44 protein-coding genes and 3 tRNA genes are annotated in these 50,621 nt (G+C 48.8%); 28 read left to right on the top strand and 19 right to left on the bottom strand.

All coding sequences use genetic code 11. From position 1 onward, the window contains the following. Window positions 1–260 precede the first annotated feature (260 nt). The 9 genes from R6242_RS17575 to R6242_RS17535 all read left to right on the top strand — a co-directional run bounded on the left by R6242_RS17575 (window position 261) and on the right by R6242_RS17535 (window position 7,854). Window positions 261–710 carry a bacteriohemerythrin gene (locus tag R6242_RS17575; protein WP_318429289.1) on the top strand — a complete coding sequence of 150 codons (450 nt, stop codon included), beginning with the start codon at window positions 261–263 and terminating at the stop codon, window positions 708–710. 234 nt (window positions 711–944) lie between these two features. Beyond that, window positions 945–1,310, top strand: coding sequence for a preprotein translocase subunit YajC (gene yajC, locus R6242_RS17570; RefSeq protein WP_318429286.1), 366 nt, complete (start codon window positions 945–947; stop codon window positions 1,308–1,310). A gap of 64 nt (window positions 1,311–1,374) precedes the next feature. Next, a complete protein-coding gene (secD, locus tag R6242_RS17565) occupies window positions 1,375–3,186 on the top strand; it encodes a protein translocase subunit SecD (RefSeq protein ID WP_318429283.1) in 1,812 nt (603 codons plus the stop codon). Between the two features lie 15 nt (window positions 3,187–3,201). Further along, window positions 3,202–4,137, top strand: a complete 936-nt coding sequence (gene secF / locus R6242_RS17560) for a protein translocase subunit SecF (RefSeq protein ID WP_318429292.1) — start codon at window positions 3,202–3,204, stop codon at window positions 4,135–4,137. A 110-nt stretch (window positions 4,138–4,247) separates the two neighbouring features. After that, window positions 4,248–4,889, top strand: coding sequence for a DedA family protein (locus R6242_RS17555; protein ID WP_293936044.1), 642 nt, complete (start codon window positions 4,248–4,250; stop codon window positions 4,887–4,889). Further along, window positions 4,886–5,782: a malonyl-ACP O-methyltransferase BioC gene (bioC, locus tag R6242_RS17550; RefSeq protein ID WP_293936045.1), complete on the top strand. Its 897-nt coding sequence runs from the start codon at window positions 4,886–4,888 to the stop codon at window positions 5,780–5,782. Before R6242_RS17555 ends, bioC begins: the two co-directional genes overlap by 4 nt. After that, the gene (bioD, locus tag R6242_RS17545) at window positions 5,779–6,495 is read left to right on the top strand and encodes a dethiobiotin synthase (RefSeq protein WP_318429277.1); all 717 of its coding nucleotides are present in this window, start codon (window positions 5,779–5,781) and stop codon (window positions 6,493–6,495) included. Before bioC ends, bioD begins: the two co-directional genes overlap by 4 nt. Before the next feature lie 13 nt (window positions 6,496–6,508). Continuing rightward, a complete protein-coding gene (locus R6242_RS17540; RefSeq protein WP_318429275.1) occupies window positions 6,509–7,078 on the top strand; it encodes an SCO family protein in 570 nt (189 codons plus the stop codon). A gap of 20 nt (window positions 7,079–7,098) precedes the next feature. Next, window positions 7,099–7,854 carry a flagellar brake protein gene (locus tag R6242_RS17535; protein ID WP_318429273.1) on the top strand — a complete coding sequence of 252 codons (756 nt, stop codon included), beginning with the start codon at window positions 7,099–7,101 and terminating at the stop codon, window positions 7,852–7,854. Window positions 7,855–7,905: 51 nt separating this feature from the next. Here R6242_RS17535 and R6242_RS17530 read toward each other — a convergent pair whose 3' ends face one another. Further along, window positions 7,906–8,796, bottom strand: coding sequence for an NAD-dependent epimerase/dehydratase family protein (locus tag R6242_RS17530; RefSeq protein WP_318429271.1), 891 nt, complete (start codon window positions 8,794–8,796; stop codon window positions 7,906–7,908). Between the two features lie 11 nt (window positions 8,797–8,807). On the opposite strand from R6242_RS17530, the gene R6242_RS17525 reads away from it, so the two are divergent. The 7 genes from R6242_RS17525 to R6242_RS17495 all read left to right on the top strand — a co-directional run bounded on the left by R6242_RS17525 (window position 8,808) and on the right by R6242_RS17495 (window position 14,184). Then, window positions 8,808–9,830, top strand: coding sequence for a CDP-6-deoxy-delta-3,4-glucoseen reductase (locus R6242_RS17525; protein ID WP_318429269.1), 1,023 nt, complete (start codon window positions 8,808–8,810; stop codon window positions 9,828–9,830). Between the two features lie 52 nt (window positions 9,831–9,882). Further along, a tRNA-Thr gene (locus tag R6242_RS17520) sits at window positions 9,883–9,958 on the top strand. Window positions 9,959–10,017: 59 nt separating this feature from the next. After that, a tRNA-Thr gene (locus R6242_RS17515) sits at window positions 10,018–10,093 on the top strand. A 48-nt stretch (window positions 10,094–10,141) separates the two neighbouring features. Further along, window positions 10,142–10,217: transfer RNA gene (locus R6242_RS17510), tRNA-Thr, on the top strand. Between the two features lie 542 nt (window positions 10,218–10,759). Then, complete coding sequence (locus R6242_RS17505; protein WP_318429266.1) at window positions 10,760–10,903, top strand: DUF2256 domain-containing protein; 144 nt, start codon at window positions 10,760–10,762, stop codon at window positions 10,901–10,903. Next, a complete protein-coding gene (locus R6242_RS17500) occupies window positions 10,900–12,435 on the top strand; it encodes a cryptochrome/photolyase family protein (protein WP_318429263.1) in 1,536 nt (511 codons plus the stop codon). Before R6242_RS17505 ends, R6242_RS17500 begins: the two co-directional genes overlap by 4 nt. 537 nt (window positions 12,436–12,972) lie before the next feature. Continuing rightward, a complete protein-coding gene (locus R6242_RS17495; protein ID WP_318429259.1) occupies window positions 12,973–14,184 on the top strand; it encodes a DASH family cryptochrome in 1,212 nt (403 codons plus the stop codon). Window positions 14,185–14,833: 649 nt separating this feature from the next. Here R6242_RS17495 and R6242_RS17490 read toward each other — a convergent pair. The 3 genes from R6242_RS17490 to R6242_RS17480 all read right to left on the bottom strand — a co-directional run bounded on the left by R6242_RS17490 (window position 14,834) and on the right by R6242_RS17480 (window position 18,597). Next, entirely contained in the window at window positions 14,834–16,702 is a 1,869-nt protein-coding gene (locus R6242_RS17490; protein WP_318429256.1) for an ATP-binding protein, read from the bottom strand. Then, window positions 16,699–17,961: an HD-GYP domain-containing protein gene (locus R6242_RS17485; RefSeq protein WP_318429253.1), complete on the bottom strand. Its 1,263-nt coding sequence runs from the start codon at window positions 17,959–17,961 to the stop codon at window positions 16,699–16,701. The genes R6242_RS17490 and R6242_RS17485 overlap by 4 nt, the downstream gene beginning before the upstream one ends. 372 nt (window positions 17,962–18,333) lie before the next feature. Then, the gene (locus R6242_RS17480; RefSeq protein ID WP_293936071.1) at window positions 18,334–18,597 is read right to left on the bottom strand and encodes a hypothetical protein; all 264 of its coding nucleotides are present in this window, start codon (window positions 18,595–18,597) and stop codon (window positions 18,334–18,336) included. 506 nt (window positions 18,598–19,103) lie between these two features. Between R6242_RS17480 and ada the strand changes: the two genes are divergently transcribed. Genes ada through R6242_RS17465 form a run of 3 tightly spaced genes read left to right on the top strand, consistent with a single transcriptional unit; the run spans window position 19,104 to window position 21,730 of the window. Continuing rightward, a complete protein-coding gene (gene ada / locus R6242_RS17475; protein ID WP_318429250.1) occupies window positions 19,104–20,183 on the top strand; it encodes a bifunctional DNA-binding transcriptional regulator/O6-methylguanine-DNA methyltransferase Ada in 1,080 nt (359 codons plus the stop codon). After that, the gene (gene alkB / locus R6242_RS17470; protein WP_318429248.1) at window positions 20,176–20,817 is read left to right on the top strand and encodes a DNA oxidative demethylase AlkB; all 642 of its coding nucleotides are present in this window, start codon (window positions 20,176–20,178) and stop codon (window positions 20,815–20,817) included. Before ada ends, alkB begins: the two co-directional genes overlap by 8 nt. A gap of 10 nt (window positions 20,818–20,827) precedes the next feature. Continuing rightward, window positions 20,828–21,730, top strand: a complete 903-nt coding sequence (locus R6242_RS17465; protein WP_318429246.1) for a 3-methyladenine DNA glycosylase 2 — start codon at window positions 20,828–20,830, stop codon at window positions 21,728–21,730. Between the two features lie 57 nt (window positions 21,731–21,787). Here the strand turns inward: R6242_RS17465 and R6242_RS17460 are convergent, their stop codons facing one another. Both R6242_RS17460 and R6242_RS17455 read right to left on the bottom strand, forming a co-directional pair. Next, a complete protein-coding gene (locus tag R6242_RS17460; protein ID WP_318429244.1) occupies window positions 21,788–22,057 on the bottom strand; it encodes a hypothetical protein in 270 nt (89 codons plus the stop codon). A gap of 512 nt (window positions 22,058–22,569) precedes the next feature. Continuing rightward, on the bottom strand, window positions 22,570–23,337 hold the full coding sequence (locus R6242_RS17455; protein WP_318429243.1) for a helix-turn-helix transcriptional regulator: 768 nt from the start codon (window positions 23,335–23,337) through the stop codon (window positions 22,570–22,572). Between the two features lie 93 nt (window positions 23,338–23,430). Here R6242_RS17455 and R6242_RS17450 point away from each other — a divergent pair, with 93 nt between their 5' ends. Next, the gene (locus tag R6242_RS17450) at window positions 23,431–24,627 is read left to right on the top strand and encodes an MFS transporter (protein WP_318429239.1); all 1,197 of its coding nucleotides are present in this window, start codon (window positions 23,431–23,433) and stop codon (window positions 24,625–24,627) included. Window positions 24,628–24,950: 323 nt separating this feature from the next. Further along, window positions 24,951–25,754 carry a substrate-binding periplasmic protein gene (locus R6242_RS17445; protein WP_318429237.1) on the top strand — a complete coding sequence of 268 codons (804 nt, stop codon included), beginning with the start codon at window positions 24,951–24,953 and terminating at the stop codon, window positions 25,752–25,754. A 66-nt stretch (window positions 25,755–25,820) separates the two neighbouring features. Here R6242_RS17445 and R6242_RS17440 read toward each other — a convergent pair whose 3' ends face one another. From R6242_RS17440 to R6242_RS17410, 8 genes are all read right to left on the bottom strand, one after another. Further along, window positions 25,821–26,198 (bottom strand): MmcQ/YjbR family DNA-binding protein, encoded by a 378-nt coding sequence (locus R6242_RS17440; RefSeq protein ID WP_318429235.1) that lies wholly within the window; start codon window positions 26,196–26,198, stop codon window positions 25,821–25,823. A 182-nt stretch (window positions 26,199–26,380) separates the two neighbouring features. Next, window positions 26,381–26,842 carry a GyrI-like domain-containing protein gene (locus R6242_RS17435; protein ID WP_318429233.1) on the bottom strand — a complete coding sequence of 154 codons (462 nt, stop codon included), beginning with the start codon at window positions 26,840–26,842 and terminating at the stop codon, window positions 26,381–26,383. A gap of 178 nt (window positions 26,843–27,020) precedes the next feature. Continuing rightward, a complete protein-coding gene (locus R6242_RS17430; protein WP_318429231.1) occupies window positions 27,021–27,284 on the bottom strand; it encodes a hypothetical protein in 264 nt (87 codons plus the stop codon). 223 nt (window positions 27,285–27,507) lie between these two features. Then, a complete protein-coding gene (locus tag R6242_RS22325) occupies window positions 27,508–27,675 on the bottom strand; it encodes an HAD hydrolase-like protein (RefSeq protein ID WP_412100505.1) in 168 nt (55 codons plus the stop codon). 195 nt (window positions 27,676–27,870) lie between these two features. Continuing rightward, window positions 27,871–28,521 (bottom strand): YidC/Oxa1 family membrane protein insertase, encoded by a 651-nt coding sequence (locus R6242_RS17425; protein WP_318429229.1) that lies wholly within the window; start codon window positions 28,519–28,521, stop codon window positions 27,871–27,873. A 775-nt stretch (window positions 28,522–29,296) separates the two neighbouring features. Beyond that, window positions 29,297–30,445, bottom strand: a complete 1,149-nt coding sequence (locus R6242_RS17420; RefSeq protein WP_318429227.1) for a TonB family protein — start codon at window positions 30,443–30,445, stop codon at window positions 29,297–29,299. Then, the gene (locus tag R6242_RS17415) at window positions 30,445–31,026 is read right to left on the bottom strand and encodes a biliverdin-producing heme oxygenase (protein WP_318429224.1); all 582 of its coding nucleotides are present in this window, start codon (window positions 31,024–31,026) and stop codon (window positions 30,445–30,447) included. Before R6242_RS17415 ends, R6242_RS17420 begins: the two co-directional genes overlap by 1 nt. A 132-nt stretch (window positions 31,027–31,158) precedes the next feature. After that, window positions 31,159–34,068, bottom strand: coding sequence for a TonB-dependent receptor (locus tag R6242_RS17410; protein ID WP_318429222.1), 2,910 nt, complete (start codon window positions 34,066–34,068; stop codon window positions 31,159–31,161). A gap of 115 nt (window positions 34,069–34,183) precedes the next feature. On the opposite strand from R6242_RS17410, the gene R6242_RS17405 reads away from it, so the two are divergent. Further along, window positions 34,184–34,453 (top strand): hypothetical protein, encoded by a 270-nt coding sequence (locus R6242_RS17405; protein WP_318429220.1) that lies wholly within the window; start codon window positions 34,184–34,186, stop codon window positions 34,451–34,453. 101 nt (window positions 34,454–34,554) lie between these two features. On the opposite strand, the gene R6242_RS17400 is transcribed toward R6242_RS17405, so the two are convergent. The 4 genes from R6242_RS17400 to R6242_RS17385 all read right to left on the bottom strand — a co-directional run bounded on the left by R6242_RS17400 (window position 34,555) and on the right by R6242_RS17385 (window position 39,231). Next, window positions 34,555–36,105, bottom strand: a complete 1,551-nt coding sequence (locus R6242_RS17400) for a TonB-dependent receptor domain-containing protein (protein ID WP_318429218.1) — start codon at window positions 36,103–36,105, stop codon at window positions 34,555–34,557. A gap of 6 nt (window positions 36,106–36,111) precedes the next feature. Beyond that, the gene (locus R6242_RS17395) at window positions 36,112–37,464 is read right to left on the bottom strand and encodes a TonB-dependent receptor (protein WP_318429216.1); all 1,353 of its coding nucleotides are present in this window, start codon (window positions 37,462–37,464) and stop codon (window positions 36,112–36,114) included. 253 nt (window positions 37,465–37,717) lie between these two features. Beyond that, window positions 37,718–38,707 (bottom strand): FecR family protein, encoded by a 990-nt coding sequence (locus tag R6242_RS17390; protein WP_318429213.1) that lies wholly within the window; start codon window positions 38,705–38,707, stop codon window positions 37,718–37,720. Next, window positions 38,704–39,231 (bottom strand): RNA polymerase sigma factor, encoded by a 528-nt coding sequence (locus R6242_RS17385; protein WP_318429211.1) that lies wholly within the window; start codon window positions 39,229–39,231, stop codon window positions 38,704–38,706. The genes R6242_RS17390 and R6242_RS17385 overlap by 4 nt, the downstream gene beginning before the upstream one ends. Window positions 39,232–39,650: 419 nt before the next feature. Between R6242_RS17385 and R6242_RS17380 the strand changes: the two genes are divergently transcribed. From R6242_RS17380 to bioH, 5 genes are all read left to right on the top strand, one after another. Next, window positions 39,651–41,138, top strand: coding sequence for a glycoside hydrolase family 13 protein (locus R6242_RS17380; RefSeq protein ID WP_318429209.1), 1,488 nt, complete (start codon window positions 39,651–39,653; stop codon window positions 41,136–41,138). 272 nt (window positions 41,139–41,410) lie between these two features. Then, window positions 41,411–44,329: an HD domain-containing phosphohydrolase gene (locus R6242_RS17375; RefSeq protein ID WP_318429207.1), complete on the top strand. Its 2,919-nt coding sequence runs from the start codon at window positions 41,411–41,413 to the stop codon at window positions 44,327–44,329. A gap of 41 nt (window positions 44,330–44,370) precedes the next feature. Beyond that, window positions 44,371–44,859, top strand: coding sequence for a molybdopterin-dependent oxidoreductase (locus R6242_RS17370; protein ID WP_318429205.1), 489 nt, complete (start codon window positions 44,371–44,373; stop codon window positions 44,857–44,859). A 100-nt stretch (window positions 44,860–44,959) separates the two neighbouring features. After that, a complete protein-coding gene (bioF, locus tag R6242_RS17365; RefSeq protein ID WP_318429203.1) occupies window positions 44,960–46,105 on the top strand; it encodes an 8-amino-7-oxononanoate synthase in 1,146 nt (381 codons plus the stop codon). A 116-nt stretch (window positions 46,106–46,221) separates the two neighbouring features. Then, complete coding sequence (gene bioH / locus R6242_RS17360) at window positions 46,222–46,995, top strand: pimeloyl-ACP methyl ester esterase BioH (RefSeq protein ID WP_318429201.1); 774 nt, start codon at window positions 46,222–46,224, stop codon at window positions 46,993–46,995. Window positions 46,996–47,110: 115 nt separating this feature from the next. On the opposite strand, the gene R6242_RS17355 is transcribed toward bioH, so the two are convergent. Beyond that, window positions 47,111–49,132 (bottom strand): exotoxin A binding domain-containing protein, encoded by a 2,022-nt coding sequence (locus tag R6242_RS17355; RefSeq protein ID WP_318429199.1) that lies wholly within the window; start codon window positions 49,130–49,132, stop codon window positions 47,111–47,113. 769 nt (window positions 49,133–49,901) lie between these two features. On the opposite strand from R6242_RS17355, the gene R6242_RS17350 reads away from it, so the two are divergent. Further along, window positions 49,902–50,177: a hypothetical protein gene (locus R6242_RS17350; protein WP_318429198.1), complete on the top strand. Its 276-nt coding sequence runs from the start codon at window positions 49,902–49,904 to the stop codon at window positions 50,175–50,177. Window positions 50,178–50,621: the final 444 nt, after the last annotated feature.

The raw sequence follows: 50,621 nt of genomic DNA, 5'->3' as shown, positions 1-50,621 counted from the left end.
AAAATGTCGGCGCTTGGTGCTTGCATGCGCAAATTGGTTCACCTGTGCTTCGGCGTCCTGAAAACACAAAAAAAATATCAAGCTGAGTATCAAAATGCTTGACCGGCAAGACGGTATCTACAATAGGCAATTTTTATGGCAGTTTCTTATTCAGGCTTTCCCTAGGCTGATATCAAACTTTGATGTGCGTCAATAATTCTGTGGCACCTCAGCGGCATGATTCCTATTAAATTATTCAAGTCATAGGGAGTGATGCGGCAATGGCACTATTTTTTGAGTGGACTGATGAGTTATCGGTGGGGATTCAGGAAATTGATGAACAGCATAAGGTGCTGATTGATTTACTGAATGAATTACACGATGCAATTCGCCAGCACCATGGTAGCGAGGCTTCTGTCCAGATTTTGGGGCGTTTGGCTGATTACACTCGAACACACTTTACCGTGGAAGAAAGCTTGATGCGGATTTTGGGTTATCCAGATTACGATGCGCATAAGCAACATCACGAAGATTTAATAAATCAAATGAACGAGCTACAACTTCGCCTAAGTGCTGGTGAGGCAGTGACTTTTGAATTGATGCATTTTTTAAGGCACTGGCTCACTAATCATATTATGGAAGGTGATAAACGCTATACCGAGCACTTTTTATCCCGTGGGGCGCAGGCAAAGTGGCATAAAAAAAACTGGTTGGAGCGCTTCTGGGCCTAGTTATTGGCAGGCTTGATGTCAAAAGTGGGGCTTAATGGCTTGTTTTTAAAAGAAAACTAGCACCGCGATAGAGAGGGGTAGTCAAAAGGTGACAATATTGTGTGGTTAAAGTTCCGATTTGTTGAATAAAAAAAGGCCATAAGCTGATCTAGCTGCTGGGCACAGGTGGTTTAAGCCGCTTTGATGACCCATAGCAAAAAAGCTGGGTAGATTTTGTACGGTTCAGCGGCTAGAATGGCCCGCTTTGCTTTATTCACACGGAACCGACCCTATATGTTCATTCCATCCGCGTTTGCTCAAGGCGCCGCACCGGCGGCAGAAATGAGCTTTATGTCTTTCCTTCCTATGATCGTGATTTTTGTTTTGTTCTGGTTCATGTTGATCCGTCCACAACAAAAGCGCGCCAAAGAACAACAAGCTTTGTTGGCTGCTCTTGCTAAGGGCGATGAAGTGGCAACCAGCAGCGGTATTCTGGGCCGAATCATTAAGGTGAACGAGCAGTATGTCACTCTTGAAATGGCCGATGGCGTAGAAATCTTGATCCAACGTGCTGCAGTTGCTGCGCGTTTGGAAAAAGGCACTATTAAAAACAACAAATAAAGCCAATAGGCGGTGACTTTGTTTTTCAAACAAAGCATCGCCTTTGCGCATTCTGGGTCCCGTTATGAATCGCTACCCGATTTGGAAATACCTGTTAATTATCTTGTCCGTTGCTTTGGCAACGCTCTACACCCTGCCTAATTTATTTGGCGAAAGCCCAGCAGTACAAATTGCCAGCGTTCGTGCCACTGTAAAAGTGGATACCGCGCTGCAACATACTGCCGCAGACATTTTAAAAAATGCGGGCATAAAGACTGAAGACGCTTTTTTTGATGGCAACTCAGTTAAGTTTCGCTTTAAAGACACCGAAGTGCAGCTCAAGGCTAAAGAAGCTTTGCAAACTAAGCTGGGCGACGACTACAGCGTGGCCTTAAATCTGCTGTCTGATACGCCTTCTTGGTTAACAAAAATTGGCGCAAAGCCAATGTCCTTGGGCTTGGATCTACGTGGTGGTGTGCACTTCTTGCTTGAAGTGGATATGAAAGCTGCGGTTGATAAGGCGCTAGAGAAAACTGCAGGTGATGTTCGCCGTGAGCTAAAAGACAAGAAAATTCGCTACGGCCGTATTGCCAGCACCAGAGATAGCGTAGAAGTGCAGCTACGGGATGAGGCCACAACGCAAGAAGCCGTTAAAGCTTTGCGTAAAGTCTTGCAGCAGCGCCAAATTGATGTTGTCGACAATAAAATTGTGATTTCATACTCTGCAGCCGCCTTACAGCAGCTGAAGAATGATGCGGTTAAGCAAAACATCACCACTCTGAATAATCGTGTTAATGAGCTGGGTGTTGCCGAGCCGATTATTCAGCAGCAGGGTGAAGGCCGTATCGTAGTGCAATTGCCTGGGGTGCAAGACACTTCAAAAGCCAAGGATATTCTGGGCCGTACTGCCACGCTGGAAGTGCGCATGGTAGAAGACGATCAAGCCAAAATGTCTGAAGCGCTGAATGGCAATGTGCCTGCTGGCTATGAGTTGTTGAATGAGCGTGGCCCAAATGGCCGTGTTAGCCCTATTTTGGTGAAAAAAGATGTTGAGCTCACAGGCGATAATATCAATGACGCGCAAGCGGGCTTTGATGATCAAAACTCAGCAGCGGTTCACTTAAACCTTGATTCAACCGGCGCGGCTATCTTTAAAACGCTCACGAAAGAAAGCATTGGCAAGCGCATGGCCATGGTCTTGGTTGAAAAAGGCAAGGGCGAAGTGGTGACGGCTCCGGTGATTCGTTCCGAAATTGGTGGCGGGCGCGTGCAGATTTCTGGCTCGATGGGCGTGGCTGAAGCGAATGATACGGCGCTGTTATTACGCGCTGGCTCCTTGGCAGCACCCATGAATATCGTGGAAGAGCGCACCATTGGACCAAGCTTGGGTAAAGACAATATCGCCCGTGGCTTCCACTCCACCCTTTACGGTTTCTTGGCGATCTCCGTGTTTATGATGATCTACTACCGTGTATTTGGTGTGGTATCTACTGTTGGTCTTGCCACTAACTTATTATTCTTGCTGGCCTTGCTGTCTTTACTTGGCGTAACGCTGACGCTGCCAGGTATCGCCGCGATTGCATTAGCATTGGGTATGGCGATTGATGCCAACGTGTTGATTAATGAGCGGGTGCGTGAAGAGCTGCGTGCAGGGATGACGCCACAGGCCGCAATTCAAAATGGTTATGGCCATGCTTTTGCCACCATTTTGGATTCCAACGTCACCACCTTGATCGCCGGCCTTGCGCTGCTGATCTTTGGCTCTGGTGCGGTACGTGGTTTTGCTTGGGTGCATTGCATTGGTATTTTAACGTCGATGTACAGCGCGGTTTTTGTTTCTCGCGGCATCATTAACCTCATTTATGGCGGCCGTCGTGTTACGACGCTGTCTGTGTAAGGGTGCATCGCCATGATTGAATTTTTTCATATAAAGCGTGATATCCCATTTATGAGCTATGGCAAGCTCACAACGGCGATTTCGCTGGCTACTTTTGTGTTGGCTGTGGTGTTTTTGGTAATGAAGGGCCTGAATCTTGGCGTTGAATTTACTGGCGGCACGGTGATGGAGCTGCGTTATAGCCAGTCGGTTGATTTAAACAAGATCCGTGAAAAAGTGGATGGTTTAAAGTACGGCGAAGCCCAGGTGCAGTCCTTAGGCACAACCCGCGATGTGATGGTGCGGATTCCTAATATCAAGACTAAAACCAGTGCTCAGTTATCCAATGAAGTGTTGAATTTACTCAAAACAGATCGTAGCGATGTTGAGCTGCGTAAAGTCGAGTTTATCGGCCCATCGGTGGGTAGCGAGCTGGTGACGCACGGCGCAACCGCGATTTTACTGGTTTGCTTGGGGATTATTGCTTACTTGGCGATTCGCTTTGAATGGCGTTTTGCGGTATCGGCGGTGATCGCCAATATGCACGATGTGATCATTATTCTGGGCTTCTTTGCTTTATTTCAGTGGGAATTCACCCTGACTGTGCTGGCAGGTCTTTTGGCGGTGCTGGGTTATTCTGTGAATGAATCGGTGGTGGTGTTTGACCGGATTCGTGAGAATTTCCGCAAGCCAAATCTACGTGGCAAAACGGTGCCTCAGGTGATTGATAACGCGATTACCGCAACGATTAGCCGTACTATCATCACCCACGGCTCCACCGAGTGCATGGTCTTATCCATGTTGATCTTTGGTGGTGCTGCCTTGCATGGTTTTGCGATGGCGCTGACTATTGGTATTGTATTTGGTATCTATTCATCGGTACTGGTGGCATCGCCATTGTTGCTGATGCTAGGCGTAACCCGTGAAAACATGGTTAAGCCGGTTAGAATCAAAGAAGAAGCAGTGGTATAAAGTGAGGGGCGCGGCAGACGCGCCTGAGAATATCCATTGGTGTTGTTTTAACGCCACCCAAAACGCCGGCGATTTGATCGTCGGCGTTTTTATGTTTAAAGAGAGAAAACATGGAATTCAATCCAGTAGATGTTTTTCTGCACCTTGATGTGTATTTGGCCGAGATTATTCGCCAATATGGCAACTGGGTTTATGCCTTGTTGTTTTCGGTGATCTTTGTAGAAACTGGCGTGGTGATCATGCCTTTTTTACCAGGTGATTCGCTCTTGTTTGTAGCGGGGATGCTGGCGGGTGGTGGGCATATGAATTTGTATGTCTTGATGGGGCTGTTATTTACTGCTGCGGTTTTAGGTGACGCGGTTAATTACACTATTGGCCGTTATTTTGGCCATAAGCTGTTTGCTAATAAAGATTCTAAAATATTTCGTCAGGATTATTTGCAAAAAACCCATGCTTTTTATGAAAGGCACGGTGGTAAGACCATTATCCTGGCGCGTTTTGTGCCGATTGTGCGCACCTTTGCCCCTTTTGTGGCCGGTATGGCCGCAATGAGTTACCACCGCTTTTTGATGTTTAATCTGATTGGCGCAGCGGTTTGGGTAGTTTCTCTGCTATCTGCAGGTTATTTCCTAGGTGGCATTCCTTTTATTGCTAAAAACATTGGCTCAATCGCCATTGCTTTAGTCCTCATTCCTGCATTACCGGTAGTGATTGAATTTATTAAAATGAAATTTGCAAAGGCAGAGGCATGAGTCAGGCGTTTCACACTGAAAAAGCCGCCATGCGGGCGGCTTTTGATAAAGCAGCCAGCAGCTATGATGCGGCGGCGGTGTTGCAACGCGAAGTCGCGGATCGCATGTTTGAGCGCTTGGATTACATCAAAGTGAATCCAAGTGTGGTATTGGATGCTGGCTGCGGTACAGGCTACTGCGCTCCACAATTACGTGAGCTGTATAAAGACGCGCAGTTGATCGAGCTAGATTTAGCGCCAGGCATGTTGCAAGTGGCAAGAGCCAAAGAAGGCGGCGGTTTAAAAAAGCTGTGGGCCTCTATACGTGGCCAAGGCGCGGCTTATCTTTGCGCCGATATTGAGTCGCTACCGCTAGCAAATGAATCGGTCGATGTGATTTGGTCTAGCCTAACTTTGCAGTGGTGTAATGAGCCAGATGCGGCGTTTGCAGAATTTACCCGCGTATTAAAGCCTGGCGGTTTATTGATGTTTGCCACCCTTGGCCCAGATACCTTAAAAGAGCTGCGTGCATCGTTTGCGGCGGTGGATCAAGCCCAGCATGTGAATCGCTTTATTGATATGCACGATTTAGGCGATGCCTTGGTGAAAAATGGTTTAAGTACTCCAGTGATGGATATGGAGTACCTCACCATGACTTACGATAGCGCCAAGGCCGTAATGCAAGATCTAAAAGATATTGGTGCACACAATGTGGCTCAAGGCCGCTCGCGTGGTTTATTGGGTAAGAGCGCATGGCAAAAGGTGGTGGCTAAATATGAAACCTTTCGCACTAATGGCGTGCTGCCGTGTACCTATGAGGTGGTCTATGGTCACGCATGGAAGCCTTTAAATAAACCGGCGAGAAAGAGCGCCGATGGCAGCCAGATTATTGAATTTAGGCCAAGATCAGCATGATAGAACCACGCTATTTTATAACCGGCACGGATACCGATGTCGGCAAAACCATTGCCACCGCCCAGCTATTACGCGCCTTTGTGGCGGCAGGGCACACGGCGTTAGGGATGAAGCCCGTAGCGGCGGGCTGCGAGTGGCGCAATGGCCAGCTTTACAATAGCGATGTTGCGGCCCACGCTGCGGCATCTAGCATTCAAGCCCCAGCAGCTTTGGTTTGCCCTTATATGTTTGAAGCGGCGATATCACCGCATTTGGCGGCAAGGGATGAAGGGCAGAGCTTAGATTTAGAGCATATCGTTTCTGCCGCCAATCAATTACAAGCATGGGCTGATGTGGTGTTGGTAGAAGGGGCGGGCGGCTGGTTTGCGCCATTGTCGGATGAACACAATATCGCAGATCTTGCTTTACGCTTACAATCCCCCATTATTTTGGTAGTAGGAATGCGCTTGGGATGTTTAAATCATGCCTTATTAAGTGCGCAGGCTATTACTGATAGTGGCTTAAGGCTAGCGGGCTGGATTGCCAATCAGATTGATCCAGAAATGCAGCGCTATGCAGATAATATCGCTTATTTGCAAGCGCATTTGCCCGCTCCTATGCTCGCTGAAGTTGCCTTTCAGCCGAATGCTCAAGATTTAACTTTGCCTGCAGCTGCAATTACGCTACTTGCTTGTGAAGCGAGTGCAAAGCAAGCTATAAACAATGAATGTTAGGAATATAAAACCGATGTTGAGAGCCTTATTATGCATGCTATGCCTTGTTTTACTCTCTGCTTGCTCAAAGCCTGAGTATCAAGGAAGTGATATTACTGGCGCGGCGCTGGGCGGTGATTTTACTTTAATGGATCACAAAGGTAAGACTCGTACTTTGGCTGATTTCAAAGGTAAGGTCGTGGTGATGTTTTTTGGCTATACTCATTGCCCTGATGTTTGCCCAACGACAATGATTGAATTAAAAAACGCAATGCAGCAATTAGGTAGCAAGGCGGATCAGGTTCAAGTTTTATTTGTTTCTGTTGATCCAGAGAGAGATACTCAACAAATATTAAACCAGTATGTTCCCGTTTTTGATGCACGATTTTTAGGCCTAACAGGTAGCGCTACACAATTAGCCGAAGTAGCAGGGCGTTATAAAATCATTTATCAAAAACAAATGAGCAGCAGTGGGGATTACACGGTTGATCATAGTGCCGGTAGCTATTTGCTAGATAAAAGTGGTAAGCCAAGGGTGATGGTCAGTTATGGGGCTGGGGCAAGTGTCTTTGCACATGATTTAACCCTTTTGCTGAATGAATAATAAATTAAGGCGAGAAATCCGTGGGTGAAAGCGAGCAAGTAAGTCCAATACCAGATGGTGAGGATATTGGGGCATTTCGGATCACCGCGCCGATGGAGATAGGCGCTGTGCTTCGCACACTGGCTCAGCGTGGTGATTTTATTACCATCTATTTAAATGAAGGGCGTGAGCTGCTGCTATCACGGATTTTAGAAGTTGATATCAAAGGTAAAACGTTTATTTTTGATGTGGGTGGCAACGCAGCCAGCAATCAAATGCTACTTAATTCTGCTAGGTCGCTAGTACTGGCTGTACCAGATGGGGTGAAAATTCAATTTGCTGTGGGCATTGTGCGCAATTGCCAGTACCAAGGTGGCCCTGCCTTAACCACGGTTTTTCCAGCGGATTTAATTAAATTGCAGCGGCGCGAATATTATCGATTACCTACGCCGGTGGCGCGGCCTTATCGCTGCCAATTGCCTTTTGCTAATAACACCCACGACTGGTTGAATGTACACGATGTATCTTTAGGTGGTATTGGTGCTTGGGTGCCAAGCGAGCTTAAGCCGCAAATAGAAGTGGGTAAAGTCTATAGCGATATCCCTTTTGATTTTGGCCCTGCTGGCGTGATGAAGCTTAATTTTGAAGTGCGCTCTTTGCGCCACTTAGAGCAGCGCCCTGGGCATTTTGCATGGATGTTGGGTTGCCAATATGTTAATTTACCAAGGCAAATTGAAGCCAATATTCAAAGATTAATGGCGCAGCTTGAAGCAGAAAGAAAAGCATTAACCGGTTAATTTTTGTAGATAGATTTTATGTAAAAAGGGGCGAATTGATCGCCCCTTTTTTTATTTTTTGGCTAAAAACTGCCCAACATCTGGCCATTTTAATTGCAGGCGCAAGTCTTGTTTTAAGCGGTAATTATTTAAACGCCGTGATTCATTTAAAAACGACATTAAACTAGCCGATAACACCGCCGGTGCTTCGGAGCGTTTAATCCGTGGTGGGTGTGGCTGGCGAATAGAATCCGCAACTAAATCAAAATAATCGCCCATTTTATGCGGCTGATCATCCGCCACATTCATCGCCCGCAATGGCTTGCCACGAAACAGCGCCAAGCTAACCGCATGGGCCAAGTCATCCGCATGGATGTGATTAGACCAACTATCCTCAGCATGAATTAATGCGGGGGTGGCTTGCATAATCCGCTCGGTGGGCAAGCGATCCGCAGCATAAATCCCTGGCGCACGTAAAATAGCCAATTTGATTTTTTGTGACCTAGCCCAAGCTTTTAAGCTGCTTTCTGCCGCAACACGGCGAATAGCGCGGGCTGATTGTGCGCGCAGTGGCCGAGTTTCATCCACCCATTCACCCTTGCAATCGCCATAAACGCCGCTGGTGCTGATGTAGGCAAGGTGGCGAGGTGTTAGAATTGCAGACTTATCCACGCCGGTGTAGCGTTCCATCTTGGCGATAAAGCGCTTGCAGCGGAGATCATCCTCGCCATTGGGCGCAGGAGGCGCGCTATAAACCATCCAGCGGGCGAGGCCCGATAAGCGCCGTAGGCTCTGTGGTTGGTCTAGATCGCAGAGCACAGGAATCACCCCAAGGCCGCGTAGCCTGGTAGCCGCCTCAGTATTACGCGCGGTGGCATAGACTTTAAAACGTTGGGTTAACCAAGGCAGGGCGCGGATGAGTACATCCCCGCACCCTATAATAAGTAATCGATTTTTTCGCATAGCGGATCGCAATGAGCAAGCAACTTACTATTTTACCAAGTGGCCAGCAAATAGCCATGAATGAAGATGAAACTATTTTAGATGCCGCAATGCGTGGTGGCTTTAATATGGCTTACGGCTGCAAAAATGGCGCGTGCGGCTCTTGTAAAGGCAAAGTGATTACCGGTGAAGTGACGCATGGCGATCACGCCGAAAGCGCCTTATCGGCCATGGAGCGTGAAAATGGCTACGCGCTATTTTGCTGTGCTACAACGGATGCCGACATCACGATTGAGTGCAAAGAAGTCACCGCCAGCAAAGATATCCAAATCAAAACCCTGCCGTGCCGCGTGCAAAGCATAGATAAAGTCTCACATGATGTAGCCGTATTGTCTTTAAAGCTGCCAAGCAGCGAAAAACTGGCCTTTTTGGCGGGGCAATATATTGATATCCACACCAAAAATGGCAAAAAGCGCTCGTTTTCGATCGCCAATGCGCCGCACGATGCCGAGTATCTGCAATTACATATTCGCCACGTAGCCGGTGGTGAGTTCTCTGATTACGTGTGGAACACCATGAAGGAGCGCGAAATCATGCGCTTTACTGGCCCACTGGGCTCGTTCTTCTTGCGTGAAGACAGCGATAAGCCGATTTTGCTGATCGCCACTGGCACGGGCTTTGCGCCGATTAAAGGGATTTTAGAACACGCTTTTAATAACGGCATTCAGCGCGAGATCGTACTGTATTGGGGCGCGCGTACGCTGGCAGATATTTATATGCCAGAGCTGCCATCGGCATGGCAGCAACAGCACGCCAACTTTACTTTTATCCCCGTTTTGTCTGAGCCAAACGATGCCGACGCATGGAATGGCCGCACTGGGCTAGTGCATGAAGCGGTGTTGGATGACTTTGGCAGCCTAGCCGGCTACCAAGTTTATGCCTGCGGCGCACCGGTGATGGTGGAAGCGGCTTATACGCATTGCGTTTCTCGCGGCTTACCTAGTGATGAATTTTTCTCTGATGCCTTCTTTACTTCCAAGGACTTAGCGAAATAATTGGATTAGGTGCTTGCAAAAATAGGCCTGATCAATTAATCTGCGTGCCTTCGCCGATGTAGCTCAGTTGGTAGAGCACCTGACTTGTAATCAGGGGGTCGCGAGTTCGATTCCTGCCGTCGGCACCAAGTATTTAAAAAGTAAGCTTAGGCGTACTTTGCAGTAGATTTAGTAGTAAGGCTTTATTGCCGATGTAGCTCAGTTGGTAGAGCACCTGACTTGTAATCAGGGGGTCGCGAGTTCGATTCCTGCCGTCGGCACCAGTAATACCGTAGTAAAACCTAAGTTTACTTAGGGGTAATAAAGTTAATGCCGATGTAGCTCAGTTGGTAGAGCACCTGACTTGTAATCAGGGGGTCGCGAGTTCGATTCCTGCCGTCGGCACCAGTAAGATCAAAGGGTTAGCAAGAAATTGCTAACCCTTTGTGCGTTCAAAGCGCTTGATTACCATAATTTTGTGCTCGCTAAAAATTTCGGTTCGGCGGCAATGGCCGTTCTTTCGCTGCTATCCCTATTCTTACCTCAAGGAATAGGCATCATGGCAACAATTCAATATCGTGGCGTTCGCCAATATTAAGCCAGCCTCTGCATCACAGCCTACCCTCGTTGATTTCCAACTTTTGAAGCTCGGGCCGAAGCTGCCCATTGGGCATGGCGTATTAAGCCTGTAATAGTTTGTCCGATTTATGTTAAATAGATGAAATAGTTCACCATTGCACAGGCAGCTTAGGCAAGCGGGGCAGTGCCAATTCTTGTTCTGGTTGGCTTAAAAATTACCGTAATCTGGCAGGTTGTTTTGTGGCTAAAGACGCGCAGTTATTATTTTTTGCCTTGTAAGTTACTGGTTGGTATATATTGTTACTTGTTAGTATATATGGTGTCTTCCATGGCGAAAACAATCTCGATGACTTGCATAGTGACAATAATACATGGCTCACCATAAACGCAATTTTCCGCAAAAGAGCTGTCCTGTTTGTATGCGGCCCTTTGTTTGGCGCAAGAAATGGGAGCAAAACTGGGAAGCAGTCAAATACTGTAGTGTGCGCTGCGCAAAGCGCAAAGGCTCGATATGACCATCTTGCGATTAATTTTGGGTGACCAGCTTAATATCCGTCACAGCTGGTTTAGTGAGGCCGAGCGCGGGCGTACTGATGTGCTGTATGTGCTGATGGAGCTGCGTAGCGAGACCGACTACGCTTGGCATCATGCGCAAAAGGTATTGGGTATTTTTGCTGCGATGCGCGGATTTGCCAAGGCTTTGCAAAACGCAGGTTGCCGCGTGCGGTATATCAAAATTGGCGATGCTGATAATCGCCAAGACTTTATCAGCAACTTACTTGCTTTGATTGAAACCGAGCAAATCACGCAATTAGAGCGCCAACAAGCGGATGAGTATCGGCTAGAAAGCCAACTTTTAGCTGCCGAAGCACGGCTTGGTATTCCCGTCTTTGTGGTGGATAGCGAGCATTTCCTTGCTGATCGGGCTGCCATCAGTGCGCAATTTGCCCAGAAAATCCCCCGTATGGAGTTTTTTTACCGTACTTTGCGCAAGCAATATCAAATTTTGCTGGATGCCGAAGGCCAACCCGTTGGCGGGCAATGGAATTTTGATCAAGACAATCGCAAACGCTGGAACGGCCAACCTGCCGCACCCGCTTGGCCTCAATACGGCACCGATTTAAGCGATTTGTGGCAAGAGATTGCCGCTGCTGGCGTTAAAACCATCGGCCAAGCCCAAGCCCAAGTGTTTCCTTGGCCGCTAACGCGGGCTCAGGCTAAGCACGCACTGGCCACCTTTATCGACAATGCTCTGCCGCACTTTGGCGCTTACCAAGACGCGATGAGCACCGCTTCGCCGACGTTATTTCATGCTGGGCTATCGTTTGCGCTCAATTTAAAGCTGCTGCATCCACTGGAGGTGATCAACGCGGCTTTGGCGGAGTACCAGGCAGGACGTGTTTCGCTCTCAACCGTTGAAGGCTTTGTGCGGCAAATTTTAGGCTGGCGCGAGTTTGTGCGCGGCGTGTATTGGGCGCGGATGCCTAACTATGGGCAGCTTAATGAATTAAATCATCAGCGTCGTTTGCCCAGCTGGTACTGGGATGGCAATACTAAAATGAATTGCGCCAAACACGCCATCGGCCAATCTTTGCAACTGGGCTACGCGCATCACATTCAACGGCTGATGATTACGGGCAATTTTGCTTTGTTGGCTGGGATTGCCCCCGACGACGTGGATGCGTGGTATTTGGGGATTTATGTCGATGCGTTTGAATGGGTCGAAATGCCCAATACGCGTGGCATGAGCCAATACGCCGATGGTGGTCTACTGGGTAGCAAGCCATATGCAGGCTCGGCCAGCTATATTAATAAAATGAGTGACTACTGCAAAAGTTGTTGTTACCAGCCCAAATTACGCCACGGTGAAGGCGCATGCCCATTTAATAGCTTGTATTGGCATTTTCACGCTCGCCACGCTACGCGGCTAGAAAAAAATCCTCGTCTTGGGATGACTTATCAAACGTGGCGCAAAATGCCAGAAGACGAAAAAACGGCGACCTTAGCGCAGGCGGAGCTGTATTTGCAGCGGCTGAATGAATTGTAAACGAGCGATCAATTGTGTTAACCCGTGCATTGCCTTATTTATAAGCTGATGTCAGTCATAGGACTATTCGTCCACGAAAAACACGCAATGTACGAAAAAAATGGATCAAACAGAAATGATCTCCCTCTGTTTTTATGATGTTTAGTCAATAAAATAGTTAAATAACGATTTTATTTTAAATAAAATTATTTAAATCAATCAAAGAATAATGCTCGTAAGGTATTTGCTTGTGTTGTTTGTGGGCGGTATTTTTTGATCTTGCTGTGTAAGGACTACGCTATCAGTGATCAAGGATGGCGAAGATCAGCATCGTCATTCCCACGCAGGCGGGAATCCAGCTAGGCAATGGATCCCCGACAAAACCCTTGGGGATGACGTTTTTTTAGCTTGCTTAAAATTCAATAAAATTTAGCTTGCAGTCCTTAAATAAGTCTAGGTTTTTCGAGGTGCGCTACTCAGGTGGTGGACGGGTTCAAAGCGCTTATTGATCTGGGTTGGCCGCATACGCTGCCCACGCTAAGTAATGAGGATGCCATCGTGGCAAAAAAAACGGCGGTTTATTGGTTTCGCAATGATTTACGCATTAATGACAATCCGGCCTTAGCACAGGCATGCCTGCAGTCGGATCAACTGGCCTTGGTGTACTGCCTTGAGCCGGAAGAACATACGATCTGGGGATTTAATCGTGTAGGCCTCCACCGAAAAAATTTTCTGGCTGATACGCTGCTCGATCTGGCACGGCAATGCCAGCAAAGGGGGAGCCAGTTGCTGATTGTCGAGGGTAAGCCTGCCTTGGCTTTGCCGCGTATTTTGCAACAGCTCCAGTGTCAGACCATTTATTGCGAAGCGATTGCCGCGCCTGAAGAAATGGCGCAGATTGATTCACTGCGTGAGCAAGCCTATGAGGTTGAGGCCATCTGGCAATCGAGTTTGCTTAATCCTAGCGAATTGCCATTTTCTATCGAAGACTTACCCCAAGTCTTCACCGCTTTTCGGCAGCAGATTGAGCAAATGGGCGTGCTTGCTCCAGCACCGATGGGCTGGATTGAAAAACTCCCTGAGTTACCTAAAGCCGCGCTGGCAATCCCACAGGTTGATATAAAAGCCTGGGCAGGCATCGCGCCGATTGATAAGCGTAGTGCGTTTCCCTATGATCAGCCGCAATGGCAAGGCGGTGCAACTATGGCTTTGGCCCATGTGCAGCGGTATTTAGCTTCGGGTTTGGCTGATCAGTATAAGCAAACACGCAACGGCCTGATTGGCTCAGATTATTCGACTAAGTTTTCTCCTTGGTTGACAAGTGGTGCGTTATCAGCAAGGCAAATTGATCAGCAACTAAAAACGCATGAAGCAATGTATGGCGCAAACGAAAGTACGTATTGGATTTGGTTTGAGCTACTTTGGCGGGATTATTTCAGATTTTTGCATCTGCGTTTTGGGGTGCAATTGTATTACGCCAACGGCTTAAAAGACGTTGCAACGATTTCACATCAGCCTGAGCTTTTTTTAAAGTGGTGTCTGGGTAACACGGGACAGCCTTTTATTGATGCTGGTATGCGTGAGTTGGCGGCTACTGGATATCTTTCCAACCGGATGCGGCAAAATGTGGCCAGCTTTCTGATTCATGATTTGCAATGCGATTGGCGTGCTGGCGCGGCTTGGTTTGAGTCGCAGCTGATTGATTATGATGTGTATAGCAATCAAGGTAATTGGCTGTATCTGGCGGGATGCGGCACTGACCCAAGATAAAATCGACGGTTTAATATCGAAAAACAAATTAAAACTTATGATCCTCTGTGCAAATATTTGCATTTATGGTGTAATTAACCGGATGTCAATCAAGCTAACTGATGTTACGTAGTAAGATTAAAACATCCGTCGTCCACTAAAAACACAAAAAGCACGCACAAATATCACATGAGCATTATGCTTTGATTTATTTAAATAATTTCCTGATTATGCCTCTTGCTCAATAACGCTAATGTAAATCGATTTGTTACCGTCGCACTCTGTTTATGCATTTGTAGGGTGGGTAAAAATCGCGAGTAATACTCAATAAATATTAAATTTGAACAAGAGGCATAATCAGGAATGATTTTATTTGGTTTAATTTTCTTTAAAATAAAATAGTTATTTAACTATTTTATTGACTAAAAATAATAAAAAACAGAGGAGGATCATTCCTATTTTATCCATTTTTTCGTGTATTGAGTGTTTTTTTTAACGAAATACCTTTGGGCGTAATATCAGAACCTAAGTTGCTTTGGCTAGCGGCATTGACTCCCTTAATGAGGGGGATGCTTTGCGACTATTGCGGGAATTGCGCGCTGTGAATGTGCGAAAACTTAGGTTCTTTGTGGCTTAATATTTCGCCATTATTGCCGCTGGGGAACTTCAGTCACCGCAGCACCTTTCCACACAACATGCGATCAATCTGCTCTAGGGTGGCGTCTAGTTTGATGGGTTTGGTAAGGTAGGCATCAAAGCCTTTGCGCTTGGCGTGGGTGATTTCGTCGGCCCCTGCATCACCAGAAATGGCTAGCACTGGGATGAGCCGCGTTGTGCTTTGTTTGCGTAACTGCTCCAGCACGGCCGCGCCAGAGGCATCAGGCAGGTGCAGGTCTAGCAAGATTAAATCAGGCTCGGCTGAGAGGGCGAGGGCGAGGCCGGTGGCGGCGTTGCTGGCCTGAATCAATTGATATTGTGGGCGATGATACGCCATGATTTTGGCAAGCAATTGTTGCGATAAAATATCGTCTTCGATATAGAGCAAAACTTTGCTATTGAGCCGGTGTGGGGTAGCAAGGGCGGTGGTGGAGTGCAATACGGCGCAGGGCAGGTCGATCCAGAAACGGCTGCCTTGGCCGATGCTGCTGTCCATATTAACTTCGCCACTCATAAGGTGGGCCAGTTTACGGGTAAAGGCGAGGCCGATGCCTGTGCCTTCAATCTCTATAGAGTGATCACCCACGCGGCTAAAGGGTTGAAACAGTAAGGCTTGATCGCTCTCTGAAATACCATTGCCGGTGTCAGAAACCATGAGCCGCCAATGGGTTTCATCCGCTGCGGTAATGGTGATTTCCACTCGGCCATTGGGGCGGTTGTATTTGATGGCATTAGAGATCAGATTAAGCAGCATTTGCTTTAAGCGCCGTGCATCCACTTGGGCAATAAAACGCCCTGCACTAAGATGCGGCTCGGCTAGCTGCACTTGTTTATCGATGGCTAGCTGGCGGGTTAGCTCAAAACAATCTTGAATAATGGCGGTGAGATCAATGGGCTCGATGCGCAGCTTCATTTTTCCGGCTTCAATGCTGGCTAAATCCAGCACTTCATTGATGAGCTCAAGCAAATGCCAGCCTGCCTTGGTGATATAGTTGCCCAGCTCGTGCGCGGTGGAATCTGGTTCGCTTTCTAGTAGTTGGGCAAAGCCTAAAATGGCATTGAGCGGTGTGCGCAGCTCGTGGCTCATATGCGATAGAAAATCAGATTTAGCGCGGCTGGCAGCTTGAGCCTCGTCGCGGGCAATGCGTAATTGCTCTTCGGTGGATTTAAGTGCGCTGATATCGTGCATGGTAATCAGCCGGCCAATGGCTTGTTGCTTGAGTAGCTGAGGGTGGCTGCTTAGCTCAAAAACGTGGCCATCTTTAAGCCAGCACTCAAGCTGGCCGTTATGATATGGGTCTTGATAGAGCATTTCTAACCAGCGTAAGAAGCGCGCAGGGTCTTGTAATTGGGATGCGATGTGGCTAAAGAGCGTGCTGCTATTGGCATCGGTTTGCCATTGCCAAATGGTATTTACCCGTTGGTTAAAGTTGCAGATTTTTCCGTCTAAATCAGTGACCAAAATGCCATCATGGGTGGATTCTAGCGTGGCGGCCAGTAAGGATGAGCTGCGGGCGGTTTCATCCTCTAGCCGCTTGGCTGTGCCCACATCGTGCACAGAAATCACGCAAAGCGGGCCAGTATCGTCATTAAAACAACGTACGGTTTTTTGTACCGTGATAAAAGAGCCGTTTTCGTGCCGATATTCGCTTTGCACCGCAAGCACCGAGCTGATTGAGTTTTGCCGTACTTCTTCCCAAAAAAACAAATCATGTAAGCCAATCTCAATATCCGCAATGGGCCGCCCCAGTAGGTTGGCCGCGGAATAGCCAAGCAAACGCTCGCATTCCAAATTACTGCTAACGATCAGCCCAGTACTGGGGTTGATAGCCAGCACTGCATAGCCACAGGCATCCAGCAAGGTTTGGGCATCGGCTTTCACTGCTCACTCGCATTAAAGTAATAACTGACGTGCTTGCAGGGGCTAAGATAAACTGCTGCCGCCTTGGGTAGCTGGGCTAGTTTGATCGATTTACTGATATTGAGCTGTGCTTCGTATTCCAGATCAATCAGTACGGTGCCTTGGTCTTGTGCATCGGGGTTGTATACTTGAATCAGTGGTTTTAAAGGCTTGGTGGTGTTCACCGCTATCACCAGTGCATAGCAATTGTTGGAAAGCAGTACCAAAGAGCCTGGTGGATATACGCCCATTCCCCTGATAAGTAAGTTTAATGGCACAGGATCAAAGCTTGCTCTTTGCTGCGTATACATATGTGAAAGCGCTTCGTGAGGCGTTAGCGATTCGGCAGGATTCAGGCGATTGCAGTAATTATCGTAGCAATTAACCAGCGCTAAAATGCGTGCTAGCGGATCAATTTCATCGCGTTTTAAACCCTTAGGGTAGCCTTTGCCATCACACATCTCGTGATGCTGAGCAATGAGGCGCAAGACCGCAGGTGGCAGCCCTGCAGTTTTAGCTGCGTTCACGCTCCAAAGGCTGTGCTGTTGATACACTTTTTCTTCTGCTGCGCTGAGTAGGCCAGATTTCATGGTGATACGGCTGGGAATTTCTACTTTACCAATATCATGAAACAGCGCGGCCAAACCCAGAGTACGAATATCCTGTTTTGCCAGTTGCATATCTCTGGCCAAAATTAAGGATAAAACCGCTACATTCAAAGAATGAAAATACAGCTCCTCGCCTTTGGCTTTGTCATTCATCAGATGAATAATAATGTCGTTATCTACCAGCAGCGTATCCAGCATCTGCCCCACCAGCCTTTCGGCTCCAGCGAGGGTTTCCTTGGGGCGGCTATTGAGTTGCTTATCAATATTACGTACGGCCTGAGCCGTTGCAGCAAAGGCCTTGGCGCATTCACTGCGCAGTGCTTTATTGCGCTCAAACTGCTGCAATTTACTTTGCTTAGCTTCAAGGATAATCATTAAATCTGGATCAGGCTTAGCAGCAGGTGTTTCAGCTACATCCTCTTTGATTGCAATTGGTTGCTGATCGCTTTTGGTGGGCGAGTAACGAATCTGCTGCACCCCTAGCTGCTTTATCATTTCAATTTGTTCGCCTGATTTAATTTTAAAGCTGCCAAAAGTAAACGGATGCTCATCCCACGGCAAATCCAAATGGATATACAAACCCACTTGCAGTTGCTCGGTACGAATAAAATGGGCAAGTTTTTCGATTGGCATGATACGGCGGGCTGAAAATCAGACTTTTAGTATGGCTTTTTTTAGAATAAATGCAGGAAATCTAAGCAGAAGCGTGGAGGTAAATAAGTTTTTGATGTATCAATGACAAGCATCAGAAATAAATAAGAAAGCAAGTGGTGGAATTTTGTAATAAGACGCCAGCCCATCCCGTCGCTGCAGGTTTGCTCTATGGTAGTAAATGCTTAGGGCCGTGGGGCGGTAATATCTTTAGAGAGCCGCTGATTTATGACTCAAAATGCTATGCGTAATCCGTGTAAGCTGAGCCTACTTGAGCGGGCAGCATCCTACATTAAAGGAATGAAGAGGCCCGCTAAATAGATGAATACTTTCTGTGTGTAAATAAATGCTGGTCTAGCAAGCGCTGGCCATCGCTTGAGCACTGCAGCGGGTAGCCAGCTCATGCTCTGCTAGGTTTTCAACGATAAGCTGGCTGTTTTGTAAGGCCTGGATCACGGTGAGATCGGTGTTATCAATCTGCCATTGTTGCCCACGCTCTAGTATGACATCGTGGCCGTCATGGCTCAGCCAGACTTGCCCTGCTGTGCAGTGGACCCAGCAGTTGCCTGCCGGAATAGAAAAAACTTCTGCTGCTTTAAGTTGAGTGCTTTGCATCATAGCCTCCTTGCTAATGCTTGGATTACACCACTACATGGCTGATGCAGCTTTGCGTTTAGTCAGACTCAGAGGCTAATTTAATCGTGCATATTGCATATTTATGCAATGGTAATGGCAGTCATGGCGCGCTCTACATGACCTTTGCTGCGTAGCATCAGTTTGCGAATTCAAAAGCAAGACTCGGAGTGTATTTTGCAAGTGTGTTGTTTAAAGTGTGTCTTATCTTATTTAACTGATGTTACGTAGCAAGATCCAAAAATATGCCGTCCACTAAAAACATAAAAAGCACGAACAGATGCCGCATGAGCTTTTTTTTTGAATGATGTGGATAATTGTTTTTAATATCAAATAGTTATTAATTAACTCATTTACGCAGCAGGATAAAAAAGCAGCGGGAAATTATCTCTGCCTGATTCGTTTTTTTTCGTGCATTGAATGTTTTTCGTGAATAAATAGTCTTTGTGCATAACATCCCATGTTTAAAAATATCGTTTTTTGAGGCTTTCATGTCTAAGCAAAAACAAGCAGCAGAAACGCTAAGTGACCCACGCTGGGCGCAGCTTATTGCGCGCGATGCCCAAGCGGATGGCCGTTTTTATTATGCGGTGCTCACCACGGGGGTGTATTGCCGCCCCTCTTGCGGCGCGCGTTTGCCTAGGCCAGAAAACGTGCGGTTTTTTAGCAGCGGCCAAGACGCAGAGCAAGCGGGGTTTAGGGCTTGCTTGCGCTGCAAGCCTGATCAAGCCAAGGCCGCGCCGCATACTCAGTTGATTGCGCAAGTGTGCAGGCAAATCGAAATAGCAGACACGCCGCCTAGCTTGGCGCAACTGGCGCAATTTGCCCAACTGAGCCCTTCATACTTACAGCGTATTTTTAAAGCAGAAACCGGAGTGAGCCCCAAGGCTTATGCTGCGGCGCATCGCGGCCAAAAAGTGCGTGCACATTTGGCTAGCAGTGCCAGCGTGACCGAGGCGATTTATGCGGCGGGGTATAACTCTAATGGGCGCTTTTATGAAGACGCAAATCAGCTACTTGGCATGACACCTAAAAATTTTCGAGCGGGAGGCAGTAATACGCAGATTCGCTTTGCGGTAGGGGAGTGCTCGCTAGGCGCGATTTTGGTGGCAGCGAGCCAGCACGGCGTGTGCGCTATTTTGATGGGCGACGATCCGCAAGCTTTGCTGCTTGATCTGCAAGCAAGGTTTTTGCAAGCAGAGCTGATCGGTGGCGATGCAGATTTTGAGCGGCTGGTGGCGCAAGTAGTGGGCTTTGTTGAAATGCCGCAGCGGGGGCTAGATCTTCCATTGGATGTGCGGGGTACGGCTTTTCAGCAGCGCGTTTGGCAGGCGCTACAGGATATTCCTGCGGGAGCTACCGCCAGCTATAGCGATATTGCCCAGCGCATCGGCGCGCCCAAATCCGCCCGCGCCGTGGCTGGGGCTTGCGCGGCCAATGCGCTGGCGGTGGCGATTCCTTGCCATCGCGTGGTGCGCAATGATGGTGGCTTATCGGGCTATCGTTGGGGGATAGAGCGTAAGCGCGCTTTGCTGGAGCGAGAGGCGGGGGTAATACGCAGTGATGGATGATTTATTTGCAGAGCTGGATGATGGTGCGCCTCAAGAGCTTGCGGCTGGCGTAGTATTGCTGCGGGGCTTTGTGCGGGAGCAAGCAAGTTTACTGCTGGCCGTGGCGCAGATCACGCAGGCTGCGCCTTTTCGGCAAATGAGCACGCCAGGTGGCTACGTTATGTCGGTGGAGATGAGTAATTGCGGCGCTTTGGGCTGGATTGCTGATCGTCACGGCTATCGCTATGTGGCGCATGATCCGTTAACGGGCGAGCCTTGGCCCGCCATGCCCGAGGCGTTTTTAGCCCTTGCGCGCAGAGCTGGGCTGGAGGCAGGCTTTGCCGATTTTTCACCAGATGTTTGTTTGATTAATCGCTATGTACCAAGCACAAAATTATCTATGCATCAGGATAAAGACGAAGCCGATTTTAGCGCGCCCATTGTGTCGGTTTCCCTTGGTCTACCCGCTGTTTTTGTCTTGGGAGGCTTGCAGCGTAATGACCCTAGCCAAAGAATAGGGCTCAGTCATGGGGATGTGCTGGTTTGGGGCGGCCCTGCGCGTTTGCGTTACCATGGCGTATTAGCCTTGAAGCATGGCAATCATGTGGAGCTGGGAGCCTGCCGTATTAATCTAACCTTTCGCCAAGCGGCTTAGTGATTTTTTGATGACCCAGTTACTTTCTTGTTCTATCCCTCTTTGCACTGCTTTTCGTGCTGGCGATATTCTGGCTTTTCATGGCCGCGATCCGCAGGCGATTTCTGAGCAGATTACCGCCCACATCCTGCAAAAAGGCATAGTTTGGCGGGGGGCCGCGGCCTGTTTGTCTATCTGTTTTCAGCCTGAGCATGCAGAGGTGCAATTACAGATTGATGGGGCGGCAGAGGATGGCGATAGTCAGGCAGCGTTTGAGGCGATGGCGTATCGCATGCTTGGTCTCACCCAAGATATTGAGGCCTTTGAGGCGCAGTATCGGAGTCATGCCTTGCTGGGTGCTTTAATCAGCCAGCAAGCAGGGCTGCGTGTACCACTCACCGCCACGCCTTTTGAGGCCTTAACGTGGGCGATTACTGGCCAGCAGATTAGCGTGGGGGCGGCGGTAGCTATCCGGCGCAGATTGATTTTAGCCGCAGATATACGCCATTCGGGCGGCTTGTTTTGCTCGCCCGAGGCCAGCCAAATTGCTAGTTTAAGTGAGCAAACATTGCGCCAAGCTGGTTTTTCTTTAAGCAAAGCCCAAACTTTGGCGGCGTTGGCCCAAATGGTGGCGCAAAAGCAGTTGCCGCTGGATGCTTGGGTGCAAAAGCTACCCGTGGCAGAGGCCAGAGCTGCACTCGAGGCGATTCGCGGTATTGGGCCATGGACGGTGAACTACACCCTGCTGCGCGGATTTGGCTGGCTAGATGGCTCGCTGCACGGTGATGTTGCGGTGCGCAAAGCATTGCAAATTTTGCTCGGCCAAACAGAAAAAATCAGCGAGAAAGACGCCAAGATTTGGCTGGAGGAGTTCACCCCTTTCCGCGCTTTAGTGGGGGCTCATTTGTGGAGCAGCTTAGCCAAATTGGCATAGCAGACCAACGCTTAAGCGCCTATCACCCCACTGCCTAGGTGATATTCATATGCCCAATTAGCAGCCGCTTGGTTTGGGGCTGCTGCTAAAAAAGCCTACCTGCTCCACTCGCGCTAGCTGCGCCGTTTGGTGCAGTGCAAAACAGCTATCTTCTAAGGCTTGAATCACCAGTAGATCCGCCCCCTGTAGCTGCCATTTTTGCCCACAGCTTAAAATAGTATCTAGGCCATTATGGCTAAGCCAAATCATCCCTGTGGCGCAATGAATCCACGTTTTACTCGCTTGTGCGGAGAAAATTTCGTTCGTTTTAAGTTGATTCACTTTCATCGTGTGCCCTCAGCGATTCATCATAGAGTGACACCACTATACGAGGGTCTAAACCCTGCCGTTAGGCACAAACAGTTTAAAATTTAAGCGTGCATTTCGTTTAAAAACAAAAGTGTAATGGCATGTATATGCCATTGTTGTGCGCCACAAAAAATACAAAACCCATTTTAGCTGTACTGTGAGCCCAATGTAGGAGCGCTGCTTGCTGCGCCTTTTACAATATCGGGCGCAGCAAGCAGCGCCCCTACGGTTTTGTGCCTGTTTTTTTGTGCGGCAGCAAAGTGCTTATTAAACTGATGTTACGCACCAAGGCATTTCGTCCACGAAAAACACTAAATACACGAAAAAAGCTAAGAACACGCACTGGTTTGGCGGATCTTTTTTATTTTAAGTTTTTAATTTTAAAAAAAATATATGCAAATAAAGCGGTAGGCGATACCTATGCTCACCTGTTCGTGATTTATGTGTTTTTCGTGGACGACGCATTTTTTGATCTTGCTGCGTAACTGCAATTATTTAAAAAACTCACTTGGTGCCACGCCAAATTGGCGTTTAAACATGGCGGTGAAGGCGCTGGGGCTGGCGTAGCCGGATTCTAGGGCGATGTCGATCACGCGCTCGCCGCAGGCCAGCCGTTCTAGCGCCGTGAGTAGCCTTGCCTGGCGACGCCATTCGCCAAAAGTCATGCCGGTGCTTTTATTAAAGCGCCTTTGTAGGGTGCGGGCATCCACGTTGATTTTCTGCGCCCAACTTTCGCTGCTACGGTTGTCGTCTGGCGCGGCTAAAAGCTGCTCGCAAATAGAGCGTAAGCCAGCATCGGCAGGCATGGGTAAGACCATGGGCAGGCTGGGGATACTGATGATTTCGTCGAGCAGCAGCCGAATAATCCGCCCTTCGCGGCTGTCTGGCGGATAGGCGCGGTCGAAATGCACGGCGGCTAAGATTAGCTCGCGTAAGAGTGGAGTAATCGCCAGCACACAGCATTGCTGGGGCAGGTTGGGCAGGGCATCGGGACGGATATACACCGAACGCATTTCTACCTGCGCCAGCATATGTACTTCATGCCATACGCCAACGGGCAGCCAGATACCACGGTTGGGCGGCACAATCCACTGGCCATAGGCGGTAATCACCCGCATCACGCCGCTCACAGCGTAGAGCAGCTGAATCACTTCATGCTGATGACGCAGCGTGGTGGAGCCGGATTCGCGGTCGGCAGCTTTGCCAATGAGCAGTGCATCACCCATGACACTTTGTGGGCCAGTGTTTTTATTAATCATGTCGCTTTTACAATGGTTAATGTCTTATCTGCGTAAGACGGACGATAAAAAGAACAATATCATGCTCCTATCGTGATCAACAAGAGATTAAACATGACGACTGCAATGATAGATATCCGGCCAGTCATCGAGGCCACGCGTTATCGGGTGTTGGCGGCGATCAGTAGTGCGCATTTCTTAAACGATATGCTGCAATCGCTGATTCTGGCTTTGTATCCGCTGTTAAAAGGCAGCTATCACCTGAGCTTTACTCAGATTGGTTTGCTGACACTCACTTACCAAATTACCGCGTCTATTTTACAGCCCTTGGTGGGCAGCTTTACCGATAAGCATCCGCAAAAATTCGCCTTAGTCATCGGTATGGGCTTTTCTCTGTGTGGCTTATTAATGCTATCGCAAGCGGCGAGTTTTCACTTACTGCTGCTTGCGGCTGGCTTAACCGGCACAGGATCGGCTATTTTTCATCCAGAATCTTCCCGCGTGGCAAGGCTGGCTTCGGGCGGAAAGCATGGCCTTGCTCAGTCTATTTTTCAGGTGGGCGGCAATGCGGGTAGCGCCTGCGGCCCGCTGTTGGCGGCGCTGATTGTAATTCCGCTTGGGCAGGGCAGCTTGGCTTGGTTTTCGCCAGCGGCTTTACTGGCGATGGCGGTGCTGTGGCAAATTAGTTTATGGAAAAGCCGCCAGCAAAAAAGCGGCGGAGCAAAGGCGGCTATGGCACTACCCCCCTTACCTAGGCGGCAAACGCTGTATGCCTTGGCCGTGCTGATGGCACTGGTTTTTACCAAGTATCTATATATGTCTAGCTTTCATAGTTATTACACATTCTATCTAATTGAACGCTTTGGCCTAGGCGCGCAGGCGGCGCAGCTGATGCTGTTTATCTTTTTACTAGGGGTGGCGTTAGGCACTATTCTGGGCGGGCCGATTGGCGATCGGATCGGCCGCAAGCGGGTTATTTGGTTTTCTATCTTAGGCTCCGCCCCCTTTACCCTAGCGCTGCCCTATGTGGGCTTAAGTGGCACAGTGGCGCTTAGTTTTGTGATTGGCTTGGTGATGTCTTCAGCGTTTTCAGCGATTTTAGTGCTGGCGCAGGAGCTAATGCCAAGCCGGATTGGCATGGTTTCCGGCCTGTTTTTTGGTCTAGCATTTGGTGTGGCGGGGATTGGTGCTGCGCTCATCGGTAGCTTCGCCGATCAATACGGCATTGCCACGGTTTACCATATCACGGCGTTTTTACCGCTTGGGGGCATGATTGCTATTTTGCTGCCAGATTTAAAAAGAGCGTCTTAAGCGGCCACTAAGGGGGCCTCGAAAAACCTAGCTACTAAATAAAACAAGGTGCGTATTAAAAAATCGACGCTGCATATGTCTGATATGTAATGAGATTTTTTTAATGCGCAACGCAGTATTATGAGATCAGATGGGTTTTTCGAGGTTTCCTAAGGCCAATACGATTTATTCCCTCTGTATTACTGTACTTATTTAGGGAGTTATTTGCTGTTATGCAGGCAGCATCACTCAATTAATTGGAATGGAGTGCCACAGAGAATAGTTGGGTTATCCACCCCTTGCCTTGCTATATTTATGCAGTGATTAAAATAGGGCTGCTTGGCATGTTAAGCAAAATTTGTATTTTAGTTTGGCTATTTTTTATGGTATTTCCTGGCGCAGTATGGGCGGGGTGCTCTAGACCGATGGTGGTTGCGATTAGCCCGCTTAGCGTTTATATGGAAGTAGATTTAAACGAGCGAATAAAAGGAATTATTCCTGATTTATTACATGAGCTTAGCAAAAAAACCGGCTGTCAATTTGTTTACGAAGTAATGCCCAGAGTTCGTGCGCTAAAGATGTTTGAATCAGGCCAAATAGATTTAATTGCGGCAAGCAGGACAGTTAAGCGAGATGCGGTAGGGGATTATGTATTTGTAATGGCAGAGCAACCCATCTTGATTACTCTAAAAGAGAGTGTGAGTAAGGAGATGGCTATGGATGCATTAATGCAGGGAAAGTTGCGTGTTAATGTAGTAAGAGGTTTTGATTTAGGCCCTGCTTATTTAGAACTGCTGGCTGAATTGCGTAAGAAAAATCAATTGGAAGACGTAATAGACACGGATACAATTGCTAATAAGATGCTGGAAAAACGCTGCGATGCCACAGTCATAAGTGCAACTAGTTTTGTAAAATCAGTACAAAAATATAATTTAGAAAACCGCTTACAGATTACGCCTTTTGAATTTTTACCTGCTACTTCTTCTGGTTTTTATTTATCTAAAAAACTAATATTGGATGACGATAGAATTTTATTGAAAAAAACATTACAAATTATGGTTAAAGAAGGAGCTATTCATCGCTTATTTAAAGAACACATGCCGAAATGGGAAGGAATTGAAAGTGTGTTTTTAGCCCCCGCAGATTAAGCAGTTTATAGCTGATTAAGGTTAGCCAGTGCTGTTATAGCTTGCTTAAGCTAAGCATGCGCAGAGTTAGGCTACTTTAGTAGCTAATATTTCTAATTGAGTTTTTTTACTTAAACTACTTAAAGATTTTTGGTAGGACCAATCAATTAATATTTTAAGCATATTTATATCTTGTAAACCCATTTCAGTAATGCTAATCCAATGAAAACGCTGCATATAGCGTGCAGGTTTTATATTCGGCTGATCGGTAAGCTCTAAAAAACGTTCTGGGTTAACGCGAATACTAAAGCGCCATTGCTCTGGAGCACTGGTTTTAAAATAGGCGAACTGCTTATCATGTACATAGAAAATTAAAACATTATTGGGATGCAGTAATTCTTTTTCGTAGGCCCCCACAAAAGATCTGCAATAATTTTTGACCTCTTCTATGCTATGGCTGTGCATGGATGGTTTGTACCCTGTAGTCTATTAAATATTCAATGATTTGGCATGACTTTATTGTAAGCAGCGCCCCTAAGGCTTATATCCCTTCATATCGATCATCTCAGGTGAACGACAAAAATGAGCAAGAGGCATAGTACATCTTTTCTTTTTAGGTTTCACATCCAGCTTACGCAACGCGCTATTTAAGCCTTGCTTTCAATGCCCATCTGTAGCTCAGTGATATTCTCATTACTTTCATCATCTACCCAATGCTTATAAACCTCTCTGCATTGACTCGTTGGGATTAATCCTAAGTTAAAAATAGATTCAACAAAGCCGCCCCAAGCCTTGGGCATCCCGCTCATGCCACCTTGGTAATTGGTATAGCTGCAGTTAAAGGGCTCACTTTCATAGTATTCAAATTGGCTGGATGGCTCGCCTATTTTATTAACGGGGACGGCAATGACTAAATCAAATTTTGTTTTAGGATTGCCATCTACACCAAAATAAATAAACTCTAATGGACCAGTTATTTCTAACCCTAGGGTGGCGGTTTCTTCATATAGGGAAGAAATTACTTGGGCAAACTCTTTTAACTCTGGCAGGCTTAGATGTTTTTTAATGGATAAATACTGCTGTGCAGGAACTAGCTTTTGTTCAATCATGCTTTATTCTCCATTTAAGTATTTAATCTTAAATAATTACACCTTATACCCTATAAATTTAAGTGATAATCGCTTAAATATCAATGCTTTATTTGTTGCTTTTTTATTAATTTATACGGCCAAGGATACCGCTCATTGTGGATATGGCTTGCCGTATTTTTTTATTTACATCACGGACTTAATCTTGTTCACGCCATAAAGTTGTTTTGCACTTAGCGCATATTTTTTTTCTACGATAATCAGTAAATCGTAGCAGCCCAATATCTAGCTGTGTGCTATCACCGCACTTATAGCAGGCCATATTACTGGCTGGGTGTTTGGCAAGGTAGCCTTCACGCGTTGGTATAGTTTCCCAATCTTTTTGCGCCGCAGGCATATAGCTAAAATAATAAAAAAGTGCCGCAAACATTGCAAGCGGGATCAAAATATAAATGGCTAGCATAATCTTTATTCCTAGTTGTTGATGAGGTTGTTTAATTTTAAGGGACTGTTAAATAGGTACTGCGGATTTTCTTGGCTTAATTCTGCCTGAGATACATAGCCCCACAGTACCCCAGCTGCAGTTAAATTTTTTTATTGGCTGCAATGAGGTCAACGCCTTGGTCTCCAATAATTATACTATTTGCGCTGACTAATCCTTGTGAATGGGGTTGTTTAATTTTTTGTCATTTTTGAATGCCAATATCACCGCCATTTACAAAAGAAAAATAGTGACGCAGATTAAATAGGCTAAGAATACGTTCAGTAAAGTCAGCGCGTTTCGACGTGCATATAGCAAGAGGAATCCCCTTTGCTGAAATTTGCGCTAAATCTTCAGTAATATGGGGATAAATCTTATTTTATAAATTCCAAAACCAAGCCAAGCATTCAAGAAATCCATCTACATAGAGTCGATTGAGCAATAGGCATCATCAGGTTGGTTTTTATGAATTTTAAAAAATAAAAATCAAGAAAAACCAAGGGAAAGTAATGACTTTGCCATCACCACACGTAGGTAATTGGTATGTGATCATTCAGGCTATGGCTTTTTATATCGCTCTATATTTTTGGCGAGAGAGTAATCCACGCAATAACAGACCTTGAATAATACTGACTGTATTGGATGTGGCCCAATAGATAGCAATCGCTGATGGCAGCGCTGCTGCTGCGATTATGGAGACAATAACAGCTAAGCCAATCATGATTAGGGTAGAAGGCTCGCTGGTGGCGCCGGGCATAATGGCCATGCTGATAAACATCAGCGCCCCCACCAATAGTGTGAGCAATACTTCTGGCTTAGCTAGGCTGCTAATCCACAGAAATTTTGAGCTAAATCCTGCTTTGCTGAGTGCTTGAAACAGCCCGTAGCTACTGACTCCTCGGCAGCTAAGGTTAAAGATAGTGAGCCGGTTAATTAAGCGAATACCATTAGCGCGGTAAAGCTGCCTAGTGGCCGCAATCAGCTGGGCGGGTTTGCCTTTGTATTGTAGTTTTAAGGCATCTGTTTCTGTTTTAATTCGGCTTATTTTTTGTTTGTTTATTTCTGTTCGATAAGCAGTGCTTAAGGCAATTGGCATTAAGGTAATACGGGTGATGAGGGTAAGGGCAATGATGGCCATTGCCTCTGAAATATCAAAATAGCTGCTGAAAAAAAGAATGCTATGGGTGAGTAAAGCGATCCAGCTATGCCAAATTTCCATGAATGCGGTGTCCATGATGAATTAATTTATATATGAATGGCTGTGTTTTTAATAAAAAAAGTCCAAAAAACACAGTGCATTTATTTATTTAACATAATATCTGGATTTTCTACTTTCGTATATAGAAAGGTTTTGTTGGTTTTTTTTTGAAAAAATGTGAAGTATTGAAAGGCTTTAGCCGTATAAAAAAGGGCGCGGCATGCCGTGCTCTAGGCGTAGCAATTTAGATTTTTGTCATGATTAAATTTATATTTTTTAAGGTGGGAATGGCGGGGGCAAGCCAATTCTGTCAACTTAAGGGCAATATGTTGATTGTTAAACTGGCTTTAACTTTGATCTATCTATTGCAAGTATTGAAACATCGTAGGGCGGGTGCAAACCCAATCCTATCAACTTAAGGGGAATGTTTGTATTGTTATACAGGCTTCAACTTGGATTGCATTATTGCAAGTATTTAAAACATCGTAGGGGGGAGTTTTTTGCCCACGCCGCGTATCCGCGTGGGCAAGATAAACCGCCTTGCCCACCCTACATGTTGGTTAAATCTTAAGCGATCAACGTAGATCTATCTATTGCACGCATTGAAGCATCGTAGGGCGGGTGAAACCCGCGTATTTATTCAACATCACTCGCGGGTTTCACCCGCCCTACTAATGGCAGATTGCTTAAGTTGCTAGGATTGGGTTGCACCCGCCCTACTAGATTGATGATGAGTTTGGGCAATAGACATAATCAGGTCATTTATTGCTTAGGCGCGGTAGGTTGCGCCGCTTTATTACTTAATAAAAAACTCAAACGGTACAAGTAATTCTGCTTCGTCTGGGCGTTCTGCTGGGATGCGGGGCAGGGGGGCGGCGCGCTCTAGGGCTTCTAGGGCGGCGCGGTCTAGGGCGGGGAAGCCGGAGCTACGTTCTATCTTGGCCGCTAAAACTTGCCCTTCGCGATTCATTTTTAGCCGTAAGTAAGCCACACCTTCATCGCCACGCATGCGGGATGTGGTGGGGTAGCGGCGAAAGCGTTCTAGCCGTGCGAGTATTTTGCCTTCCCAGCTATTGCTGCCGCCACTGGCTTGCTGGGTGGAGGCAGGCGCTGCGGCTGGGGCGGCTGCAACTGAGGTGGATTTATTCAGTGGGCCTGTTTCGGTACTTTGCTGGCTGGTTTTGGGTTGGCTGCTGATACTGGCACTAAGGCTAGATTCAGCGCTCGTTGTTGGGGTGATTTTGGTTTCCACGGGCTGTGGAGCGGCTTTAGGCGTGGGCTTGGCGGCTTTTGGGGTTTGTTTGGCTGCGGCTTGGCTCACTTTAGGCGCTACTTTTTCTTCTAATGGCACGGCAGGGGCGGCGCTTTGTAGCATGGTGACTTCAAATTGCTTACTTTCACGTGCGGTAACGGTGTGTGGTGCAGTCCAGTTGGCGCAAAAATAGCCGAGTAGGCCTAAATGCAGTAGCAGGCTTAGGCTCAGGCAGTATTTCCATAGCCGCTTGGCGGGTTTATGCGCTGGCGTGGGTTGGATGACTGGCTGTGCTGTGCTGCTGCTTTCTTGGATGACAGAAGGGCGGCGGATCAGGTAGATGGCCACCATGAACTCTGTGATTCCCACTCCCATCACCACCCACCACGGGGCGGGGGTGAGGGAGAGGATTGCTAGCCCAAACAGCATGCCAAGACAGGCGGCGCGTTTAGCTTTTAAGGGCACCACGCGATGCTGCCGCCATGACTGAAGCGATGGGCCAAAGCGTGGATGTTGCAGCAGCCATTGTTCAAACTTAGGCGATGATTTACTAAAGCAAGCCAGCGCCATCAGTAAAAAAACGGTGGTAGGCATCACCGGTAAAAACGCACCAATAATGCCTAGCAAAACCATCATGCAGCCGAGCACGGTATAGGCCCAGCGTAATGGCGCATGCAGTCCACGTTGATGCATTAGTACACCTGATCTAAATGATTATTCATGCGGGTGAAGGCGGCTTTGGCTCCGGCTACAAGGCGGGCTTCTTCTTCATCGCTAAAGGCCATGCTATCGACAACGGAGGTAAATTCGCGCCAGTTTCTAGCGCGGCCTTCTGGTGCACCTGCCAAATGGCGTGCGCCGCATTCTTCGGTAAAGCCCAATGAGCCAGCCATCTTTAATAAAATAGCTGCGCCGAGTTTAGAGCCTTCAGTCACATACATCCAGCCTAAAGCAGTGGGAATATCTTGCTTGTGCTCAACTGGCGCTAAGACATCGTGCGTGGGCAGCTGGCGGCCTAAATCGGCGATATCGGTTGCGATACGATCATAGCGGCGGCGCTCGGCCAAATCCGGGAACAATGCGGCTAAGTTTGGGTTGTCATACAGCGGATCGCAATCACGCAAAAAGCCATACTGCGCAATTAAAAAGCGCGCGTAGTTGTCTGCGCTTGCAAAAGGCTTGTTCGCCATGATGCGTTTATCCAGCTGATCATGCGTATCGTGGGTCAGCGCTTTGAGCTGTTGGGTACGGGTGAAATCGACAGTCATATTCATAGTAGTTTCTTTATGGGTTAAAAAAATGCGAATAGGGCGGCTTAAGCCCGCCCTAGGGTGGCAAAGGTGGTTTATCTTGGCCACCCAACAAATGCTTAAAGTGCGAGCAACAGGCCCTAGCTGATGAAGGGCTTAAAATTTCAGCCCCATTGAAAGACGCACGGTGCGCCCCGGCCCTGGCATCAGGCTGAGCGATAATGGGTCTAGGTAGTAACGATCAGTGGCGTTATCGATGGTCATATCGATATGGGCATCGTCGGTGATTTTGTAGCTGGCAAACAGATCAACCAAGCTGTAAGGCAGGGTTTTGACTTGAACGGCAGTACCGCTGGAATGCTGCCAAGATGCATCTGGATCTGCGGTGTTTAAGGGGCCACTTACATAGCTGGCTCGCAGGCCTAGAGTTAGTTTTTTATCGAGTAAACGCGCGCCAAATGTAGCGTTGCTACTGATCTTAGGTGGAATCATATTGCTTACATAGGACGAGGTAAAACCAATGGGCGAGCAATTTGGAATGGCGCTTGGATTTGATGCTAATTGGGCTTCAGTGTGTAAATAGCTCGCCGTTTTTGCATCACAAATCATTGCTTTGTGATTGAGTGTGGCGGCTAGTTCAGCAAAAAAATCACCACGGTCGTACGACGATTGCAGCTCAAAGCCAGAAACGCTATAGCTGTCTATGTTTGCCATAGAGAAATTTTGATCCGTCGCCAATTTGCCGCTAATTTGTACGCGGGTAATGTAGTGATCGGTGGTGTTATTAAAGTAAGCCACTTTCAGGCGTAGCTTGTCTTCTGCGGTAAATACACCGTCTTTAATAAAGCTAATCCCAGTTTCCCAGTTTTTGCTGTGCTCAGGCTCAAGCGGTGAAGAGTAGGTGGCCGAAAATCCAACGGTAGATTCATAAAGGCTAGGCATGCGCATGCCTTCGGTGTAGCGCAGATAGCTGCTGATATGGTCGCTCAGTTTAAAGGTCAGGCCAAAAGCAGGCGCAAAGCCGCTGCCATCACGCTCGATTGGATCGGTGCGGCTAAATGCACCAGGGATCTGGTTGTGATAAACATAATCATCAACGATGGCTTCGTGAATCTGGCTGCTGCTGATTTCTACTGGATCTTGGTCTTTGTCGTGCTCCAGAACAATCTTGTTGGCTTTTAGTGGATCTGTGGCGTTGGTAAACTGGCCGGTTTGATCCTGATGCCAGAGTACGGTGCCGATCCGGTTATCTTGGTCATCTTTTAAATAGATACGCTTCCAGCCTAGCGGCTCTAGCAGCTGGGTGGCGATGACATTGCGATCTTGGCTACGATAGTGCAAATAGCGGCCACCGGCTTCTAAGGTAAGCCAGTTGGTGGGCTGCCATTGCATATTAAGGAAAGCGCTTTCTTCATTGCGCGTGCCACTGCGGAGATTGCGGTTATAGTTCACATCCTCTTGATCGCGTTTTACGCTGTCTGCTGGGGCGATATCTTCTTTTTGCACTGAAAAGCCATAGTTCAGGCTAAAGGCTCCGTAGGCGCTATCAAAGTTTGAGGTATTGCTTAAATCGGCACCATAGCGCTGCGATTGGCTTTTAGCTAAGTAGAGTGTCTCTACGCACTGCTCGCATTCATGATCCCAATTGGTGGGTTTGCCCTCGCGAGGGTTGCGAAAGATATCACCGTTACGAGCCGCACTTTGCATATCGGTGTGCCACAGATTGGCTTTTAGGTTAATGAATGGGTTGTTTGCAGGCTGATATTTATAGCGTGCGGTCCAAGCATCGGTGCTGACTTCGCTGGGCTTCCATTGCTTAATCACGCCGGTGGTATTGCGCCAGATTTGCGATGGCATGATTTCACCATAAGCGCTCTTAAAATAGCGGTAGCCTAGCTCTAAGGATTGATCGTCGCTTAGATTGATGATGGTTTTAAGTAGGGCAGAATCGGTGGTGTTCGAGGTATTGAGCACCTCATCACCCGCGTGATAAAACTGAGTGATCCCGTTGTCTTTACCCTCTTCATCGATCTTTTGATAGCTGTTAAAGCCGTTTTTACCTGCAAAGTAGTTACCAATATTGCGATGGCTAATGGCGGCGACCAGATCAAAATTATCTTGTCTGGTGGCGTAGGCAAGGCTAAAGAAGCCGCTGCGCGGGTCCAGTAAATTATTGCGCTCAGTACGCGAGCTCGTTTGAAAATCACTTGGTGCTTCTTTGCTATTATCTTGCAGGCCAGCATGGAGCCTAAAGCCGCTACGTTCACCTGGTTTTAAAATATCTTCAGGACGTAATGTTTGCATGCTGACCAAGCCACCAATCGCGCCCGCGCCTTCTGCGCCCATGTTTGGGCCTTTGGCGATATTGATTTCGCTGATCATCTCTGGATCGATATAGCTGCGATCGGCAATGCCTGCATAGCCACGATAAACAGTTGAAGCTTGTAAGCTGCCATCAATCAACACCGGCACGCGGCCTTGGCCCTGCATACCACGGATATTCACATCCACTGCGCCGCTATTCCTTGCCTCGCCTACCACCACGCCGGGCGTGCCCTTAAAAATATCAGCGGCTGAGGTGCCGCGGAATCGATCGATGTTTTCGCGGCTAATATGCGCCGACGAGCCTGCTTTTACATAGGGGCGATCGCTGGCTTCAATGGCGTCATCACTAGCAAACAGCGCCGCAGCACCGCTCACGCGCACCGCGCCAATGCCCACCACATTGCCCGTTGCTGCTGGCTCAGGCTTTAAAACAATTGTGCCATCACTGGTGACTTCGGCACGTAAGCCGCTGCCGCTGAGTAACTGGCGCAGCGCATCACGCAGGCTATATGTGCCTTTTAGAGCGGGGCTTTGGCGGCCTTCAGTTAACTTGGCATCTACCAGTAATACCATGCCCGCTTGGCGTGCTAGCTCACCCAGTGCACGGCTTAGCGGTTGGGTGCCGATATTAAATTCGGTGGTAGCTGCTGGGGCGGCGTAGCTAGCCAGCGGGGTAGCAAATGCAAGGCTAAGCGCCAGAATCAAAGGTCGGATTGCCGTGTGGCGGCGGGATGATTTCATTGGTTTTACTCTCTCTTGTGATGATTTTAAGAATCATTCACAAATAAAAACGAATGAATCGCATTTACCCTGACGTCTGCGGGTAAATATTTTTAAAAAGGGCTTGGCTGGCTCAATGGCTAGGGTGTGTGCAACGGTGCAGCCCAAGTTTTTGCTTAGCGACAAAACCCATCGCACACGGCCTTATGCAACTTTAGCGGGGCAAAATTTGGCCTCAAAAGACCAGCGCATGGTGCGCCTTGGCGCTGGCATCAGGCTAAGGGTGAGCGCGTCTAGGCAAGAACGATCATTGGCTGATGCACGGCGCGTGGGCAAAAAAACGCCTGATTATGCCTCTTGCTCAAACAAAGCCACATTTGCCCTTTATGTCGATCATCTCAGGTAAACGACAAAAAATGAGCAAGCGGCATAATCAGGAAAAACCTGCCCACCCAACCCATGCTTAAAGTGTGATGAACAGGCCCTAGGCTCTAGCTAATGAAGGGTTTAAAATTTCAGCCCCATTGAAAGACGCACGGTGCGCCCCGGCCCTGGCATAAGGCTGAGCGAGAGCGGATCGAGGTAGTAGCGATCGGTGGCGTTGTCGATGGTCATATCCACACGGGTATCGGCGTTGATTTTGTAGCTGGCAAACAGGTCAACCAAGCTGTAAGGCAGGGTTTTGATTTGCACGGCGGTGCCGCTGTAATCTTGCCAAGGTGCATCTTTCTCTTGGGTGTTTAATGGGCCGCTAACATAGCTGGCTCGCAGACCCATAGTGAGTTTTTGATCCATTAAGCGAGCACCAAAGGTAGCGTTAGCGCTGATTTGGGGTGGGATCATATTACTTACATAAGATGTGGTAAAACCAACGGGCGAACAATCGGGTGTGTCTTTGAGCCTAGGGGTGTACTCAGACTTACTACGTAAATAGCTCGCCATTTTTGTATCGCAAACCATCGCCTTGTGATTCAGTGTTACGGCTAATTCACCGAAGAAATCACCTCTATCGTAAGACGATTGCAGCTCAAAGCCAGAAACGCTATAGCTGTCGATATTCGCCATAGAGAAGTTCTGTTCCCATGCTTTTTTGCCAGAAATCTTGATGCGGGTAATGTAGTGATCGGTGGTGTTATTAAAGTAAGCCACTTTCAGGCGCAGCTTGTCTTCTGCGGTAAATACGCCGTCTTTAATAAAGCTAATCCCAGTTTCCCAGTTTTTGCTGTGCTCAGGCTCGAGTGGCGAAGAGAAGGTAGCCGAGAAGCCAACGGTAGATTCATAAAGGCTAGGCATACGCAGGCCTTCGGTGTAGCGCAGATAGCTACTGATGTTGTCGCTCAGTTTAAAGGTCAGGCCAAAAGCAGGCGCAAAACCACTGCCATCACGCTCGATAGGTGCGCTGCGGCTGAATGCACCAGGGATATCGTCGAAATAAACCATATCATTAACGGAGGAGTCGCTGACTTGGCTGGTGTTGATTTCTACCGGATCTTCATCTTTGTCGTGTTCTAGCACAATCTTGCTGGCTTTAAGCGGATTAGTCGCGTCGCTAAACTGGCCATTTTGATCCTGATGCCAGAGCACCGTGCCGATCTGGTTACTTTGGTCGTCATATAAATAGATACGCTTCCAGCCTAGCGGCTCTATCAGCTGGGTGGAGATGACATTGCGATCTTGGCTACGGTAGTGCAAATAGCGGCCACCCGCTTCTAGGGTAAGCCAGTTGGTGGGCTGCCATTGCATATTAAGGAAAGCGCTTTCTTCATTGCGCGTGCCGCTACGCAGATTGCGGTTATGGTCTACATCATCTTGACCGCGTTTTACGCTGTCTGCTGGGGCGATATCTTCTTTTTGCAGTGAAAAGCCATAGTTCAAGCTAAAGGCCCCGTAGGCGCTGTCAAAACGTGAGGTATTGCTTAAATCAGCGCCATAGCGCTGTGCTTGGTTTTTGGCCAGATAAACAACGTCTACGCAGGCTTCGCAATCGCCATCGCCTGGGTGGGGTTTACCTTCCAGTGGGTTACTGAATACATCGCCGTTACGGGCTGCACTTTGCATATCGGTCTACCACAGGCTCGCTTTAAAGTTGAGCAGTGGATTATCCGCAGGAGCGTATTTATAGCGTGCCGTTAAGGCTTCGGTGCTGACTTCACTAGGCTTAAAATCATGCAAAGTATTGGATGAATTACGCCAGATTTGCGAGGGCATAATTTCACCGTAAGCGCTTTTGAAGTAGCGGTAGCCCAGTTCCAGCTCTTGATTGTTACTGAAGCGATAAGTGCCTTTTAGCAAGGCCGAATCTGTGGTGTTAAAAGTATTAAAGACTTCGTCACCAGCATGATAAAGCTTAGTAATACCGTTATCACTGCCGTCTTCGTCTATTTCCTGATAGCTGTTGTAGCCGTTTTTTCCTGAGAAATAATTACCGCTCTGGCGATGACTGATGGCTGCAACCAGATCATAATCATCTTGGCGTGTGGCGTAAGCTAGGCTAAGAAAACCATCACGCGGGTCTAAAATGCTATTGCGCTCGTTGCGCGGAGTGGCTTCATACCGCTGGCGCGATTCCATGCTATTGCTTTGTAAGCCAGCGCGCACTCTGACACCGCTGCGCTCACCCGGTTTTAAAATATCCTGCGGTTTGAGCGTGCTCATGCTCACCAAGCCACCAATCGCGCCCGCGCCTTCTGCGCCAAGGCTGGGGCCTTTATTGATATTGATTTCGCTGATCATTTCTGGATCGATATAGCTGCGATCGGCAATGCCTGCGTACCCTCGGTAAATGGTAGAGGCTTGCAGGCTGCCATCAATCAGTACTGGCACTCGGCCTTGGCCTTGCATGCCACGGATGTTGACATCGATTGCACCGCTATTGCGTGCATCGCCCACCACCACACCCGGCGTGCCTTTTAAAATATCTGCTGGCGATGTTCCGCGGAATCGGTCGATGTTTTCTCGGCTAATATGCGCCGACGAGCCTGCTTTTACATAGGGGCGATCGCTGGCTTCAATGGAATCATCATCAGCAAACAGCGCCCCTGCACCGCTCACGCGCACCGCGCCAATGCCTACCACATTGCCCGCTGCTGCGGGCTCAGGCTTTAAAACAATGGTGCCATCACTGGTGACTTCGGCGCGTAAGCCGCTGCCGCTGAGTAACTGGCGCAGCGCATCACGCAGGCTATATGTGCCTTTTAGAGCTGGGCTTTGGCGGCCTTCAGTTAGCTTGGCATCCACCAGTAATACCATGCCTGCTTGGCGCGCTAGCTCACCCAGTGCACGGCTTAGCGGTTGGGTGCTGATATTAAATTCGGTGGTAGCTGCTGGGGCGGCGTAGCTAGCCAGCGGGGTAGCAAATGCAAGGCTAAGCGCCAGAATCAAAGGTCGGATTGCCGTGCGGCGGTTTGATGATTTCATTGGTTTCACTCTCCATTAGTAATGATTTTAAGAATCATTCCCAATTAAAAACGAATGAAACGATCAAACCCTGATATGGCTGCGTCAATATTTTATATTGCTAAATTTTATTTAGACAGGGTGTGGTAAGGCAGTTAGTTGCTTGGGCCTTATGCAGCTTGCAATACGCGGCTAGCCAGCACTAGCAGCGTATTGCTGCGTGCTCCTTAGATGAGGAAAGAAGATTCATTGTTTATCAGGGGTGCAGCTCTATTTACCGCGACATTATTTTTCCATCGGCAATGCGCACGGGTAAAACTTGTGGCAGGGCGGCGGTGAATTGCTTAAGTTTGCTCACTTCAAAGCTGCCGCTAATGCGCAGCTCGCCCAGTTTGGGATCGGTGAGTTGTAAGTTGCTTGGCATGTAGCGTTCAAACTCGGCTAAGGCATCTTTAAGCGGGGTGTTGTCAAAAGTGAGCCGGCCACTTCTCCAGCAGCCTACCGATGCAGGGGTCACACTCTTGATCGGCGATAGCTCACCCGCAGCCAGCACAATGGCATCACCCGCTAGCAGCGTAGCTTGCGAAACAGGGCGGCTGTCATATTCGGCCTGTTGCTTAAATGCGGCTACTTTTACCTTACCTTCTTGCACGGCTACGCTGACTTGCTGATTGATATTTCGCACTGCAAATTGTGTGCCTAGCACGGTAACTCTGGCCTTTCCTGTTAGCACATGAAAGGGTTTGTCGGTGTCTTTGCTGACGTGAAACATGGCTTGCCCACGCAGTAGCTGCACTTCTCGGCGCGAGCCATAGAGGGAGACTTGGATCTGGCTGGCGGTATCTAGCTCTACTGTGCTGCCATCGGGCAGCGTTTGGCGGCTGAATTCCCCTTTGGCGGTGGTAAAGGTTTGCGAAAAGCGGGGCTGCTGCCGCTCAAACCACAGCAGGCTACACACCAGCATGAGCATGGCACAGGATGCAACCGCCATCTGCGGCATTACCTTGCTACAGGCTTGCCAGCATACCTGCCATAGACTTTGCTTAGGCTTTAGCCCTGCATGCACTTGGCGCTGTAGTGCAGTAATCTGGGCGCTAGGGAGCTGGCTGATAAGCACATTGATACTGGTCATCTCGCGCCAGGCTTGGTGGTGCTTGGCATCGGCGTGAATCCATTGCTGTAATGCGGCTTGTTCCTCTGAATCTAGCCCTTGCTCTTGTCTTAATAGCCATTGTGCTGCCAAAAAATCGATGCTCTCGCTCATTGCGCACCTCGCTCCGCCAAGCCTCTTTTGCAAATGATCATGCCATTGATGATGTGTTTTTCTACCATATTGATCGAAATCCCCATTTTTGCGGCGATCTCTGCATGGCTTAAGCCATCAAGCTTATACAAAACAAATGCTTCTTTACAGCGTGGTGAAAGTGTTTCAATTAATTGAATCAGCTGCTGCATCGATTGCCGCCCAGCTACGCGCCGCTCTGGCTCGTCTGCCGAGGAGGCCATCAGCTCCATCCGTTCGATATCATCGTATTGGCGGGCGTTATTTTGTCGATATTGATCAATCACTATATTTTTAGCCGTGGTGTAGAGCAAAGCGCCCACACCTGCTGTTGCAGTGGCATGGGGGCTGGCTAATACGCGCGCATAGGCCTCTTGCACCACATCTTGTGCCTTATCGCGGCAGCCAATGGAGCGTGAAATGAGATTATGCAAATCGTGGTAATAGCGCTCAAACACAGAGAGACAGCCCAAAGCAGAAAGCGGCAAATCATACCTATACAACATAAAGATAACAAGAATCATTATTATTTAAAACCAATAAGTAATGCGTAAGCAAATGCAATTTATATCAGGGCATGACGCTAACAAGGCACGGCTCAGCAAAGGTATAAAAATCACACACATCAGGGTAGCGATCCTTTGGGTGGCTCTTGAATACGGATAAATATGCCTCTCCTAGAGGGGGGTGCAACCCCCTACGCACTAACTAAATTATTTTTTCATGAGCAAACAGCGAAAAAACCGATTGACCACGCTATTTGTACGGGGCCTTTACCCTTCCCTTGAAGCGGCGATACGAGGAGTAAGCGGCTCAATGGCTGCTGCGTAACATCTGCTAATAATTAAAAGCACGCTTAGGGGGATAGCAAGCAGTTTCTTTACTAGACTTAAGTCAAGCTTTCTCATTCCTGCTCGAGTAAACCATGAAAAACACCCTAGATGCCGCCACCAAGCAAATGGCCAGCCAGATTATTTATCAGATTTTCCCTGAGCGTTTCGCCATTGGAGGTGGGCTGAGTAGCGCGGCTAAATTAGCGCAAGCGGCCTATGCCCAGCCGGATATTACCAAGCGGGATTGGGATGATTCCACGATGAACCAGCCTTGGGGCATGCAGTTTTTTGGCGGTGATTTGGATGGCATTGCAGAGAAGCTGGATTACCTGCTTGATCTAGGCGTAACGGGTGTTTATTTAACGCCAGTGTTTACTGCACCCAGTAATCATAAATACGATGCGGTGGATTTTTTTAGCATCGATTCCATGTTTGGTGGCGAGCCTGCCTTGCAGCGGCTGATTACTGCATTACACAATAAAGGCATGAGCCTGACACTAGATGCCGTGTTGAATCATGTTTCTGATCGCCACCCTTGGTTTTTAGCCGCGCAAGCAGGGGATGCTACAAAACGCGACTGGTTTACTTTTGCAGAAGATGGCGCTTATCTATGTTGGCAAGATTACGGCATGATGCCCGAGCTGAATTTAGCCAACCCAGAAGTGCGCGATGTTTTATACCGCACACCCGCCAGCCTAGTGCAGCACTGGCTGGCGCAAGGCGTGGATAACTGGCGCTTTGATGTGGCGCAGGATGTGGGGATCAGCGTGGCGCAGGAAATGGCCGAAGTGGTGGGGCAGCGCTTCCCTAATGCCGGTCTACTTGGCGAGTTAAATGGCTTTTCGGGCAGCTGGTTTCAGGCCAGTGGCGGTTTTAAAGGCATGATGAATTACTGGTATCGCACTGCCACGCTAGCATGGTTGGCGGGTGAAATAGATGCGCTACAAATGAATCATGCAATTAAAGATGCAAGGGAAGGCTATGGTTTAAGCGGTTTACTCTGCTCGTGGAATATGCTTTCTAGCCACGATACGCCACGGCTGCTGACCACGGTGGGCAGTATAGAAAAAGCCCAGCTGGCGCTGATTATGCAATTTACCTTACCCGGTATCCCGCTGGTTTATTACGGTGAAGAAATCGGTATGCAAGGCGGAGCAGATCCTGATTGCCGCCGCCCTATGCGCTGGAATCAGGCGGATTGGAACCATCAACAGCGGCAGTTTATGCAAGATTTAATCCGCATCCGCCAAAGTAATGCGGCGTTGCAATATGGCGATGTATTGGTATTGGGCGATCGCTTAGCTGGCAATGCGCTGATCTTTTTACGCTATACCGAAACTCCTGGTGAGGCGGCTTTAGTGATCGTCAATTTAGCCAATCAGCCGCTGAATACCAAGCTACTCATTCCTTACTCGCACTGGTATGACGGCGTGCCACTGCTGGATGCGCTGGGTGCGGCGTCAGCCTGCCGAGTGCAAGCAGGCAGCGTTGCATTAAATATCCCCGCCCAATCTGCCGCTATTTATTTGGCTAGTGAGCCTTATCAGCATTATCAATTTTTTAAACAGCGTAATTGCTGAGCAGCTCCCTAATGGGGGCTGCACCGCTGACGGCTATATTAAGATTACATTAATTATTGGCTTATTATTTGTTTTTAGTAAGTATTAAACTAGTATTAAATCAAAAATATTTCTTAATACTTACTAATAAATTCAAAAATGATGGCTGGACTCGCTGTCATCCCTGCTCAAAAAACCATTGTTTTTGACAAAATAGTGGTTTTTTTTAGGCCTGATTATGCTGATTGGCCTTGCTCTGCTTTTGCCGCCATCCATTCAAAGGGAAGTTCATCATGAGCGACGGGCTTGCTTTTGCACCGGCTAATAACAAACGTATCACCGGCTGGACAATGAAGTTATCCATCGCAACGGTGGTGGTCTTGTGCATGTTGGTGTTGGCCGTGGTGGTCATTGGCATAGGTTGGAGCGGGGCGCGTACTACCCTGCTGGATACCGCGTCTAGAACGGCTAAGGATGCGGGCCAGCTGATTACTGAAAAATCACGGCGTATGTTAGAGCCTGCTCAAGCTACGCTGCGCATGCTGGTGGATGATCCGATCGCCAATGCCTCTACGTTAGAAGAGCGCTTGCTGCGGCTGACTGCGCTGGCCGAAGTACTGAGCGCAAATGAGCTGATCTCTTCCGTTTTTGTGGGTTACAGCGATGGCTCCTTTATGCTGGTGCGCCCATTGGATCGCGCAGATATCCGTAGCAAGTTTAAAGCACCACCCATGGCTAATTTCTTGGTGCAATCGGTGCAGGTTTTGCCTAGCTGGCAGTTAAAAAGCGAGTACCTGTTTTTTGATGCGAGCTATGACTTACTCGAGCGCAGAAGCGTGCCAGAGTATCGCTATGATCCCCGCACTCGGCCTTGGTATCAGGCATCGGGCCGCACCTCGGCCTCGGTATTATCTGAGCCTTATATTTTCTTTTCTAGCCAGCAAATTGGCGTCACGCTAAGCCAAAGCAGCCAGAATGGTAAAGCCATTTTTGGTGTTGATATGGTGCTGGATGATCTTGCGAGCAGTCTTGATGGGCTAAAAATATCCCCCAATACTCAGCTGGCCCTTGTGAATGGGCAAGGCAGAGTGCTGGCCTATCCTGATATGAAAAAAGTCCTGATTAAAGGCGCTGATAAGGTTGAATTTAGCACAGTAGCTGGTTTGGGCGTTGCCAGCCTCAGCCGCCTGAATACCTTGGCCCCAGCTAAAGGCAAGGTGGTCACTTATGAAGTAAACGGTGAGGAGTGGCTGGGGACGGTTTTACCTTTTGAAGTATGGCAGTCAGAAGGAATGCGCTTACTGGTGGCCTTGCCCAGCAACGATCTACTGGGTGAGCTGCGCGGCAAACTGCTGCATTTGATTGTAGCGGTGATGCTGCTCGCCTTATTGCTGATGCCCTTGGGCTGGTTGGCAGGGGCAAAAATCGGCAAGAGCATGGATCAGCTTACATTGCAGGCGCAGCGGATGCAGTGTTTTGATTTCAGCCAGAGTTTGCGTAAGCACACCATGGTGCAAGAGGTGAATGACTTATCTGGCGTGCTCAGTGATATGAGCCAAACTATTCAGACTTTTCTGCAGATTAGTCAGGACATGGCCACTGAGCCTAAGGTGGAGCGCATGCTGGACAATGTGCTTAAGCAGTTGGTGAAGGCAACGCGCTGCCAGGCGGGAGTCGTTTATTTACTGAATCACAGTCATGCCCAAATGGAGCGGGCCGTGGCCGTGGGCCCATTATTGGGCCATACGGATACGGGCTTTGTGTATATCGACCGGCAGCAGGGCCCGCCGGTGATTCATCAAGTGGCAGAAGGAATGCTTGAGATGCAGATTGAGCTGCGTGGCCGCAGCGGGCAGCCAGAAGGCTTGCTTATTTTGCAGTATCAGGACGATATCAGGCATGCCGATAGCTCGTTTATGGAGTTTGTGCATAAGCTATCAGGCATGTTGGCCGTATCAATAGAAACGCGTCAGCTGATTGATGCGCAGAAAAAACTACTGGATGCCGTTATCCGGCTGATGGCCGATGCTATCGATGCAAAAAGCCCCTATACCGGTGGCCATTGCGAGCGTGTACCGGAGCTAGCCGGCATGCTGGTCGATCAAATGGGGCAAGAAGAAAGCGGGCCTTATGCTAGCTTTAAAATGACGGAAGATCAGCGCTATGAGTTTCACCTTGGGGCGTGGTTACATGATTGCGGTAAGGTTATCAGCCCAGAGCATATTATTGATAAAGCCACCAAGCTAGAAATCATTTACAACCGTATCCATGAAGTGCGGATGCGCTTTGAAGTGATGTGGCGCGATGCCGAGCTGGATCACTGGCGGGCGGTGATTTTTGGTGCAGATGAAAGCACATCAATGGCGGCGCTAAAACAACGCCAGCAAGCCTTACAAGATGATTTTATTTTTGTTGCCCGCTGCAATGTGGGCGGCGAGTTTATGGCCGATGCAGATATAGAGCGCCTAAAGCAAATTGGCGGGCAAACATGGCTGCGCAATTTTGATAAACAACTTGGCCTATCTGCTGACGAAAACCGCAGGCTAGGTGAATATGTTCCTGAAAGGCTGCCTGTGGCGGAGCAGCTGCTGGCAGACCGTGGCGACCATATTGTGCCTTGGGGGGAGCGTAAGCCTGCGGTAGAAAAAAATGATCCAAATAATCATCATGGCTTTGATATGGATTTGCCCTTGCATGCGCAAAATATGGGCGAGCTCTACAACCTATCTATTCGGCGTGGCACATTAACGGAAGAAGACCGCTTTAAAATTAACGATCATATTGTGCAAACGCTGATTATGCTGCGTGGCCTGCCTTGGCCTGCTCAGCTGGCAAGAGTGCCGGATATCGCAGCAACACATCATGAAAAACTGGACGGCAAAGGTTACCCACGGCGTTTATCTGCCGATAAGCTGAGTACCGCTGACCGAGTAATGGCGTTGGCCGATGTATTTGAAGCACTAACCGCCGCTGATCGCCCATATAAATCGCCCAAAACACTGACCGAATCGCTGCGGATTATGGCTTTTATGGCCAAAGATCAGCATATAGATGCAGAGCTGTTTCGATATTTCTTGCACAGTAAGCTGTGGCTGGTGTTTGCAGAAAAATTTATGCAGCAAGATCAGATCGATGAGGTGGATGTTGCTGCAATCGAAAAACTATTACCCGCCCCTGCCTGTAGTGATTTAGCCGCTGCAGCACTGGTATAGGGCAATTTTAGGTTTAAAACTGGCTAAAAAAAGGCCAATCCATGAATGTATTTCGCTTACTAATGATGATGCTTTTATCTCTACCTGCTGCAGCGCTGGAGCCAGCCAGTGGCAAGATTATTTTGACTATTAATGGCAAAGTCGGCGAAAAAAACACGGCCACGGCGGCGGTGTTTGATCTGGCGATGCTGGAAAAACTGCCGCAGCAAAGTTTCAGTACTAAAACCCCTTGGGATGCGCTACCCATTAAATTTACCGGCCCCTTATTGCGCGATGTATTACGGGCAGCCAAAGCCAGCGGCCAGCAAATTAAAGCCGTTGCGCTGAATGATTATAAAACCGAGATTCCTTTTGACGATGTGAATCAATTTAATATGCTGCTGGCGCATAAAATGAATGGCCAGGCTATTCCCGCACGAACCAAAGGCCCACTGTTTATTGTTTACCCTTACGACAGCAAGCCAGAGCTGCAAACTAAACCTTATTACGAGCGATCTGCGTGGCAAGTAAAAACTTTAAGTATCGAGTAGGCCACCTCTTTAACGACATTTATCCCTGCGGCTTAGCCTGAGCCGGTCTTTGCTGCTGGCGCTAATGTTAGAATTGAGGTTTTCCCCTGCTGGACCTCCCATGCCATTTTCCCAGTTTGCCACCAAGCTTGCCGAGCGTGAGCAAGCAGGCTTGCTGCGCTCCCGCCGCCAGATTGATAGCCCGCAGGGCGCGCATGTGGTGATTGCAGGGCGCGAGCTGATTAATTTCTGCAGCAACGATTATCTAGGCCTTGCCAATCACCCCGAGCTGGTAAACGCCGCCCAACAAGGTGCGGCAGAATGGGGAGTGGGCAGTGGTGCTGCGCATTTACTGGCTGGGCATTTTGGCCCGCATCAGGCGCTGGAAGATCGCTTGGCCGCTTTTGTCGGCATGCCCGCAGCGCTGGGATTTTCTACTGGCTATATGGCTAATTTGGCGGTGATTACCGCAATGGTTGGGCGCGGTGATGCGGTGTTTGCCGATAAACTGAACCACGCCTCTTTAAACGATGCCGTGGCGCTTTCCAAGGCAGATTTTAAGCGCTACCCACATCAGGATTTGGCTGCACTGGAGCGCTTGCTAGCAGCGAGTACTGCGCCACGTAAGCTAATTGTGGCCGACGCCGTGTTCAGTATGGATGGCGATATTGCGCCGATTAAGGCCTTGCTAGCACTGGCCGAGCAATACGATGCTTGGCTGTTTTTGGACGACGCACACGGCTTTGGCGTGCTGGGGCAGGGGCGCGGCAGCTTGGCCGAATTTGGCGTGGCATCCCCACGCATTATTTATATGGCCACTTTAGGCAAGGCAGCGGGTGTAGCGGGTGCCTTTGTTGCGGGTGAGCAAGTCTTGTGCGATTGGTTGCTAAACACTGCACATAGTTATGTTTATACCACCGCCATGCCGCCGCTTTTATCTTGCGCCATGCTTAAAAGCTTGGAATTAATCGAGTTGGAAAGCTGGCGGCGTGAGCGCTTGGCCGCGCATATCGCTACTTTCAGAGCCGGTTTAAAAACGCACGGCGATCTGCTCGATTCCTCTACCGCCATCCAGATTGTGCTGCTGCCAGATAACCAAACCGCGCTGCGCATCGCCAAAGCGCTGTTTGAGCGTGGCATTTGGGTTGGCGCAATCCGTCCGCCTACCGTGCCCACACCCCGTTTACGCATCACCCTTTCGGCCGCGCATTCGGCTGAGGATATCGCAGCGTTGATTAGGCATTTGCAAGAATTGCTGGTGGAGTGAGGGAAGCTGTGCCTATGCAAAGCAGCTGGCATGGGCAGCTTGCGCGGGCATGCTGGCGATACGCGTGGGCACAGGTGCCCACCCTACAGAATTTTTTTAGAAGTATCTGGAAATCAATGAGTTCTTTACATATTGAATCAATCGGCCGTGGGCCGGATGTGGTTTTGCTGCATGGTTGGGCCATGAATAGCACGGTTTGGCGTAGCGTGGCGGCGGCTCTGAGCGATGATTTTTGCCTACATTTGGTCGATTTACCCGGCCACGGCAAAAGCCATAGCGATCAGCCTTTATCGCTGGAGCAGATGGTGGCGGCGCTAGATGCCGTTTTCCCTCGGCCGGTGCAAGTGGTGGGTTGGTCTTTAGGCGGCGCGGTAGCTAGCCGCTGGGCTTTGGCGCAGCCAGATAAAATCCGCTCGCTTAGCTTGATCGCCTCAACGCCATGTTTTATGCAGCGGGATGATTGGCAGCCTGCGATGGCCGCATCCACCATGAGCCAATTTGCCGCCAGCCTAGCCGCAGATTGGCAAGGCACTTTAAAGCGCTTTATTAGTTTACAAGTGCAAGGGGGAGAGGCGGCAAGGGCACTGGCTAAAACATTGAGTCAGGAATTATTCTTACACGGCGAGCCTAGCCTTGCCGCCTTGCAGCAGGGGCTGGCGATTTTGCGCGATACCGATCTGCGCGGGCAAATGGCCACGCTCAGCTGCCCTGTATTACTGCAGTTTGGCAACCGCGACACGCTTACCCCGCTGGGCGCGGCTGAGTGGCTGGCGCAAACCCTGCCGCATGCCGAGCTGGTGGTTCACTCTGGTGCAGCGCACGTGCCATTTGCTTCACATTTAGATGACTTTGTTGCGGTGCAGCGCCGGTTTTTGGCGAGCGGCATGTAATAGACGTACCCTGTTAAGCCACAGAGCGCACAGCCTTTCACCATGAAAAACCGTGCGCCGTGGTTTAGTACTTACTGGTCATTATTTCTTTTGTAGCGTGAGCGAGCCATCCTCGCTATTTTAGCTCAGTCTTGTCATTGGTGACGTAGTTGGGCAGCGTGCTGATCTTTTTCTCATAGTCCGGCACGTTGATTTTTGACATGCTGTTGCTGCCCTGGATCATGGACGGAATCGCCACCGCATGCACCGCCATATCCCAACCTAAGACGGTTTCATCCGGATCGCCTAGCGCTTGCGGCCCAGTGATGGATTCATATCCTAAGGTATCGGCAAGCGTAATATTTCGGCCGAGTAAGCGGCTCATTTCCCTGAGCGCTGCGGCTTCGTTGTCCAGTGGCTGGTTGGTACGGAACAACTGGGAGGCGGCGGTTCCGGGCACATAGACGCGCATCATGAGGCCCCTGCTTCCTGAGGGAGGATCGCTATCTATGGCATAGCCGTAGGCGACTTCCGGATCGCCGGCGATGTAGAGGCCTTGCCAGATCCCCGGTAGCTGCTGCTCCCGGTGCGTGATGCCGCCGGTCACGATGCTTCTGGCGGCAATGCGCGAACCGCCGTGATAGCCCGCAAAGACATAGCCCATATCCAGTAGGCGCTGATGGGTGGCCAGCAGGCGCTCTTGGTTCCAGTTACGGGTGGTGCCGTTGGCTAGGAATTCCACTGGCTCGCCCGGTGCAAAATAGTCTGTGCCGGGGTGGTATTCACGGTTGACGTGTGCACCGGTGGCATCGGGCGCGTTGCAAGGCGCGCTATCGGCAGGGCAAGTCAAGGACAGCACATCCGCTCTTTGCGCGTCATCGGCGCTGCTGCCCGGATGATTGCTACGGTAGGCGTTCAAACGAGTTTCTGCCTCGGCCAGCCCTTCGCGGGCCAGTTCTGGCGTTTCGCGCACTGCGCTTCCCAATTGCTCCAGTGCCTCTGGGTTTTCAGCACCGCTGACTGGGCGGGAGTGGATCAAATCCTCGACAACCAAACGGAAGCGGTCGAAAGACAGCCGAGTGGCGATATACAGAGCGACGATGTTTTCAACTTGGAAGCCGCAGGCAGAGAACTCTTCCCAGCCCCTAGGCTGGCGGCTGCGGGCTAGCGATTCCAGCGGGATGCCGCAGACACGGTGTGCGGACAGTGCGCCGAGTGCGTTTTCCTTGCTGAAGTGCACTCGGTGCTGGATCGGCGCTTTGGCTATCGGCTTGAATTCATTGATCTGCGGCTTGCCAGCCACCACCTTATACTGCAAGCCTTCCCAAGGGCTCAGATTGCAGCGGTTTTGGGTGACTTGGTTGTAGATGGCGGCTAGCGGATCCAGCCAGCACAGCACGGCGCCGCTATGCCATTCGCTCCAGCGCTTTTGCCGGTTGTGCTGCATCGGCGCGGCGGCATAGCCTACGCCCGGCCAAGACAAGATAATGTCGTTCATGGCATTGGCGGAGCTGAACGCCAGCTTGGCTTGGGCAGGCCAGCGCGCTAGGGCGGCATCGTTCAAGTCCACGCTGTACAGCGGTGAGTGATCGACAATTTTTTTATTGCTGTCGATGTCCATGATAAATAGCTTGATGCTGGTGGGTGCGTCTTTGCCTATCGGCACCGCCCAATTCAGGGTAAACCATTCGGTGCGGCGTTTATGAGTGAATTTTTTGACCTGGCCATCGGGCGTGGCTAATTCGATGGTTAAACTGCCTGGCGCGGAGTTTGTGTCGTAGCCATTGTTGATGCGGATTTTGGCAAAGTCGTCAATTTTGATGGTGGCGCTATTATTGGCTGCGGAGGCTAAGCGGTCTTGCACAAACATTGAGTAATATAAAACGCCCTCATCCGGCGATGGGGTGATTTGCAGCGGTAGCGAGGTGCTGATGAACTTGCCGGGTTCCGGAGGGGAGAGCATGCAGCTATCGGTGCATTGCTTGAATATTTCGAAATCGGTTTTGATGATGGAGCTTGCGGCTTGCTTGAAACTAGCTTCAGCCACCGTAGTCACCGCAGTCGCCGCATCAGAAGGGCGGGCCTCCTCGGTTACGCAGCCGGACAATAATGGAATGAGCCCTGCAGCAATGGCAAATCCTTTATAAAATCTCATCATATCGTACTCCTTGTGATTAAAAGAAAATCAAGTGCTTTGGCTGTAAACCTCCATTTGTTTACTAGATTCGAGGCAGCAGGGGGTACATGGTGAGAAGAGAGCGTTCGCTCATCCCCTGCGGCACCAAAGGTTGCTACTGGATGGCTGCTGTTATATGGCTCAGCAGTAAGAATGGGGCGGTCGATATCGCCTTAGATAAAGTCGATCAGCACCGCTTGCCCAATACGCGGAATAAATGACTAGCCCCAGCTTGCGCCAGCCGATGGGTGGGCTAGGTCTTATTGATGCCTTTACTAGCTGTTACGCGTTGCGGTAACTGCTGTTTGCCTCATGCTGTGCCGTCAACCTAGCTGAAGAGATGTAAGGCGCTGATGCTGATTAAAAGCTGCAGAGAGAATCAGACGAATAGATCAAATGTCATAAAAACCAATGACTTACAAGACGAAATATATATTACATGAAGCTTTGTATTTCCCGCGATAGGTTTTCAGTGTTTGTATGGTGTAATTATGAACAAAATAAGTATTTGTAAGGTAAGTGCTGTAGGGGGAAGCATTAATACGGCTTTTAGAGGGAGTGTAGGGAGCGTTTTCACCTCTTAATTAAGGTATTGATTCGCTGTTTTCTTAAAATAAGCAGTGGGTGATTTCAGCAGGAATGAGACAAAAGCGATACTCAATGATTTGCGCGCACCGATTTATAAGGCAGCGAAGGCCCTGGCAATTTCAAAAATCTGATGGTGTATGCGCCTGACGGCAAGAAAGACGGCATGCAGATCTTGCCGATCTGGGAAGTGGAGGCGAAGGATGACTTCTGGAATATCAAGAACGTAACAAGGGACGACCAACTGAGCGCCCGCCGTGTGCCAGCTCAACTGATGGGCATCACCCCCAACAACACCTGCGGTTTGGGTGACGTAGAGAAGGCTGCGACTGTGTTTGCGTATAACGAGATTGAGCCATTGCAAGAACGGATGAAGGAGCTGAATGATTGGCTGGGGGTGGAGGTGATCCGGTTTAAGACTTATTCAGTTACGGCAGAGTAACTTAAATCAGCCCCAATAAATGGGGCTGATTTAATTAAGACTAATTGAGGAAGCAATAGAGCCTGTTTGCTGATCAAAACAGACTTTTTAAATATTTTTTTGATGCGTTTTGTCTTAGGCTTTGGTGCCCATATTCAGCAACCTTCCTAAGGTTCGCGAGCCACTAAATATGAGTCACGATCATGGTGGCATCATCTGGATTGTCGGTGGCGTCGTTTTCGACTGACTTGGTAACTACTCTATGGTTCCGGCAGTTTCCTACAACTGTGGCCAAGCTTCGTTGGAACTTATTGCTGTATGCCATAATCAATTTATCACAGTATGAGGGCTGCGTCAATCACGGACACCACGCTTTGGGTTTATTTCTAATTTTCTAGCTCAAACTGCTTAGCAAATACCGCTGGTGCCTCGTCGTTCAGACGCGAATGGCGACGGATCCGATTG

The organism is Iodobacter sp. CM08, from assembly GCF_033446605.1.
Lineage (GTDB): Bacteria > Pseudomonadota > Gammaproteobacteria > Burkholderiales > Chitinibacteraceae > Iodobacter.
This window is presented reverse-complemented; position numbering and strand designations above follow the sequence as displayed.

Coding starts and splice junctions, on each gene's coding strand:
- R6242_RS17485 (WP_318429253.1), bottom strand. CDS start 17,961: ATGCCAATCGAAAAACTTGCCCATTTTATTCGTACCGAGCAACTGCAA.
- R6242_RS17445 (WP_318429237.1), top strand. CDS start 24,951: ATGTTAAGCAAAATTTGTATTTTAGTTTGGCTATTTTTTATGGTATTT.
- R6242_RS17455 (WP_318429243.1), bottom strand. CDS start 23,337: ATGATTAATAAAAACACTGGCCCACAAAGTGTCATGGGTGATGCACTG.
- R6242_RS17435 (WP_318429233.1), bottom strand. CDS start 26,842: ATGATTGAACAAAAGCTAGTTCCTGCACAGCAGTATTTATCCATTAAA.
- R6242_RS17465 (WP_318429246.1), top strand. CDS start 20,828: ATGACCCAGTTACTTTCTTGTTCTATCCCTCTTTGCACTGCTTTTCGT.
- bioC (WP_293936045.1), top strand. CDS start 4,886: ATGAGTCAGGCGTTTCACACTGAAAAAGCCGCCATGCGGGCGGCTTTT.
- R6242_RS17505 (WP_318429266.1), top strand. CDS start 10,760: ATGGCTCACCATAAACGCAATTTTCCGCAAAAGAGCTGTCCTGTTTGT.
- R6242_RS17500 (WP_318429263.1), top strand. CDS start 10,900: ATGACCATCTTGCGATTAATTTTGGGTGACCAGCTTAATATCCGTCAC.
- R6242_RS17390 (WP_318429213.1), bottom strand. CDS start 38,707: ATGAGCGAGAGCATCGATTTTTTGGCAGCACAATGGCTATTAAGACAA.
- R6242_RS17460 (WP_318429244.1), bottom strand. CDS start 22,057: ATGAAAGTGAATCAACTTAAAACGAACGAAATTTTCTCCGCACAAGCG.
- R6242_RS17400 (WP_318429218.1), bottom strand. CDS start 36,105: ATGCAAAGTGCAGCCCGTAACGGCGATGTATTCAGTAACCCACTGGAA.
- R6242_RS17370 (WP_318429205.1), top strand. CDS start 44,371: ATGAATGTATTTCGCTTACTAATGATGATGCTTTTATCTCTACCTGCT.
- R6242_RS17450 (WP_318429239.1), top strand. CDS start 23,431: ATGACGACTGCAATGATAGATATCCGGCCAGTCATCGAGGCCACGCGT.
- ada (WP_318429250.1), top strand. CDS start 19,104: ATGTCTAAGCAAAAACAAGCAGCAGAAACGCTAAGTGACCCACGCTGG.
- bioF (WP_318429203.1), top strand. CDS start 44,960: ATGCCATTTTCCCAGTTTGCCACCAAGCTTGCCGAGCGTGAGCAAGCA.
- R6242_RS17380 (WP_318429209.1), top strand. CDS start 39,651: ATGAAAAACACCCTAGATGCCGCCACCAAGCAAATGGCCAGCCAGATT.
- yajC (WP_318429286.1), top strand. CDS start 945: ATGGCCCGCTTTGCTTTATTCACACGGAACCGACCCTATATGTTCATT.
- R6242_RS17415 (WP_318429224.1), bottom strand. CDS start 31,026: ATGAATATGACTGTCGATTTCACCCGTACCCAACAGCTCAAAGCGCTG.
- R6242_RS17480 (WP_293936071.1), bottom strand. CDS start 18,597: ATGATGCAAAGCACTCAACTTAAAGCAGCAGAAGTTTTTTCTATTCCG.
- R6242_RS17385 (WP_318429211.1), bottom strand. CDS start 39,231: ATGTTGTATAGGTATGATTTGCCGCTTTCTGCTTTGGGCTGTCTCTCT.
- R6242_RS17530 (WP_318429271.1), bottom strand. CDS start 8,796: ATGCGAAAAAATCGATTACTTATTATAGGGTGCGGGGATGTACTCATC.
- bioH (WP_318429201.1), top strand. CDS start 46,222: ATGAGTTCTTTACATATTGAATCAATCGGCCGTGGGCCGGATGTGGTT.
- R6242_RS17375 (WP_318429207.1), top strand. CDS start 41,411: ATGAGCGACGGGCTTGCTTTTGCACCGGCTAATAACAAACGTATCACC.
- secD (WP_318429283.1), top strand. CDS start 1,375: ATGAATCGCTACCCGATTTGGAAATACCTGTTAATTATCTTGTCCGTT.
- R6242_RS17425 (WP_318429229.1), bottom strand. CDS start 28,521: ATGGAAATTTGGCATAGCTGGATCGCTTTACTCACCCATAGCATTCTT.
- R6242_RS17405 (WP_318429220.1), top strand. CDS start 34,184: ATGGCTAGGGTGTGTGCAACGGTGCAGCCCAAGTTTTTGCTTAGCGAC.
- R6242_RS17410 (WP_318429222.1), bottom strand. CDS start 34,068: ATGAAATCATCCCGCCGCCACACGGCAATCCGACCTTTGATTCTGGCG.
- R6242_RS17420 (WP_318429227.1), bottom strand. CDS start 30,445: ATGCATCAACGTGGACTGCATGCGCCATTACGCTGGGCCTATACCGTG.
- R6242_RS17555 (WP_293936044.1), top strand. CDS start 4,248: ATGGAATTCAATCCAGTAGATGTTTTTCTGCACCTTGATGTGTATTTG.
- R6242_RS17355 (WP_318429199.1), bottom strand. CDS start 49,132: ATGATGAGATTTTATAAAGGATTTGCCATTGCTGCAGGGCTCATTCCA.
- R6242_RS17430 (WP_318429231.1), bottom strand. CDS start 27,284: ATGCTAGCCATTTATATTTTGATCCCGCTTGCAATGTTTGCGGCACTT.
- R6242_RS17540 (WP_318429275.1), top strand. CDS start 6,509: ATGTTGAGAGCCTTATTATGCATGCTATGCCTTGTTTTACTCTCTGCT.
- bioD (WP_318429277.1), top strand. CDS start 5,779: ATGATAGAACCACGCTATTTTATAACCGGCACGGATACCGATGTCGGC.
- R6242_RS17350 (WP_318429198.1), top strand. CDS start 49,902: ATGCAGATCTTGCCGATCTGGGAAGTGGAGGCGAAGGATGACTTCTGG.
- R6242_RS17525 (WP_318429269.1), top strand. CDS start 8,808: ATGAGCAAGCAACTTACTATTTTACCAAGTGGCCAGCAAATAGCCATG.
- alkB (WP_318429248.1), top strand. CDS start 20,176: ATGGATGATTTATTTGCAGAGCTGGATGATGGTGCGCCTCAAGAGCTT.
- R6242_RS17395 (WP_318429216.1), bottom strand. CDS start 37,464: ATGAAATCATCAAACCGCCGCACGGCAATCCGACCTTTGATTCTGGCG.
- R6242_RS17440 (WP_318429235.1), bottom strand. CDS start 26,198: ATGCACAGCCATAGCATAGAAGAGGTCAAAAATTATTGCAGATCTTTT.
- R6242_RS17575 (WP_318429289.1), top strand. CDS start 261: ATGGCACTATTTTTTGAGTGGACTGATGAGTTATCGGTGGGGATTCAG.